Annotated in this window: 56 protein-coding genes, 3 tRNA genes and 2 pseudogenes; 30 read left to right on the top strand and 31 right to left on the bottom strand. The window is 39.5% G+C overall.

Going from position 1 to position 57,012, the window contains the following annotated elements; translation table 11 throughout:
• Positions 1–110 (top strand): annotated as a pseudogene (locus tag Xvie_RS20725) (IS5/IS1182 family transposase); the annotation flags it as partial.
• 518 nt (positions 111–628) lie between these two features.
• Here the strand turns inward: Xvie_RS20725 and aroG are convergent.
• From aroG to Xvie_RS05250, 6 genes and pseudogenes are all read right to left on the bottom strand, one after another.
• Positions 629–1,705, bottom strand: coding sequence for a 3-deoxy-7-phosphoheptulonate synthase AroG (gene aroG, locus Xvie_RS05275; RefSeq protein WP_086108295.1), 1,077 nt, complete (start codon positions 1,703–1,705; stop codon positions 629–631).
• Positions 1,706–1,960: 255 nt separating this feature from the next.
• Positions 1,961–3,190 carry an MFS transporter gene (locus Xvie_RS05270; protein WP_167376234.1) on the bottom strand — a complete coding sequence of 410 codons (1,230 nt, stop codon included), beginning with the start codon at positions 3,188–3,190 and terminating at the stop codon, positions 1,961–1,963.
• Positions 3,177–5,027: an asparagine synthase (glutamine-hydrolyzing) gene (gene asnB / locus Xvie_RS05265; protein WP_086108293.1), complete on the bottom strand. Its 1,851-nt coding sequence runs from the start codon at positions 5,025–5,027 to the stop codon at positions 3,177–3,179. Before asnB (Xvie_RS05265) ends, Xvie_RS05270 begins: the two co-directional genes overlap by 14 nt.
• A 29-nt stretch (positions 5,028–5,056) precedes the next feature.
• Entirely contained in the window at positions 5,057–6,904 is a 1,848-nt protein-coding gene (gene asnB / locus Xvie_RS05260; RefSeq protein ID WP_086108292.1) for an asparagine synthase (glutamine-hydrolyzing), read from the bottom strand.
• A 35-nt stretch (positions 6,905–6,939) separates the two neighbouring features.
• The gene (locus Xvie_RS05255) at positions 6,940–7,569 is read right to left on the bottom strand and encodes a hypothetical protein (protein ID WP_086108291.1); all 630 of its coding nucleotides are present in this window, start codon (positions 7,567–7,569) and stop codon (positions 6,940–6,942) included.
• Between the two features lie 624 nt (positions 7,570–8,193).
• Positions 8,194–8,930, bottom strand: a pseudogene (locus Xvie_RS05250) (IS110 family RNA-guided transposase); the annotation flags it as partial.
• 101 nt (positions 8,931–9,031) lie between these two features.
• On the opposite strand from Xvie_RS05250, the gene Xvie_RS24355 reads away from it, so the two are divergent.
• The 6 genes from Xvie_RS24355 (at position 9,032) to Xvie_RS05225 (ending at position 12,979) form a co-directional block, all read left to right on the top strand.
• Entirely contained in the window at positions 9,032–9,154 is a 123-nt protein-coding gene (locus tag Xvie_RS24355; RefSeq protein ID WP_339373935.1) for a PAAR domain-containing protein, read from the top strand.
• Between the two features lies 1 nt (position 9,155).
• The gene (locus tag Xvie_RS24350) at positions 9,156–9,530 is read left to right on the top strand and encodes a hypothetical protein (protein WP_339373934.1); all 375 of its coding nucleotides are present in this window, start codon (positions 9,156–9,158) and stop codon (positions 9,528–9,530) included.
• A 4-nt stretch (positions 9,531–9,534) separates the two neighbouring features.
• Positions 9,535–10,314 carry a hypothetical protein gene (locus Xvie_RS05240; RefSeq protein WP_086108290.1) on the top strand — a complete coding sequence of 260 codons (780 nt, stop codon included), beginning with the start codon at positions 9,535–9,537 and terminating at the stop codon, positions 10,312–10,314.
• Complete coding sequence (locus Xvie_RS05235; protein ID WP_086108289.1) at positions 10,299–10,679, top strand: DUF7079 family protein; 381 nt, start codon at positions 10,299–10,301, stop codon at positions 10,677–10,679. The genes Xvie_RS05240 and Xvie_RS05235 overlap by 16 nt, the downstream gene beginning before the upstream one ends.
• 373 nt (positions 10,680–11,052) lie before the next feature.
• Positions 11,053–12,039 carry a thymidylate synthase gene (locus Xvie_RS05230; RefSeq protein WP_086108288.1) on the top strand — a complete coding sequence of 329 codons (987 nt, stop codon included), beginning with the start codon at positions 11,053–11,055 and terminating at the stop codon, positions 12,037–12,039.
• Positions 12,029–12,979 (top strand): alpha-glutamyl/putrescinyl thymine pyrophosphorylase clade 3 protein, encoded by a 951-nt coding sequence (locus tag Xvie_RS05225; protein ID WP_139838810.1) that lies wholly within the window; start codon positions 12,029–12,031, stop codon positions 12,977–12,979. The genes Xvie_RS05230 and Xvie_RS05225 overlap by 11 nt, the downstream gene beginning before the upstream one ends.
• Here Xvie_RS05225 and Xvie_RS05220 read toward each other — a convergent pair.
• Complete coding sequence (locus tag Xvie_RS05220; RefSeq protein WP_086108287.1) at positions 12,976–14,064, bottom strand: ImmA/IrrE family metallo-endopeptidase; 1,089 nt, start codon at positions 14,062–14,064, stop codon at positions 12,976–12,978. The two genes, Xvie_RS05225 and Xvie_RS05220, sit on opposite strands and share 4 nt — an antisense overlap.
• Positions 14,061–14,387 carry a hypothetical protein gene (locus tag Xvie_RS05215; protein ID WP_086108286.1) on the bottom strand — a complete coding sequence of 109 codons (327 nt, stop codon included), beginning with the start codon at positions 14,385–14,387 and terminating at the stop codon, positions 14,061–14,063. Before Xvie_RS05215 ends, Xvie_RS05220 begins: the two co-directional genes overlap by 4 nt.
• 727 nt (positions 14,388–15,114) lie before the next feature.
• On the opposite strand from Xvie_RS05215, the gene Xvie_RS21350 reads away from it, so the two are divergent.
• The 4 genes from Xvie_RS21350 to Xvie_RS05205 all read left to right on the top strand — a co-directional run bounded on the left by Xvie_RS21350 (position 15,115) and on the right by Xvie_RS05205 (position 16,520).
• Positions 15,115–15,255, top strand: coding sequence for a hypothetical protein (locus tag Xvie_RS21350; RefSeq protein ID WP_167376233.1), 141 nt, complete (start codon positions 15,115–15,117; stop codon positions 15,253–15,255).
• Between the two features lie 358 nt (positions 15,256–15,613).
• Positions 15,614–15,856 carry a hypothetical protein gene (locus tag Xvie_RS20720; protein WP_139838808.1) on the top strand — a complete coding sequence of 81 codons (243 nt, stop codon included), beginning with the start codon at positions 15,614–15,616 and terminating at the stop codon, positions 15,854–15,856.
• Positions 15,849–16,115, top strand: a complete 267-nt coding sequence (locus tag Xvie_RS05210) for a helix-turn-helix domain-containing protein (RefSeq protein WP_086108285.1) — start codon at positions 15,849–15,851, stop codon at positions 16,113–16,115. Before Xvie_RS20720 ends, Xvie_RS05210 begins: the two co-directional genes overlap by 8 nt.
• A gap of 297 nt (positions 16,116–16,412) precedes the next feature.
• Complete coding sequence (locus Xvie_RS05205) at positions 16,413–16,520, top strand: Arm DNA-binding domain-containing protein (RefSeq protein ID WP_279625673.1); 108 nt, start codon at positions 16,413–16,415, stop codon at positions 16,518–16,520.
• A gap of 179 nt (positions 16,521–16,699) precedes the next feature.
• Here Xvie_RS05205 and fliR read toward each other — a convergent pair whose 3' ends face one another.
• The 13 genes from fliR to fliF form a co-directional block, all read right to left on the bottom strand.
• The gene (gene fliR / locus Xvie_RS05200) at positions 16,700–17,482 is read right to left on the bottom strand and encodes a flagellar biosynthetic protein FliR (RefSeq protein WP_086108284.1); all 783 of its coding nucleotides are present in this window, start codon (positions 17,480–17,482) and stop codon (positions 16,700–16,702) included.
• 2 nt (positions 17,483–17,484) lie between these two features.
• Complete coding sequence (gene fliQ, locus Xvie_RS05195; RefSeq protein WP_086108283.1) at positions 17,485–17,754, bottom strand: flagellar biosynthesis protein FliQ; 270 nt, start codon at positions 17,752–17,754, stop codon at positions 17,485–17,487.
• Between the two features lie 19 nt (positions 17,755–17,773).
• A complete protein-coding gene (fliP, locus tag Xvie_RS05190) occupies positions 17,774–18,490 on the bottom strand; it encodes a flagellar type III secretion system pore protein FliP (RefSeq protein ID WP_086108309.1) in 717 nt (238 codons plus the stop codon).
• A gap of 67 nt (positions 18,491–18,557) precedes the next feature.
• Complete coding sequence (gene fliO, locus Xvie_RS25120) at positions 18,558–19,190, bottom strand: flagellar biosynthetic protein FliO (protein WP_422645952.1); 633 nt, start codon at positions 19,188–19,190, stop codon at positions 18,558–18,560.
• A 2-nt stretch (positions 19,191–19,192) separates the two neighbouring features.
• Positions 19,193–19,600: a flagellar motor switch protein FliN gene (gene fliN / locus Xvie_RS05180; protein WP_086108282.1), complete on the bottom strand. Its 408-nt coding sequence runs from the start codon at positions 19,598–19,600 to the stop codon at positions 19,193–19,195.
• Positions 19,593–20,600 carry a flagellar motor switch protein FliM gene (fliM, locus tag Xvie_RS05175; RefSeq protein ID WP_086108281.1) on the bottom strand — a complete coding sequence of 336 codons (1,008 nt, stop codon included), beginning with the start codon at positions 20,598–20,600 and terminating at the stop codon, positions 19,593–19,595. The genes fliN and fliM overlap by 8 nt, the downstream gene beginning before the upstream one ends.
• Positions 20,601–20,605: 5 nt before the next feature.
• Positions 20,606–21,082 carry a flagellar basal body-associated protein FliL gene (gene fliL / locus Xvie_RS05170; protein WP_086108280.1) on the bottom strand — a complete coding sequence of 159 codons (477 nt, stop codon included), beginning with the start codon at positions 21,080–21,082 and terminating at the stop codon, positions 20,606–20,608.
• A 216-nt stretch (positions 21,083–21,298) separates the two neighbouring features.
• Positions 21,299–22,744: a flagellar hook-length control protein FliK gene (locus Xvie_RS05165; RefSeq protein WP_086108279.1), complete on the bottom strand. Its 1,446-nt coding sequence runs from the start codon at positions 22,742–22,744 to the stop codon at positions 21,299–21,301.
• Positions 22,741–23,187 (bottom strand): flagellar export protein FliJ, encoded by a 447-nt coding sequence (gene fliJ / locus Xvie_RS05160; protein WP_086108278.1) that lies wholly within the window; start codon positions 23,185–23,187, stop codon positions 22,741–22,743. The genes Xvie_RS05165 and fliJ overlap by 4 nt, the downstream gene beginning before the upstream one ends.
• A 226-nt stretch (positions 23,188–23,413) precedes the next feature.
• Positions 23,414–24,778 (bottom strand): flagellar protein export ATPase FliI, encoded by a 1,365-nt coding sequence (gene fliI, locus Xvie_RS05155; RefSeq protein WP_086108277.1) that lies wholly within the window; start codon positions 24,776–24,778, stop codon positions 23,414–23,416.
• A complete protein-coding gene (gene fliH / locus Xvie_RS05150; protein WP_086108276.1) occupies positions 24,778–25,482 on the bottom strand; it encodes a flagellar assembly protein FliH in 705 nt (234 codons plus the stop codon). The genes fliI and fliH overlap by 1 nt, the downstream gene beginning before the upstream one ends.
• Complete coding sequence (gene fliG / locus Xvie_RS05145) at positions 25,475–26,467, bottom strand: flagellar motor switch protein FliG (RefSeq protein ID WP_086108275.1); 993 nt, start codon at positions 26,465–26,467, stop codon at positions 25,475–25,477. Before fliG ends, fliH begins: the two co-directional genes overlap by 8 nt.
• A complete protein-coding gene (gene fliF, locus Xvie_RS05140) occupies positions 26,464–28,176 on the bottom strand; it encodes a flagellar basal-body MS-ring/collar protein FliF (protein WP_086108274.1) in 1,713 nt (570 codons plus the stop codon). The genes fliG and fliF overlap by 4 nt, the downstream gene beginning before the upstream one ends.
• A gap of 284 nt (positions 28,177–28,460) precedes the next feature.
• Between fliF and fliE the strand changes: the two genes are divergently transcribed.
• Together fliE and Xvie_RS05130 are read left to right on the top strand one after the other, a co-directional pair.
• Entirely contained in the window at positions 28,461–28,772 is a 312-nt protein-coding gene (gene fliE / locus Xvie_RS05135; RefSeq protein ID WP_086108273.1) for a flagellar hook-basal body complex protein FliE, read from the top strand.
• 420 nt (positions 28,773–29,192) lie between these two features.
• Positions 29,193–30,206, top strand: a complete 1,014-nt coding sequence (locus Xvie_RS05130) for a glycoside hydrolase family 113 (protein ID WP_086108272.1) — start codon at positions 29,193–29,195, stop codon at positions 30,204–30,206.
• 126 nt (positions 30,207–30,332) lie between these two features.
• On the opposite strand, the gene Xvie_RS05125 is transcribed toward Xvie_RS05130, so the two are convergent.
• The 5 genes from Xvie_RS05125 to fliD form a co-directional block, all read right to left on the bottom strand.
• On the bottom strand, positions 30,333–31,070 hold the full coding sequence (locus Xvie_RS05125) for a cyclase family protein (RefSeq protein ID WP_086108308.1): 738 nt from the start codon (positions 31,068–31,070) through the stop codon (positions 30,333–30,335).
• A 107-nt stretch (positions 31,071–31,177) separates the two neighbouring features.
• The gene (locus tag Xvie_RS05120; RefSeq protein ID WP_086108271.1) at positions 31,178–31,603 is read right to left on the bottom strand and encodes a hypothetical protein; all 426 of its coding nucleotides are present in this window, start codon (positions 31,601–31,603) and stop codon (positions 31,178–31,180) included.
• Between the two features lie 270 nt (positions 31,604–31,873).
• Positions 31,874–32,248 (bottom strand): flagella biosynthesis regulatory protein FliT, encoded by a 375-nt coding sequence (fliT, locus tag Xvie_RS05115; protein ID WP_086108270.1) that lies wholly within the window; start codon positions 32,246–32,248, stop codon positions 31,874–31,876.
• Entirely contained in the window at positions 32,248–32,658 is a 411-nt protein-coding gene (fliS, locus tag Xvie_RS05110; RefSeq protein WP_086108269.1) for a flagellar export chaperone FliS, read from the bottom strand. Before fliS ends, fliT begins: the two co-directional genes overlap by 1 nt.
• Before the next feature lie 11 nt (positions 32,659–32,669).
• On the bottom strand, positions 32,670–34,208 hold the full coding sequence (gene fliD, locus Xvie_RS05105) for a flagellar filament capping protein FliD (RefSeq protein ID WP_086108268.1): 1,539 nt from the start codon (positions 34,206–34,208) through the stop codon (positions 32,670–32,672).
• 276 nt (positions 34,209–34,484) lie between these two features.
• On the opposite strand from fliD, the gene Xvie_RS05100 reads away from it, so the two are divergent.
• The 3 genes from Xvie_RS05100 (at position 34,485) to fliZ (ending at position 37,090) form a co-directional block, all read left to right on the top strand.
• Positions 34,485–35,549, top strand: coding sequence for a FliC/FljB family flagellin (locus Xvie_RS05100; RefSeq protein ID WP_086108267.1), 1,065 nt, complete (start codon positions 34,485–34,487; stop codon positions 35,547–35,549).
• A 252-nt stretch (positions 35,550–35,801) separates the two neighbouring features.
• Entirely contained in the window at positions 35,802–36,524 is a 723-nt protein-coding gene (locus Xvie_RS05095) for an RNA polymerase sigma factor FliA (protein ID WP_086108266.1), read from the top strand.
• 53 nt (positions 36,525–36,577) lie between these two features.
• Entirely contained in the window at positions 36,578–37,090 is a 513-nt protein-coding gene (fliZ, locus tag Xvie_RS05090) for a flagella biosynthesis regulatory protein FliZ (RefSeq protein WP_086108265.1), read from the top strand.
• 322 nt (positions 37,091–37,412) lie between these two features.
• Here fliZ and putA read toward each other — a convergent pair whose 3' ends face one another.
• Complete coding sequence (gene putA, locus Xvie_RS05085) at positions 37,413–41,393, bottom strand: trifunctional transcriptional regulator/proline dehydrogenase/L-glutamate gamma-semialdehyde dehydrogenase (RefSeq protein WP_086108264.1); 3,981 nt, start codon at positions 41,391–41,393, stop codon at positions 37,413–37,415.
• A 505-nt stretch (positions 41,394–41,898) separates the two neighbouring features.
• Here putA and putP point away from each other — a divergent pair.
• From putP to cycA, 3 genes are all read left to right on the top strand, one after another.
• On the top strand, positions 41,899–43,383 hold the full coding sequence (gene putP, locus Xvie_RS05080; protein ID WP_086108263.1) for a sodium/proline symporter PutP: 1,485 nt from the start codon (positions 41,899–41,901) through the stop codon (positions 43,381–43,383).
• A 140-nt stretch (positions 43,384–43,523) separates the two neighbouring features.
• A complete protein-coding gene (locus Xvie_RS05075) occupies positions 43,524–44,033 on the top strand; it encodes a DUF2867 domain-containing protein (RefSeq protein ID WP_086108262.1) in 510 nt (169 codons plus the stop codon).
• Positions 44,034–44,498: 465 nt separating this feature from the next.
• Positions 44,499–45,905 (top strand): D-serine/D-alanine/glycine transporter, encoded by a 1,407-nt coding sequence (gene cycA, locus Xvie_RS05065; RefSeq protein WP_086108261.1) that lies wholly within the window; start codon positions 44,499–44,501, stop codon positions 45,903–45,905.
• A 56-nt stretch (positions 45,906–45,961) separates the two neighbouring features.
• Here cycA and Xvie_RS05060 read toward each other — a convergent pair whose 3' ends face one another.
• Positions 45,962–46,345 (bottom strand): nuclear transport factor 2 family protein, encoded by a 384-nt coding sequence (locus tag Xvie_RS05060; protein ID WP_086108260.1) that lies wholly within the window; start codon positions 46,343–46,345, stop codon positions 45,962–45,964.
• 130 nt (positions 46,346–46,475) lie between these two features.
• On the opposite strand from Xvie_RS05060, the gene Xvie_RS05055 reads away from it, so the two are divergent.
• Both Xvie_RS05055 and Xvie_RS05050 read left to right on the top strand, forming a co-directional pair.
• Complete coding sequence (locus tag Xvie_RS05055) at positions 46,476–46,967, top strand: GNAT family N-acetyltransferase (RefSeq protein ID WP_086108259.1); 492 nt, start codon at positions 46,476–46,478, stop codon at positions 46,965–46,967.
• A gap of 163 nt (positions 46,968–47,130) precedes the next feature.
• The gene (locus Xvie_RS05050) at positions 47,131–47,616 is read left to right on the top strand and encodes a GNAT family N-acetyltransferase (RefSeq protein WP_086108258.1); all 486 of its coding nucleotides are present in this window, start codon (positions 47,131–47,133) and stop codon (positions 47,614–47,616) included.
• 126 nt (positions 47,617–47,742) lie between these two features.
• Here the strand turns inward: Xvie_RS05050 and speD are convergent, their stop codons facing one another.
• Positions 47,743–48,069, bottom strand: coding sequence for an adenosylmethionine decarboxylase (speD, locus tag Xvie_RS05045; protein WP_244175461.1), 327 nt, complete (start codon positions 48,067–48,069; stop codon positions 47,743–47,745).
• 38 nt (positions 48,070–48,107) lie between these two features.
• Positions 48,108–49,079 (bottom strand): LysR family transcriptional regulator, encoded by a 972-nt coding sequence (locus Xvie_RS05040; RefSeq protein ID WP_244175459.1) that lies wholly within the window; start codon positions 49,077–49,079, stop codon positions 48,108–48,110.
• A 44-nt stretch (positions 49,080–49,123) separates the two neighbouring features.
• Here Xvie_RS05040 and Xvie_RS05035 point away from each other — a divergent pair, with 44 nt between their 5' ends.
• Positions 49,124–50,047 (top strand): DMT family transporter, encoded by a 924-nt coding sequence (locus tag Xvie_RS05035; RefSeq protein ID WP_086108257.1) that lies wholly within the window; start codon positions 49,124–49,126, stop codon positions 50,045–50,047.
• A 207-nt stretch (positions 50,048–50,254) separates the two neighbouring features.
• Here the strand turns inward: Xvie_RS05035 and Xvie_RS05030 are convergent, their stop codons facing one another.
• The gene (locus tag Xvie_RS05030) at positions 50,255–51,850 is read right to left on the bottom strand and encodes an FGGY-family carbohydrate kinase (RefSeq protein ID WP_086108256.1); all 1,596 of its coding nucleotides are present in this window, start codon (positions 51,848–51,850) and stop codon (positions 50,255–50,257) included.
• A 238-nt stretch (positions 51,851–52,088) separates the two neighbouring features.
• Between Xvie_RS05030 and Xvie_RS05025 the strand changes: the two genes are divergently transcribed.
• The 8 genes from Xvie_RS05025 (at position 52,089) to Xvie_RS04990 (ending at position 56,900) form a co-directional block, all read left to right on the top strand.
• Positions 52,089–52,448 carry a hypothetical protein gene (locus tag Xvie_RS05025; RefSeq protein WP_086108255.1) on the top strand — a complete coding sequence of 120 codons (360 nt, stop codon included), beginning with the start codon at positions 52,089–52,091 and terminating at the stop codon, positions 52,446–52,448.
• A gap of 175 nt (positions 52,449–52,623) precedes the next feature.
• A complete protein-coding gene (locus tag Xvie_RS05020) occupies positions 52,624–53,025 on the top strand; it encodes a GFA family protein (protein ID WP_086108305.1) in 402 nt (133 codons plus the stop codon).
• Positions 53,026–53,389: 364 nt separating this feature from the next.
• Positions 53,390–54,049 carry a UvrY/SirA/GacA family response regulator transcription factor gene (gene uvrY, locus Xvie_RS05015; protein ID WP_086108254.1) on the top strand — a complete coding sequence of 220 codons (660 nt, stop codon included), beginning with the start codon at positions 53,390–53,392 and terminating at the stop codon, positions 54,047–54,049.
• Between the two features lie 21 nt (positions 54,050–54,070).
• Entirely contained in the window at positions 54,071–55,903 is a 1,833-nt protein-coding gene (gene uvrC / locus Xvie_RS05010) for an excinuclease ABC subunit UvrC (protein ID WP_086108253.1), read from the top strand.
• Between the two features lie 56 nt (positions 55,904–55,959).
• Complete coding sequence (gene pgsA, locus Xvie_RS05005; RefSeq protein WP_086108252.1) at positions 55,960–56,508, top strand: CDP-diacylglycerol--glycerol-3-phosphate 3-phosphatidyltransferase; 549 nt, start codon at positions 55,960–55,962, stop codon at positions 56,506–56,508.
• 144 nt (positions 56,509–56,652) lie between these two features.
• Positions 56,653–56,728 (top strand) — tRNA-Gly (locus Xvie_RS05000).
• A 5-nt stretch (positions 56,729–56,733) separates the two neighbouring features.
• A tRNA-Cys gene (locus Xvie_RS04995) sits at positions 56,734–56,807 on the top strand.
• Between the two features lie 6 nt (positions 56,808–56,813).
• Positions 56,814–56,900, top strand: a tRNA-Leu gene (locus Xvie_RS04990).
• The last annotated feature ends 112 nt before the right edge of the window (positions 56,901–57,012 follow it).

The following is a 57,012-nucleotide window of genomic DNA, read 5'->3' as shown; positions in this document are numbered from 1 at the left end:
TACACCTGAAGCGCTGGCGTGGCATAGCGACCCGTTATGCCAAAAAGAGTACATCGTTTCTTGCGGCAGTCCAGATCCGTTGTCTCGCGCTTTGGTTGAATATTTCATGACGATATTATTTAGCTAATCTTTCAAAGAAATATAAAAAAGTGTTCACCACTGTTCACTCTATAATTTAAACCATATATATCAAGTATTATGTGGTGAATAGTTATTTTTAAACTGTTCGCAACTATTCATCACTGTTCACCTTTTTCAGATTTGAGGTGACCGGTTGGGTTATGAGTTTACTTTTAATTCATCATCATTTAACAAATTGAATTTAAATCAAAATATTTAAAGGTGAACAGTTTTATCCCTATTTCTTTAATACGGTGGGGATAAGCAAAAAGTTTTCTCTGGCAGGTGTGTTTCAGATCTCCAAGTTACTGGATTAATTTATTAGCCCGGTAACTTGGAGAAGACAAATGTAGCGCGTCAGTGTTTATATCCTAACAGACCAAAATGATTATTTTCCTATTTAGTACTACAACCGTATAATACTCTTAAAAATACCCATTTCATACAGAAACTTATTAAGTTGGTGGTAGTTTAGATCTGCATTTTCGCAGATTAACTTTTATTTATATTAGTCATTTAACAGCTCGTGTGATTGTTCTGAGAGTCTACGAACTTCTACAGCCTGGGATAGTTGATGTAATAACATTTCAGTGTCATTCCAACCAATACAGCTATCTGTTACACTTTTTCCATAAATAAACGATTTCCCTTTACATATATTTTGGCTACCCTCAACCAAATGGCTTTCAATCATAACCCCAATGATTGATTTTTCGCCATATATAATTTGTTCACATACATCTTTGCCAACTTCTAGCTGTTTTTTGAATTTCTTTTCACTATTAGCATGACTAAAATCAATCATGATATATGGATTCAAATTAGCCATTTTTAATTCTTTTTTTACCATATTAACATGCTTGGGACTATAATTTGGTTCTTTTCCTCCACGCAAAATGATATGGCAATCTCTATTTCCATTAGTAGATACTATTACTGGATATCCGAATTTAGTTATAGAAATAAAACTATGCGGTGAATTAGCAGTATGAATAGCATCAATTGCAACTTTAATTGAACCATCAGTTGAATTTTTAAATCCAACTGGACAAAAAAGGCTAGATGCTAACTCACGATGAATTTGAGATTCTGTCGTCCTTGCTCCTATAGCCCCCCAGCTAACAAGATCAACTAAATATTTAGGTGTAATCATATCAAGAAATTCGCTAGCAGTAGGAAGATCCATTTTATTGATATCAAGCAATAAATTTCTAGCCAAAAACAAACCATTATTTATATCAAAACTATTATCCATATCCGGATCATTAATTAAACCTTTCCAACCGATGGTTGTACGTGGCTTTTCAAAATAAACTCTCATTACTATTTCTAAATTGGATTTTAATTTTTTACGCAATACACTCAAACGCTTTGCATATTCTAATGTTGATTTTACATCATGTATTGAACACGGCCCAACCACCACCAATAATCGATCATCTTTCCCATTTAAAATTTCACGTATTGCATTACGGTGTTTTTCAACAGAAATTATCTCTGATTTTGTTATTGGAAGTTTTTTAAATAACTCAATTGGAGTGAGTATTTTCTTTTCTTTTAAAAAGCCATTTTGAGAATAAATCATTTTCAACCTACTTTTTTAATGTGATTTAAAATAATAGTTATTAACCAACCAAGGTGTAATTAATGATAATGAGGAGGTTATCATTAATTGCCGCTGCAAATTACCTGATAAATTAATGAAAATTTTTATGGATTTTAAAAATCACTATTAATTCTACTTTAAAATAAATAAAAGCTCATCTTAAAGTAGAATGTTTATTTTCAAATCCTCATGAAAATATATTATTTAGCCTCCATACTTCATTAATAAGCGATTTTATTTTTCATAAATACTTCCAATTTTAATATATAAATACAGTGCAGATAATGAAGAAAAAAACATCATGACAAAAGCCATGACAGCAATGAAATTAGGACTTTCTGGTTTAATACTCATGATTAATACACCAACACCACTTGCTGCATACAGTATAGATGTATTCCAAGATAAGTTTGTAGGGATGTTATCTTTAGACAACGAAATCACTGAATGTTGCTGACAACTATCAAAAGATCCTGAAAATAAAAACCAAGTTAAGATAAAAAAAACTGATAATATCAAGTATGACATTTGAAACGCTAATGGTACGGCTATCATTCCACCTAAAGAACAATATACCAAAAACATAATCCCTCTTTTTTTATTTTTTACAAATAGCCTTTCGGAAATAAACCCGATAGTTAGAGAACCCAAAAAAGTTCCTACTCCACTTAAAATGCCTATGAAACCAATATATTTATCATGAATAAAAAAGTTCTTTGATAAATATATAGCCAAGAATGAATAAGCTCCTAAACTAGCTGAGTGGAATAAAAAAGTAATAATATAATTCCATCGCAAATGTTTATCTTGCCAAGATGATAAAAGTGTCTTAATTATATTGTTCTCAAGATTAATATTTTCTGATGCTATTTCTATAGCACTTGATGAATGGGACGGTATTCTTTTCCAAATGCTGGGCAAAAGTAACATCGCGGCTATACCTAGAATAGCTAAGACTGATTGCCACGAGAGAAAAGCGGCAGAATAGGCTCCAATAGGAACCCCTAAAACCTGCCCTAAAGCAAAAGAGGCCATACCAAAAGCGATAGCTTTTCCTCGCAGGTTTTCTTCAATTCTGTGACTAATCCACACCCATGTTGAAGGACCAAAAAAAGCAACACCAAGGCCAGCAATTCCTCGACTACATATAACAAGCCAATAATCATATGTCAGTGCAGATAAAATATTTCCTATGGAAAATATTACTATACCAATAGTTATCATAAAGCGAGGTCCTAATCTATTATATAAAGTACTAATGAATGGACCAAGAATTGCCTGTATAATAACATAAGATGTAATTAATTGTGCTGAAGCAGAAATAGACACACTTAAATCTGAAGAGATTACTTCAAGTAGGGGAGAAATAATATACATTTCGCTTCCTACAAGAAAGAAACCCATATATAGTGGCCAAAATGTTTTTATCAGTTTACTAGATTGAAAAAACTTAAACTGTGACATTAACATTTTCTCCATATAAATTATACCAACAATCAAAGTTAAGAGCTAATTCTGCTGATGAGTTAGATATAAAACTCCCAGCCTCATCTGCCAATACCGATTCATCTAATTTCTTGAGATCAAATAACTCTCCCAAGCGATGATTATTCTGCTCTAATATAGATCCTAGCTGTTTCCTAACCTCTGTTGAATATTTTGGATCAAGAGTTGAAGGGTAAGGTATTTTTCTTCTATTGATAATTTCACTGGGAATAAACCTATCAACCGCCGATTTAAGTAATACTTTTTCTATTCCTTTGTTTGATTTATGTAACCAAGGAGTTGAAAAAACAAGTTCAATTAATCTATGATCACAAAATGGAACACGAGCCTCCACTCCAGCAGACATCGATAAACGATCTTTTCGTTCAAGTAAAGTTGGTAAAAAACGAGTAAGAGCAAGATATGAAATAAATTGCATATGTTCTTCTTTTCCTAATTTATTTGATGAACTACCTGTGAACTCAATTAAAGCGTTGTCGTAATCTCTTTTCAGATAACCGTCAACATCTAGACTCTTTATAATATCTGAACGAAAAACATTCAAGATCCTTTGGTGTAATCGTCCATGTGCTGGAGTATCAGCTAGCCAAGGAAAAGTACCTGATTCAACTGCTGCCAGATTATGGAACCAGCGATATCCGCCCATAATTTCGTCTGATGCTTCCCCAGATAAAACAACTGTTGCAGTTGGTTTTATTGAGTGAAAAAGAGATAATAAACTGAGATCAAGATCTCCAATTCCATTAGGAAGATCCCTTGCTTTTACTGATTCTTCCCGCAGACTTTTTCTTGTTAGATCTTGATAAGTCAAAAGATACTTATGGTGCTTTGTTCCCAATGATTTTGCTGCTATTTGAGCATATACAGAGTCCTCTGTACGATTTGCTATTTCTTGACCATCTTCATTTTTGAACAAAAAATCAACCTCATAAGTATGAAGTTGATTTTTTAGTGATTTTTGAGCAATTGCTGAAATAGCAGTTGAATCCAAACCACCTGATAAAAGGCTTCCTAAAGGAACATCTGAAATTATTTGTTTATTCACTGTATCTAATAATACATCACGTACAAGTTCAACGGTGGAACTAAAACTCATAGAATGAAAACCTTGTAATAAATTCCAATATTGATTCTGAGTTTTTACAACTTCACCATTATTGATTTTAAATGATAAAATATTTCCAGGTATAACTTCATAGATTCCTGTATAAGGGGTTTCACCAGGAGCTTTATGTAATGGTAGTAGAAGCTTAGTTACTCCTTGCTCACAAATTTCTTGCTTTACATCAGGATGAGATAAGATTGTTTTTATTTCTGAACCAAATATAACTCCTTTAGAATTTATATAATAGTAAAGCGGTTTTACACCAAGTCTATCACGTACTAAATGAAGAGTTTTTGATGAAGAGTCCCATATTGCAAATGCAAATATTCCATTTAATTCTTTAATGGATTCCTTACCTCTATGAATCCATTCTTGTAAAATTACTTCTGTATCACTATTTGTTTGGAATACCATTCCTTTTTTTATAAGATCATTGCGCAATTCTTTATAATTATAGATCTCTCCGTTATAAATAATTGTGAAATTTTTATTTAATGCCGAATTCATTGGCTGAGATCCACCTTTAATATCAATGATAGATAATCTACGGTGCCCTAAAGCTATAGGACCATCTATGAAGCACCCTTCATCATCAGGACCTCTCAGACGTATAGATTTAATCATGCGGTCTAATATTTCTTCTCGTTTATTATTATTTGAAATATCCAAAAAACCTGCAATTCCACACATTCTATAAACCCCTTTAAAAGTAAAAAATTCTAAATATTAAACTTAGGATTGTATATATTCAACCATGTATCTATATTTAAGAGAAAACCTAAACCATTCGTTGTACTAGCTGCCGCGCGAGGGCTGGGAATAGTTTTATTAGTTGATAAACATTCTTTCACTTTATTAACATCTAATATATTCCAAATTAAAGCACTACGATCTTCTAGTAGATTTTTTATTCTCCTCTGTAAAAGATCGCTATACTTTGGATCTATTTGAGCAGGAAAAGCACTTTTTCTTCTTTTTAAAATAGATTCAGGAAGTAAATCTATTGATATATCACGTAATAATTTCTTTTCAATATTAGAATGATACTTTTTCTTATAAGAAATATTGTAAAGCATTTCAATGAGGCGATGATCACAGAATGGTACTCGAACTTCAACACCCGCAGCCATACTCATACGATCATTTCTTTCTAATAGAGCTGGCAACCATCTTGTTAGGGTCAAATAACTTACTTTACGTGCTTTAATATCAGATTCGGATTCACCGTGAAGAAAATTTATCTCTGATAAAGAATTATTATAGCTCTCAGAAATGTATTCTTTGATACGCTCTTGTCTAATAAGATCATTTCTTAGTAAAGAGGAAAATAAAGTTTTTCCTTCCAACCAAGGAAATGTTTCTGCCTTATGAAGCTCAGTATTATATAGAAAAGGATAGCCAGAAAATATTTCATCAGCTCCTTCACCTGATAGTACAACAGTAGTGTATTTACTTATATCTTTGAATAGAAGATATAGGGATACATCCATTTCTCCCCAACCAGGAAAATCACGCGCTTTTAACGATATCAGTTCATTATTTAATTGTTCATTATATGTTAATAATGTTGTTCTATGCTTAGAGCCTATATATTCTGAAACTTCTCTGGCAAAAGGTTCATCTCTGGAAGTGTGCCATAACGTTTGCATGAAAAATTTTTTATGTTCATTGAAGTCAACAGAGTATGTATTTAGAGTTTCGTTCATATCCTTTTTTATATAATTAGCTGCAATAGCAGAAATAACGCTTGAATCTAATCCTCCAGAAAGAAGGCTACCAATATTCACATCAGAAACCAATTGCTGAGCAACAATACTTTCTAATTCATCACGAATTTGTTGACAGGAATATTCATAGCTATGAATATCTTCTTCAGGTTGTAAACTCCAATATTTATATTCAGAAACATTTTTATGGGTAATACTAATATAAAAACCAGGTTTTACTTGCTTTATATCTTTATAAACAACTTTTCCTGGTGAAGGTGCAGAAGATAAGGCTAATAACTCAATAAGTCCTTCCTCACCAACTTCTGTTTTATATAGAGGATTTTCCAAAATTCCTTTTGGCTCTGAACAAAATAAAATACCGTCATTATATACATGGTAATAAAGTGGTTTAACACCAAGCCTATCACGTACCAAAATTAATTTTTCTAATTTAGAATCCCAAATAGCATAAGCGAAAATTCCTCTGAAGCGTTCTGCACTATGAACGCCCCATTGTTGGTAGGCTTTTACAACTACTTCTGTATCAGAAAAGGTATCAAATTTATAGCCTAATGATATAAGCTCATCTCGCAATTCTTTGAAATTATAAATCTCACCATTGTATGATATAATAGAGATGTTTCCACTATTATCATACGATACCATAGGTTGTTTTCCACCTTCTAAATCTATTACTGATAACCTTCTATGTGTCAAAGCAATATATGTACTTCTATATATTGCTCCTTCATCTGGCCCACGAGAAGACATGGTATTATTCATGGATTCTAAAATTGACAGATATTTTTCTTCTTGAAAATTTATTTTCCAATCTAACCAACCACTTATTCCACACATATCATTACCTGTATATTTTAAAATTGAAAAGAATATTATAAACTATTTTGTACAGTCCATGAGCAACCACGAACACCATTGGTGTCTAGTAGTTCAAAATCAGCTTTATATCCTTTAGCTGTAATATTAGCATTAGTAGCTACGGTGCAATACTCACAAGGCGATTTTAGCGTAATTACGACTCCATTACTTCTAGCTAATTCTCTATATTTCCAAATTCCGCATCGTGTTATATTCAAAGTTGCTCTATTTTGATCTATTTGAAAAAATTTCATTTCTGATTGATACAATTCAAGTTGTTGACGGAATCTTTCTAAAGGCCCTAAGGGGCCAGGTAAACGTGGAATTTCAACAATCATATGAATAGTTGCATTAAAGTTTGCCCATAACTCTATATCATCATGACCAAAGTGGTTGACAACGAATTTCTCCATTAATGCCTGTGCATTAAAAAAAGCTTTTTTCCATAAAGTTGGTTCAAAAGATGTAGGAATAGATTCGTAAATTTCTTTTTTAATTTGAATCCACTCATCAAAAAAAACACCTCCTTTTAGTTCTATTAAATATTTATTTAATCCAGACTCAGCCTCAAAAAGCCTTTGCCTCCATAAAATTGCCTGTTGTTTTTTATTAAGTTCTTCACTAAGAATTTCATTCCTATTCATATAATAACCTCATGGTATTATTTATATAAATAAATTAAATTTGTAAGTGCTAATAAAAATTTCTTTGTGTTAAACATGCATTCTAATTAAATTTAGGTAAATTACAACAAAATAAATTTATTAATGCCATTAAAATTAACTTTAGACAGATAGATATAATTAATCATTATAATTTTAACTTTTTTGTTATTTTTTTAGGAAATATTTTTCATTTTAAATTAAATAATAATAAAACAAACACCTTTCTAAAAGAAATTCATGCATTATAATAAATCTAACATATAATTTAATTAAGTTATTTTCAAGTTAACCTCATAAATAAAAGAAATATTTTATTACGTAAAATCTATAGTCACCCCCGTTTTTGCAACACTGATTTTGATGTAGGGTTGGCTTGCTTAAACCTATCCGGCGTCATTATGGGCAAGGATGCCCGCGCCCCGATGAGTTCCGCGTCTGATGAACCTGAAAATGACTTCGGCTTTGATGAGCCATTTTTACGTTCAGATTCTTCATCAGGCCGATAGGCCGTTCATATCATCAATAATCAGTCTTCGTAAAACCAGATGGGTAACTTGTCTTTAACTGCTTTATAATCCGTCTATTGAATCAGATTAACATCTATCAGACCCGATATTCATTTTGCTGAGTGGTGATTGCCCACGCGATCCGTGCCAGCTTGTTTGCCAGCGCACAGGCAACGACATTCGAATGCTTCTTACTCAGTTGTTCCTGAACCCACTCAGCCAGTCTGCCCTGTTGATGCTCCAGCCGCATCATGAATATGCGGGCGCACTGAACCAGTAACCTGCGCAGATTTTTGTTGCCTCGCTTGCTGATACCCAGCAGGGTGGTTTTTCCGCCTGTGCTGTATTGTCGGGGCACAAGCCCGGTAGCGGCCGCAAAATCCCGGCTGCCTGAAAATTGTTTACCGTCACTGAACTGAGAGGAGAGCAAGCTGGCCGTGATGGAGCCAATCCCCTGGATTGTCATCAGGTGTTGAGCCGTCTCGTCTGCTTCAAGGGACTGGTGTAATTCGGCTTCTAACGACGTGATTTGTTCGACAAGATAAAGATAGTGGGTGTGTAATCTCATCAGCAAACGGTTCAAATAATCGGGCATTTCGTGTTCCGCGAGTACGTGTGATAAGCGTTTAATGACCGCCTCGCCTTTTGGCAGGCTGATACCGAACTCCAGCAAAAAGGCCTGAATTTGGTTAGTCGTTTTGACCTTATCCCGGATGAGTGAGTCTCTGACACGGTGTAGCGCTCTCATGGCCTGTTGAGTCTCTGTTCTTGGCCGGAAAAACGCATTGATGGCCGTGATGCGGCTTCACATATCGCTTCTACATCAACAAGTTCATAAATTGTTCTATCAGTAAAGTTGTATCGGAATAGGGAGAGAGAAGTATGGCTATAGGACACTTTTTGACTGTAGGAGATAAGACAGCTGTGGAGGAACAATTCTTACAGGAACCAGTAATATTACATTTTATAGACGGCAGGCTGCGGTAGAAGGTTCCCTTGTTACTTGTGGAAACCACTTAGGCAACTTTTCGATTGTAGGTGGTGTGAATTTTTTTTGATATGGGAACTAAACTGGCTGGAACGTTAGATAGCCAGAGCACTTGCCCTTGCGGAGTAAATCTTATTCATTCCATTCCTGATAGTTACCAAAATACAGCACTCTCTTCAGGAAATACCGAACCGCAGGAATTACCCTCAGAAACAAAAAAATGGATTGGTTTTAGCGTATCCCCTGAAATTGATTATTGTAGCATAAAATGTATTGCCACGCTTGATGATGGTTCGGTTCTTAATGGTGAATTTAACCAAGAAAATAAAGTCATGTTCACATCAATAACAGGTCATAAGTGTGTAAAACTTGAAATAGAACATTTTGAAAAAGGAAGTTCCCCACAAAGTTTGACAGAAATCTTATTAAATAAAATTATTGGGTGAAATCATGACATATGAAGTGGTAGAGGGAACATATGCAGGAAAACAAGAACATTCTATTGATGATCCTATTTTAAATAAGGCGGTGGCAGCATTAGAAGGTGCTTCAATTAAATTTTCTACCGATGTAATTAACGATGCTAATGTCAGACAAAGCTATACTTCAAATATTAAAAGAGCGGTTTCTGAAATTAAGCAGATGGTGAGTACAAAAAAAATCTCAGTGAAAGAAGCCGCTGAATTTTGTTACGAAATGCGTAACCAAATTATGGCAGAGCATAGAAAATTCACGTCAGCACAAGGGTTGGCCTTTGCTGAGAGACATAAAAAAACACCTCCATCTTTTGAAAAACTTATTGATAAATATTCTCAGAAAAAATTTGGAAAAGTATTTGGTAGCCTTACTCCAGATCAAAAAAGTACAATTTACTATGAGATCATAGAAGCCTCAGCAAGAGACAACCCCAAATTCACAACAGCAAATAAACGATTAAAGGTTATCGGAAAAGTAGGAATTATCTTTACGGCAGTATTAGCAACACATGAAGTATTGAATGCTGAAAATAAACCTAAGGAAGCTATTAAACAAGGTATACAAATTGGTGGCGGTGCTGCTGGTGGAGCACTTGCTGGTTTTACTGTATCTCCGGTTTGTGGGCCTGGTGCTCCCGTTTGTGCTGTTGTTTTGGTATTAGTAGGGAGCGCGGCAGGAGCAATTGTTGGTTCAGTGGTTGCTGATACTTTAGATGAAGAAATAGAGGAATTTACCCGTTGGGCAATCAACTAACTGATATAGATTTGTGTGAAGCGCTATCTTATGTCTTTGTAGATAATGAAGTTGACTATGAATATATCGCTTCTGTAGCAAAACATTTTCCACTTGAGCATGTAGAAATGGTCTTCTTCGAGTGGGTGGCTCCGGTGTGTTATACCAATGGTTTTACTCCTGTACCTCCTGTATGGACTTTTTTTGACCGGGAGCAACTTTGGGAAGATATTCAGGATCTGCGGAGAAAACAAATAACAGAAGGTAAGATTGAAAAAATAAAAGAAAATATCAGACGATGTTTTTTGCGTAGGTATCTTGCGAAAGATTGGCAAATTTTGAGAGAAAAACTGATTGATTTTTTATCCATGATGGATCAATCATAAAGTATCATATAGAAAAAAGATTGATATTTGAAAGTTTCTTCATATATTGCTATTTTTGGAAGGTAATGTATTTTTATTGAAAATTAATTTCATTATGGTTTTGTTTTTTAATGTCATTAATTTATGTCAAACAATCTATATTGACTTTTTCATTTTAATATGCCTGTAGGAAATGTAATGATGTCATTTTTAATGAAACTTTATCTTTAAAAATATTTCAGTTAGAGATAATGCTATAGCTTATTCATTATAATTGACGTTAAAAATCATAATGATGGGATCAATATCTCAATCATGAGAATAATAAAATATATTATGTTAAATTTCAGGTTTTGTTAACTATAAGAAGATAAGTGAAGAGGGAATATGATATATGATATTTGAAGGGGCATCACTAGATGACTTATTATTTGATATATATACATATATATTAGATCAAGGAAAAACAAATAGAGCAACAAAAGGAAAAAATTTGGAAGTTCTAAGTTGCCAAATTGTTTTAACGAATCCTTTAGCTAGGGTAAGTCGTTCGGAATCTAGGGGGTTAATTTTTAGCTGCTTAGGTGAGTTACTTTGGTATCTTTCGGGAACTAATGACGGCCAACAAATAATACACTATTTGCCCAAATATCAAACTTTTTGTGAGCCTGATGGGAGGGTGCATGGTGGATATGGTTCACGATTATTCAACATGCATGAAAAGTATAATCAAATAGAACGTGTAATTGAACAATTAAAATATCATTCAGGAACTAGAAAAGCAGTTATACAATTATTTGATTCATCTGATCTTTCTTGGAAATTCAAAGATATTCCTTGTACTTTAAACCTTCAATTTGTTGTAAGAGAAAATAAGCTTCATATGTTTACAATGATGCGTTCAAATGATGCATTTATTGGATTGCCACATGATATTTTTGTATTTACTATGATTCAAGAATTAATTGCTGGAGAAATAAACTGTGAACTAGGAAATTATTACCATTATGTTGTTAGTTTACATTTATATGAAACTGATATTATGAGAGCTAGAGATTTTATTGATGAAGGATTCATGTTGACAGACAGCGTCATGGATGAAATGCCAAAAGGTTCTTTTTTTAGAGATAAAAATATTATTTTGGACTTTGAATATAAAATTAGAAATGGTTTTCCAATAAATTTAGAAAATATAAATTTGGATGTTTACTGGATAGATATTCTGAAATTGATCTTATTTTTCACTCAAACAAAAAGCAATAAAATATCTGATTTGAAAAATGCTCACTACACTAAGAAAAGTATTTCAAATATTAAATATAAAACTTTAATAGATAAAAGAGTAAGAACTTATCTTGAAGGAAAAAATAATGGCTTATAAGAATCATAAAGATATTAATTTATACATTAATGCTATAAGAAAATTCGAAAAAAAAGAACGAAAGCTTTTAGGGCTAAAAAATAAAGAAAATTATGAAACTTTATCTAGACAGCTGATTGATAGTGTAAGGCGTATTGAATATATCAAAGTCATAGGTGATAGAGACATTTCTCGCCTAAGAAAAAATCCTCATTCAGACATATTTGATCCTCTGAGAGCTGCGTGGTTATATATAAAAGAAGAAAACTATAATGAGGCTTATTGGCTAATATTTTTATCTACTTGTTTTGGAATTCATAAAAAATATGGTTGGAATTTATGTGCTGATATATATGGCGGATTAGGAACAGTCGTTTGGACTTGGGATATAATTACTCAAAACTTTGAAGATTTCAAAAAATGGTATAGACTAGCTAGCATAGAAATGCTTCGAGACAATATAAAAAGAGGTTTTGGTAATCATCGTAAATATGAGTCACTTAGATACAACTCTAATCGAGCAATTCCTATTGTGATAGAAAGCTATATAAAATGGATTGGAGTTAGTAGAGACCATGAAGTAAGATTCTTAGAGGCCTCAATACAAAATAATTATCCTAATAAATATATACTATTTGATATTATTTATAAATCAATGAAAAGTGTAATCTCTTTTGGTAGAACGGCTAGATTTGATTACTTAACAATGTTGGCAAAATTTAATTTACTGAACATAGAACCTTTAACGTTATATTTAAATGGTGCTACTGGTCCTAAAGATGGGGCAAACCTTCTCTTTTATGGATACAAAAAAACGGGCTATGATGTTGCAAGGCTAAATAATGATATTAATGAGTTAGCCAATGAACTTCCTATTACAAAACTTGCTTCTCAAGTGCTAGAAGATGCATTATGTAATTGGCAAAAATCTCCGTCTGAGTATATTTATTTCGGAGGTTAATTATTTTCCCACTTATATCTTACTTTAAATCTATTTAGATAGGCATAGTCAATATTACCTAAATGTTGGAGTTGCCCTAATAAAATTCCTTTGGAAACTCCAATTTTTTTTGAAAGTCGAACTATTTTTTTCCAGTCATTTTTATAAATTTTTTTCATTTCACTTTGATATTTTTCTGGAATTAATGTGTCAACTGCAAATTTATTTGCTTCATCTTCTTTAATCTGAGGCATACCAGAAATGCCATTATCTTCAATGTGGAACTCACGATTGTCAGAATGTAGGATGAGGTGACCAATTTCATGGAATAGAGTAAACCAGAAATGATCATCAGTTAAATATCTAAAACTCATAACAAGCGTTGCTTTATTTTTTTCAAAGAAGCATGTTGCTCCACTAGCTCGGCACCCTGAAGGTGTTCTAGCTATAACAAATACTACTCCTACTTCAGATAATAATCGTTTCAGTTCCGGAACGAATATTTTCGGAGAGGATTCATTTGTCAATTTTCTAATTTCAGGAACAACATCTTTTAACAATTCTTTATCCCAAGGAAGACAGTTAGTTCTTAGAGATATATTTCGAGCAAAAGCTAACCATGTATAAACTGATGTAGGTTCATTTTTTAAAATATTAGATGAGCGATAAGCTACTGAAAATGAATTAGAATGGAAGTTTATAAACCAATTAGTGATTGAATCTTCGTTAAAAAAGCGTAAACAATGCTTAACACGCTCAGTTCTTGGTGCTCGTTTAGGAATCCAGCCATATTTTACCATATCAGAAATGGGGAGTAGATCGAGCCAAGCTTTTTCTTGTTCTTGAAGCTGTAACTTAAAGTTCTGGTATTGACTATCTCTAGTCAGCCAGAACCCAGAAGAAACACGCAGGGTAGACTCTAGTCTTGACGCGATTGACTCACAAATAGTCAGTTTTCCGTCTATTAATTGTTGTCCTTTTTTTGGCGATAACCCGATTTTCTTACTTAGTTCTTCCACTGATAAACCGAATTCATCTAACAGTTCGACAATTGTATCTCCGGGAGGTGATATCCAATCTGGTTTAAAGTCTTTAGAAGAAATCATTTTTCTTTACCTATGTAAACTAATTTGATTCTATATACTCGTTTCCAGTCTATAAGCCCATTAGAATTTTTAGGAGGCTTAGAATGACCAATATCAAAGCACAAATAATATTCTTCTTTCATATCCAGTATAAGATATTCTTTCTCATCCACAAATTTGATTCTTGGATTTCCTAGAGGTAATTCACTATAGTTATCCGCCGCCAAGATATCTGTAATTCTTCTCCTAAAAACCCTAGCGACAGACTTTCCAAGCAGAGAGTCAGCTTTTTCACTTATTTGACAAATATCTCTAATTTCCTTAGATATGAAAGTAATTTCCAAGTTGTCTATTCAAATTGATTATCAAGTGTTCAGATTATATATGATTTCGTATTCGATTGTATATGTTGATCTGTTTTTACTGTTTTTTGATGGTAATTATCAAATTATGTGTATAACCTAATTATGATAGAATATTTTTCTATCTAAAATAATAAGTTATAGATAGATATAATTTTTTCGAATTTACTTTAGTCATCAATTTATCTCTTTTATTAAATAAATGGTTTCTATTTGTTAATATTTCCATTTTTCATTGCCATTTCTAAAGTAATTTATTAAGCTAGACAAGTTTAATTGCCATCGCTGATGTTACGTAGCTGTAATGGCTAAAAAACTCTCGTAGCCTGAAAGGGAGAGCAAGATTGCGGTACATTTGCCCACCTTTGGAAGCAGATGTTGTCAGACATAAACCCCTTGTCTGGTAATTAAGGTTTATTAAACTAAAAATACGCCCAAAAGGTGTTTTTATCTTGTCCTACAAGTGCATTGAACGTTGGATCATGCATTTATTTCACATTAACATCAGGTTTTATCTTCATTTAACTTTTGCATAGTGAGATTGAGTTACGTCATGCACTCATTTCACGTTATACGTGCAGGATAATTTCCATATAACTAATTCATTGTCTTAACTATCTCTGATTGAAATATTCATCAGGTAATTTTTCTACGCAAAAATAATTAACGCATTACTACCATTTGACACTTAACCTTGCAGTGTTTTGCTGTGCCTGATAGCACTTCAACGCTTGCACAACCTTTGCTGATTATTCGCGGAACTCAAGGCGTCACTTTTTGCGGATTTATCGCTGAAAGTGACGCCGCAGCCAAAGAGCAACACAACTCTGACAGACTCTGGCCTGATTAACCACACAGTGAATCTGACACTGCATTTTATAGATTGAAAAAGTATCAAAAGGAGAACTTGACGATATCGAGGCTGGCTTTTAGCCGGTGGGGATGACCTGTTAATACAGGCGGCAGTACTGAGTACTCAACCGATACCCCGCAATACCTCAACTTGCGTTCACTCTGGCGCACAGATATCGATCAAGGGTAAGGCAGGTATTTTCTGTTTTGTCCGAACTGTCGCGCGCCAGAGATTGCATGTTGTCAGGTATAAGTAAGAAAATTAATGAACTGGCTGATTGGAGAATTAAGCATATTCAGATCGCTGTCCGGTATGTTGAGCGTGTTTATAGTTGTTAAACTTAGCCGTTCGGTTATTGAGTCCGATAATACAATCAGTTAAAGTATTCCTGCCATTGGCTCAATCCAATGGTCAAGGCGTCGCGGCCTTGTGTTCACAGACACTGGTAAGAAGTTTTACCAGTGTGCCTGCATTCGCCCTTTCAATGGTGATTCAGGTGGGGGAGGCTATGCCTCGCTGGTGTGAACCCAGTCCGCGAACCCTGTCTGAATCACCACCATCAATATTAATTAATGGAAGGGGTAGCAGGAATGAATAACAACGTTCGAAATGATTGGCATCAAGCCGATATTATTGCTGCATTGCGTAAACGTGGTACAACTTTAGCGGCTGTTTCTCGTGAGTCGGGACTCAGTTCATCTACACTAGCAAACACTCTCAGTCGTCTCTGGCCTAAAGGTGAATGGATAATTGCGGATTATCTCGGTATACATCCCTCTGAAATCTGGCCTAGTCGTTATTTTGATATGTATGGTCAGTTAATTGAACGTAAGGTTCGCGATAAACCACAGGAATAACCCGTTTTAATTTGTGATCTAGTTCGTAAAAATGATAAATGTTTATATGAAGCCTTGAGCATGAAATGGTAACCAAATTTGACCATTTCCAAATCTCATGGCTTTTTTGCTTTAACGTGATGATTAAACAGTTATAAACTGAATTTCCACGTACAATCGACCAAATTTGATGTAACAAAATAATGTGGGGGTACAACTGGGGGTATGTAAACTTTTTAATAAAATTAATTTATTAAATATTAATGTGTTAATATTCGAGTATTGCGCTCTCCTCGAGGAAAATAAAAGTTACTCGTCATTGGCACTTTTCCGCTTATTACGTTGGCAGAAGCCAGAAAGAAACGTGATGAAGCTAAGAAACTGATAGTTGAGGGTATTGGTCATGACTCCAAAGCGTTAATTTGATATTATAACGCTTTGGAGTCATGACCCATAATGACGCAGGACAGATTTAAGTAAGCCCATCATAAATCAAAATCAGTGTTGCAAAAAAGAGTAGCCATAGATTTTTCTATCAACTGACGGCATAAAAACCAATCAAGACACTTTCGCTCGAGATCTCTCTGTTAATGCGACAGAACCGTTCACAGCACTATTTCATTAATAATCAACGCCAAGCGATTGAATATTTCCCCAAATAACCGCTCAGTAAATGGCACCATCATCGGGAACAGCAGAGAAAGTGTGAAAATACCCACTGTCAGAGTCAGGGGAAAGCCGACTACAAATACAGAAAGTTGGGGTGTCATGCGGTTCAACATTCCCAGGGAAAAGTTCAGAACCAAAAGCAAGGTAATCATTGGCATTGCCAGCATCATGCCATTGATAAAGATCAGGCTGGCACTTTGAGCTAATAATAAAAAGCCCTTTGGATTCAATTGAGTTGGTTTAATGGGAATAGAATGAAAAGTATCTGCCAGAATCGACAATAGCCATAAATGCCCATCAAAGGCCAAAAATAGCAATAACATCATCACGTTTAGAATACGGGCTAAAATAGGCATATTCGGTCCACCTGTAGGATCAAAAAAAGTGGCGAATGAAAGTCCCATTTGTAAACCGAGTACTTCACCGGCATGACGTACTATGGCAAAGGCGATCTGCATGGTCAATCCCAAAGCCATGCCGATCAATATTTGTTGTATTAGAACCCAAATTCCAATAACAGAAAAAATCGGAATTTGAGGAGAAGGGAAAGTTGGCACAAGTATGGCTGTGATTGCTAGTGCCAAGCCAATTTTGACTTTTATTGGTACCTGTTTTTCACTGAAAATGGGCGCTGTGCTAAATAACGCCATCAAACGCACCAATGGCCAGAAAAAATCACTGACGAGGCGGGAAAGTGTTTCGGTATCAAACGGGATCATAATTAACCGATAATATGCGGAATGCTAGTAAATAAGGCGCGCATGTAATCCAGCAGTAAGTTTAGCATCCATGGCCCGGCGATGATGATAGTCGTGACGACGGCCAAAATTTTCGGAATAAACGATAAGGTCATTTCGTTTACCTGGGTTGCCGCCTGTAATAAGCTGATGATCAAGCCACAAACCAAGGCAGACAAAAGGAGTGGTGCAGCCAGAGCCAGCGCCACTTTCATTGCCTCAACACCAAGGGCCATTATCGATTCTGGAGTCATAATTTTCTCTAGTCATTGTTTAGACATAAAAGCTTTGCGCCAGCGAGCCAAGCAATAATTGCCAGCCATCTACCAAGACAAACAGCATGAGTTTGAACGGTAGTGATATGGTGGCTGGTGGAACCATCATCATCCCCAATGCCATCAAAACACTGGCAACAACCAGATCGATGATCAAGAACGGAATGAAGAGTGTAAAACCAATCTGGAACGCAGTTTTCAATTCACTGGTAATAAACGCGGGGACGAGTACGCGCATTGGAACAGAATCCGCAGTTTCAAATGCCTCTTGCTCAGCAAGACGGGCAAATAGCGCCAGATCATTTTCCCTTGTCTGACGCAACATGAATTGGCGCAGAGGCTTGGCACCGTTATCCAGTGCGACTTCCAGAGTGATATCATCCTTGCTATAGGGCAGGTAGGCGTTTTTATAGACATCATCGAATGCCGGCGCCATGATGAAAAAAGTCATAAACAGTGCCAAACCCAACATAACTTGGTTAGGTGGAGCTGAGGGCGTTCCCAATGCATTGCGCAGCAAACCGAGTACAATGATGATACGGGTAAAGCTGGTCATCATTAGCAGAGCGGCAGGGATGAAGCCTAATGCAGTGATGAATATCAGGGTCTGAACAGGCAATGACCAACTTTGCCCGCCATTGGCTAAGGGCTGGCTTATGATGCCGGGCAATTCCGCCGCAGCGTTCATGGGGAGCAGTGGCAGAAAAAGCGCCATAAACAGAGTTGTCAAACGTATTTGATAAAGCCATGAGACAAATTTCTTGCCTGTCATAAAAAAAACTCTATTTTTCATCATCGTCCTTGTTATTCTTGCTTTTCCGCTGGAGCGTATTTTTTAGTATCTGACCAAATGGCAACGACTTAATCGCGGTTTCCTTTTCCGTGTTGTCAGACGGTGCAGGCATTTGGTGCAGCATATTGATCTGTTGAGATGTGACTCCCAAGACCAGCCAGTTATTTTCGACTTCCACAACAACAACCCGCTCTTTTGGCCCAAGGGAGCAACTTGCTTTAACGTTCAGCAAACGATGATTTTTGCTTTTGGCAGGTGCAAAACCCAAACGGCGAATTATCCATGTCATGAAAAAAATCAGCAATAAAATACCACCCAGTGCACTGCTGATTTGCATCAGTGTTTGGCTGGTGGGGAGAGGATCGCTATTGCCAGCCTGTTTGATCGTATTTGCCGAAACAGTATTTCCCAAAACAGTATTTTCTGAAACAGTATTTTTTGAAACAATGCTCGTAGATATAGTCTTCGCAGAAGCGCTATTTTCAGAGGGGTTATTCACAAGAAGGCTATTCACAGAGATGTTATTCACATGGGTATTGCTGGTAATCGTGTTAACAGGTGCAGCATCAAGTGCCGCACCATGTTGGAAAGAAGCATGAACGGAAGGCTGGTTCGCCATCATGGTTAACGACTCAAGCGACGCATACGCTCAGAAGGAGTGATGATATCTGTGATACGGATACCGTATTTATCGGATACGACGACCACTTCTCCCTGTGCGATTAAATAACCATTAATCAGAATATCCAATGGCTCGCCCGCCAGTCCATCAAGGGGAACCACTGAGCCTTGTGACAGTCTCAACAGTTGTTTGATGGTCATTTTGGTGCGCCCCAGCTCTACAGAGAGCTTAACGGGAATATCCATGATCAAATCAATATCAGAGAGTTGGGCCAACGCATCCTGCGCCTCCAGATTCTCAAATATTGACGCGCCGCCGTCAGAGGTTTGCTGTGCGGCCTGTTGTTCCAGCGCTTCTGCCCACATATCTTCAGTCAATCTGGTATCTGCGGGTTGTTTAGCATCACTCATTGGGCTTTTCCTCATCCAGAGCAGTTAAAACAGGGTTAATCAGGTGTTCAACACGCAGGGCATATTGCCCGTTCAGTGTTCCATATTGACTGGTGAGCACAGGCACACCATCAACGTGAACGATTAGGCGTTCAGGTTTTTCAATCGGCAGGACATCGCCGCTTTTCAGTTGAAGGATCTTTGACAGTCGCAGGGGGATATCAACAAAATTGGCCACCAGTTCTAATTCTGAATGTTGAACTTGTTTCACTAAAGTTTCACGCCACTGGCTATCTTCCTGACGCGCATTTTCCACAGGGGGATTGGTCAGACGTTCGCGCAGGGGTTCGATCATGGCGAATGGAATACAAATATTGAATTCCCCGGTCAATGCACCGATCTCTACTTGGAACGGTGTGGTAACCACGATGTCATTCGGTGAAGTGGTGATATTGGTGAACTTTATTTGCGTTTCGGAACGCACATATTCCACATCAAGTTTAAAAATGGAATCCCATGAGTCACGATAAGCATCCAGCGCCAGTTTCAGCATCCGGTTGATGATCCGCTGTTCAGTATAGGTAAACTCACGACCTTCCACTTTGGTCGGAAAACGACCATCTCCGCCAAAAAGGTTATCAACAGCGATATAAACCAGACTGGGTTCGAAAGCGAATAGTGCGGTTCCCCTCAATGGTTTCAGATGAACCAGATTGAGGTTGGTTGGCACAGCTAAATTGCGGGCAAATTCGTGGTAAGGCTGGACTTTTATGGCACCGACCGTAATATCCGGACTGCGGCGCAGCATGTTAAACAACCCCATCCTGAACTGGCGGGCAAAACGTTCATTGATGATTTCCAGTGACTGCAAACGTTCGCGTACAACACGGCGTTGTGTATTGGGATCGTAAGGGCGAACCTCACTTTCTCCAGACGCAGTTTGTTCTACGTCATCAACAGAGGCACTGTCACCATTGAGCAGAGCATCAATCTCTGCTTGTGAAAGAATATTGTCACTCATTGTGATTATCGCAGAATAAACGTGGTAAACAATACATCGGCGATTTCCTGATCTGGTTCACCGGGTATTAGTGTCGGGTGTAGTGTCTGTTTGATATCTGCCACTAAATTCATCTTGCCGTCATCTTTTGCCAGAGTGGCGGCTTTTTGGCGAGATAACAGCAACAACATGCGGCTACGAACTTCCGGCAGATAATCATGGAAACGCTGACGGATTTTTTCGTCAGATAAACGCAATGTGACGCCAACATATAAAACACGATCGAAATGATCTTCGTTGTCGATCAAATTGACAGTAAAAGGCTCCAATGCCATAAATACTGGTGTATCAATGACTTTAGCTTTCTCTGTACTGTTGTTGGTTGGCTGGTTCATTACCCACCAACTGTACCCTCCAATGGCAGCACCAAGAACAGCAATCAGTATTAACAGTATCATCCAAATTGGATTTGTGCGTTTATGCTCGTAGCTATAATCAGACATGGACAGACAAATTCCTGTTTTCCGTTGCGAATAAGTCCCCGCGCATTCCATGGCGGAGCCCTTATCCATCAAATTCGATATCAATTATCCCGCGTCTTTGTTCCGGCAATGGCTGGAACAAACGAGGAAAAAACTATTAACTCACACGTTTGTTATCGGCCCTTTTTCGTTTTATTACAGTGCATCATGAAATTAGGCGAATAATTAGATGAATAATTAGGCAAAAGTATCAACACCTCCCAGGGTCGAGGCGAGTTGTTGAGGTGTCATTCTGATGGCTGATGCATGAGAAACAAGAATCCCCGTTTCAGTTGCTAAACTATGATCTTGGTTCTCAGCATGAGAATTGGAATTATTGTTCTGGTTACCGGCGTGATTACTCGCATAGTGTTCTGATTGCCCATTTCCCTGAGCATCACTGTTGATGCTGCTTTGCGCCAATTGAATACCGTTTTCAGCCAATGCATGGCGTAACCCCGGTAAAGCAGCTTCCAGAGCCACACGAACGTTCTGATGAGCGGAAACAAAATGCAACTGTGCTTGATTGTCTTCAACGCTCATGCGAATGTGCAACGCACCCAATTCTTGAGGATGTAAGCGAAGCTCTGCCTGTTGCAGACCATTGCGGTTAAAGAACAGTACATGCTGATTGAGTTGTTGCTGCCACTCTTCACTACCAAGATGAGCATTCAATAAAGGTGCAGTTGTACTGTTCAACTGAAATTGTCCCGTCGGGTGTTGCCCGGCTGAGAGTAGGGTAGGTGTTGTCAAGAATGCAGGTGAATCGATAGAAGCTGTCTCTACTGTAGAAGTAGTCAATGCAGGCGTTGCCTGAATTGCCATCTGGAGTAGATTGGGTTCTTTGCTGCTGGACGCTATATTTTTAAAGAGAGCATTGGCAGACTCAGTTTTATTGTTGTTATTGGCAGTAAATTTGGCTTGCCCTGCGAGTGGTGTCCATCCAGATTGAAGATTGGTCGCCCCCTCTGTTTTATTCTTCAGAGAAGCTTCCTGTTTGGCAAAAAGCTGGATGCCTTCCTCTTTCAGCTCAATGTCAGGTAGTTTGCTCTCTTTGGCGCTTCTATCCAGCATTGCATTTACAGCACTGCCTTGACCATCCTGCAATTTATTTTCCACTGACTTATTTTCCAACAAGTCATTTTCCAGCAACTTATTTTCTAATAATGCACTTTTTAATGATTCATCACCCATCAATCCTTCAGAGTCTTCCGGTAGAGCCGCAGGGGTTGCATGAGGGGGGAGTAAACCGGCAAGCTGGATTGGTATTGCTGCACTTAATGCTTCGGCTGATAAGAGATCTTCGTCTTTCAATACAGCGAACTCAGCACTATTTTTCTGCGTTTCCTGAGTTTCTTGCAGCACAGTTTTCACTTTTGATTCACCTTTAACCACGGTGTTATTCAATACCGTTGTCAATGGTGACCCGTTTTCTGCTGTTTTATCAGTGTCAGGAGTTTCCTTTTTCAGACTATGTTTATCCGTCTGAGCGGTAGATTTCCGCATAGAGGCTGTTTCTGCACTGAGAAGTTGCCCAAATTGAGAAGAATGGTCACCACTCCCGGAATTATTCAAAGTTGACTGACTTTTATCCGGGGCTTTATTCGTGAGTTTTAAATCAGTAGGCAAAAGAGTGAGATTCATTGTTTCATTCTCCGTTGTGCACCACGTTGTGCGTACTCGTCCATTTGTTTTTGCTCCATGCGATTTTGGTGTAACTTCAAATTATGCTCTGCCCGTTGTTGCAGTGTGTCGAAGGCGTTCAGACGCTGCTGTTTTTCCTGCCATTGTGACATGGCTTGTTCAAGACGTTTTTTCCATTGATTGAGCTGTAATTTGTGCTGTTCAATTGCCATTTCCAGCGTTTTCATAAACTGCTGATAATTTTGCCAAGTCGAGCAGGACATACCGCTGCTAAGTGTGTCGTTCAAACGGGTACGATATTCATCCTGATAACTCATTAACGCCGTGAGTTGTTGCTCCATTTGCTGGTGACTTTGCCGAATTTTTGCAAGTTGTGATGCTGCTTTTTCTGCCGCATCTTGGGCAAGTTCACGCAAAGTCACGAGAGGGGAGTGTTGTTGCATGTATTTCCTCGTTTTAATCACCAAACAGACATAAGCGTTACTGAATTACATCAATAGCAAAGTTATATCGAAAAAAGTAATATCGGCACCGTACTGATAAACGTTATACCCATCGTCTCTCAAGATGCAGCTTTATTGGCTGCATTCTGAAAATTTATAGGGTACATACCTCTTAGCAAAATATTCCTCGGCTAAATTCTTGTGGGCAAAATATTATGTCGGTAATTTATGTCGGCAATAATTGTTGAAACTGAGAACAGGCCAGCTCGTACTCGCTACGCTCGTCAATGCCTTGTTGCAGGAATTGAGACATATGAGGATAAAGCTCAATCGCCCTGTCAAGCAGGGGATCACTGCCCGCCGCATATGCACCAACATTGATCAAATCCCGGTTGCGTTGATAACTGGAAAGCAACTGTTTGAAATGCTGTACCCGCCGGTAATGGGTATTGTCGATCAGCGCAGTCATGGCTCGACTGATGGAGGCTTCGATATCAATCGCAGGATAATGACCTGATTCAGCCAGTGAACGCGACAACACGATATGACCATCCAAGATGGCACGTGCAGCATCGGCAATCGGATCTTGCTGGTCATCACCTTCTGTCAGCACAGTATAAAATGCAGTAATGGAACCGCCATCACTGACACCATTACCCGCTCTTTCCACCAATGCCGGCAACTTGGCAAACACCGAAGGGGGGTAACCTTTAGTTGCTGGAGGTTCACCGATAGCCAGTGCAATTTCACGTTGTGCCATGCTGTAACGGGTCAGGGAATCCATGATCAACAGAACATGTTTGCCCCGATCACGAAAATCTTCAGCAATGCGGGTCGCATAAGAAGCCCCTTGCATTCTCAGCAGCGGTGAAATATCGGCAGGAGCGGCGACGACGACAGAGCGTGACAATCCTTCTGTACCCAAGATGTTTTCGATGAAATCTTTAACTTCACGACCACGCTCACCAATCAATCCCACAACGATTACATCTGCTTGGGTATAACGTGCCATCATGCCAAGCAGCACACTTTTACCGACCCCTGAGCCGGCAAACAATCCCATGCGTTGCCCGCGTCCCACTGTCAGCAGGGCATTGATGGCACGAACGCCAACATCCAGCACATTGCTGATGGGAGTTCTTTGCAGAGGATTGAGTGGAGTTGTCGTCAGGGAAGCGCGATAGCCAGTATCAGGAGCAGGTAAACCATCAAGGGGACGACCTGCACCATCCAGAACCCTGCCAAGCAATTCTGGTCCCAGAGGCAAGCGGCGTCCGCCTCCGGCATCTTCGCCATAAGAGCGGGCATAGACACGGGCACCCGGCACAATGCCTTCCAGTTCTTCTAGTGGCATCAACAACAGTTTTTCACCATTGAAGCCGACGACTTCACTTTCAACTTCTTCAATACTGTTGCCATTTTGACGCTCAATCAGACAGGTGGCACCGAGGGGCATATGCAAACCAGTGGCTTCCAGCACCAAGCCTGTAGCGCGGGTCAGGCGTCCATAGCGGCGTACTTTTGGTGTTTTTTCCAGGCGCTTTTCCAATGAATCCAATGTTGCCAGCCAGCGACCCAGTCTTGCTGTCATCACAATTCTCCCGGTGCTGCCAGACGGCACATTTCATGCCAGCGGGTTGCTAAACTGGCGTCCATATCTCCTTCATCCGCACTGACCTTACAGCCGCCCGGATGTAGTCTGTTATCGGCAATTAAGCGCCAGCCGTGCAGCGCCAAAACTTCCCCCAGTTGCTGTTCAACCAGAGGAATGTTTTGTGGATGGACACGCAATTGTGGTTTTCCGCTGAACATAGGTTCTTGCTGAATAAATTCGCGGATCTGATTCAGCAAGGCAGTGCCATCACATACAGCAGGCTGCCCCAGAATATGGTGGGCAGCGGTCAATGAAAGTTGCATCAGACGAGAAGCAATAACAGTATCCAGCCCGTCCATCGAATGGCTAAAGTCTGTTAGCAAGGCTTTCCACTGATCGATAACAATTTGCTGTTGTTGCTGGGTTTCCTGCAAACCTTGTTCCATTCCTGCCTGCCGGCCTTCCTGAATCCCTTGTTCATAACCTTGCATCTGACCTTCTGCAAAGCCCTGCATATGGCCGGCCTGACGAGCCTGTTCTTTCAGTTCGTCCAGTATTCTCGCTTGTTCCAGCAGTCGATCCTGTTCGCTTGGCTCCTGTTCCGCATCCATGGGTTCCAGTTTTGCCCGCAATGTTTCCCACTGAGTCAGTTCGCCTGGCTGCCACGGCCGCCAGTTTCCATTATTTGACTTATCAGACATAGGTATCGTCACCACCATTTAGGATCATTTCGCCATTTTCTGCCAGACGACGAACAATAAGCAGGATGGCTTTCTGTTCTGCTTCCACTTGGGACATACGTACAGGGCCACGAGTTGCCAAATCATCGCGCATGATTTCAGCAGCACGTTGTGACATATTGTTGAGGAAATGATCGCGCAGTGCCTGATCGCAACCTTTCAATGCCACAAGCAGGGAGTCGGTTGTAATTTCCTGCAACAGGCGTTGAATACTGCGATCGTCCACGCCGATAAGATTTTCGAACAGGAACATTTCATCAATAATTTTTTGTGCCAGCTCGCCATCGTAGGTACGAACCGCATCAATGACGCTTTCTTCCTGTTGGCTTTTCATCAAGTTGATAATTTCTGCCGCAGTACGAACACCACCCATTTTGCTGCGTTTCAGGTTCTGACCGTCCAGCAGGTTGTTCAGCACTTCTGTCAATTCCGCCAGAGCGGATGGCTGTACACCGCCAAAAGTGGCGATACGCAGCATTACATCGTTGCGCAGGCGATCATCAAACAGGGCAAGAATATCGGCTGCCTGACCACGGCTCAGATGAACCAAAATGGTGGCAATAATCTGCGGATGTTCATCGCGGATCATATCAGCTGCCATCTGCGGTTCCATAAAGTTGAGGGTTTCGATGCCTGTTGTGGTATCACGGGACTCAAGGATATCCTCAAGCAGGCTGGAAGCTCGTTCTTCACCCAATGCTTTGATCAGTACGCTGCGCAGATAGTCGTTGGCGTTGATGCTGAGGGCAGCATACTGCCCCGCATCTTCTTCAAACTCTGCCAGCACTTCAACCAGTTGCTGATTGGAGACTTGTCTCATCCCCGCCATTGCAATACTCAGTTGTTGAACTTCCCGGGAATTCAGGTGCTTGAACACCTCGGCCGCCTGATCTTCTCCCAGGGTCATTAACATGACGGCACTTCTTTCTGTTCCGGTCAGGCTCATTGTTCGTTACTCATCCATTGACGGATCACCAGCGCGACGACGCGAGGATCTTTTTCTGCAAGTTCACGGATACGCTGGCTTTGAAGCTCAGCATTGACACGTTGGCGAGCCAGCTGACGGCGCATTTTTTCATCCATTTCAGCATTGACTTCTGTTTGCGGCTTATGCTGTTTTTTCTGTGCTTCCAGCGCGGCTTTTTCCGCAGCACGTTTTTTGGCAATTTGTGGCACGATCATTTTACGCCACAGTAACCATGCAACCAGAGCCAACAGTAACCAACGTCCTGCTTCCAACATTTTTTCCAGTAGGACAGGGTGTTGCCAGAATGGCAGAGGTTCTATCGTTTCTGTTGTGTCATTGAACAGAGTGTTAACCACATTCAGACTATCGCCACGGTCAGTAGAGAAGCCCATTGCTTCACGGGTCAGGGATTCGATCTGTGAAAGTTGCTCTGGTGTCAGCGCTTGTGTTTCGGGGCCATTTTTCCCCTGAACGGTGGCATAGTTAACGACAACCGCAACCGAAAGGCGTTTCACTGTGCCAGCCTGCAATTGAGTATGACGAATAGTGCGATCTATTTCATAGTTGATGCGTTCGTCATGACGGTTATTGCGGCTGTTACTTACCGTGCGCTCGTAACTATTATTATTGTTAGTGTTATTGCGCTGCTGACCAGATTTTTCGTCACCGTTACCTTTGGTATTTGTATCAGGTTTTTCAATCGGGGCGCTTGGTGCAGCATTTGGCTGATTCGATAATGCACCCGGCACACCACCAACCAATGGTCCGCCGCTTTGTTCGCTGGAACTGCTCTGTTTGGAGCGAACGGCAGCCTGGTTTGGTGGCTGATTCGGTTTATATTCTTCCGCTGTTTCTTCGTGGCGAGAGAAATCAATTTGGGCTGTTACTTGTGCATGTATATTGCCACGACCAACCACAGGCGCCAGAATGGTTTCAATACGATGTTGGAAACGATTTTCAACTTCCTGCGTATATTTCAACTGTGTTGTGTTCAAATCGCGGCCGGTAGCATCGCTCTGCGTCAGCAGACGCCCTGATTGATCCACAATTGTGACATGACCTGCTGGCAGGCCGGCAACACTACTTGAAACCATATGCACGATAGCGTTGATTTGCCCTTCATCCAGCGCACGACCTTGCAGTAATCCCACAGTCACAGAAGCTGATGGTGATTTTTGTTCACGAACAAACAGAGAGGGCTTAGGCAGAGCCAGATGAACCCGTGCGGTCTGGACGGGGCCGAGTGATTCCACGGTACGCGCTAACTCACCTTCCAGTGCGCGTTGGTAATTCACCTGTTCACTGAACTGGCTGATACCAAATTTTTCTTTATCCAATAATTCGAAACCCGCAGCTCCCCCTTTAGGCAGTCCTTGTTGAGCCAGTTTCAGGCGGGTCTCATGCACTTTATCGGTAGGTATCATGAGCGCAGAGCCATTCTCGGCAAAACGATAAGGGATATTCATTTGGGTTAATTGCGTAACGATTTCGCCGCCATCCTTATCGCTCAGACTGCTGTAAAGCACCCGATAATCGGGACTGCGCAACCAGAGGAATAGGGCGATGACGATAGCGATGGCAGCAGAGCCAGCAACTAATAACGGAACTTTTGGATCAGCTTTTATCCTGCTGATGATAGCGCTGAAACCTTTATTTTGGTTTTCAACGTCGGTTGTTGCTGCACTCATAGACGATCCTTGCCTTGCTGGTCAACATGAATACTAAAAGCGTGGCGTAACAAAACAGACTCCCCATACGCAAGCGAAAAGATTCTTCCTATTATTAATTCCATCATTATTCGCTGTTCACACCTTTTTTAATGGCACAATAAGCTTCGAATTTTTACTTCAATTACCCGCTTTAGTTTGGAAGGGCTGTGTTACGGTGGCAGCAGTGGAAAGTTGCCTGTCAGCCCACGGCTAATATGGCACTTAATCACGTTATCAATAGGGTGATTTAACGAGAGGTTTTTATGTCAATTCAGGCAATTGAAGGTGTACTGCAACAGATGCAGACTCAGGCATTACAAGCAGCAAATGTTGCCAAACCTATTCCAGTACAAGGCGGTTTTGCCAGCCAACTCACTGCCGCTGTAGGAAAAATAAACGAAACACGCCTGAGTGCGGAAAAGAAAGCACAAGATTTCACACTGGGAGTTCAGGGTGTGGAGCTAAACGATGTAATGGTGAATATGCAAAAAGCGAGTATTTCTCTGCAAATGGGCATTCAGGTGAGAAATAAGCTGGTCAGTGCGTATCACGAAGTTATGAGTATGCAGGTTTAATTAGCGAACATAATTAGTGTTGATAGCAGATTTGCCTTCTATATCCTTCGTCTTTCAAGTTGCTTCTTTGTTGGCTGCGTTCACTCACCCCGGTCACATAGTTATCTATGCTCCCGGGAATTTGCTCCCTTGCCGCTGCGATACATCTTGAAATCCATTGGGTATATTTTATTATGCAGAGCATTAATTTCTTATTTTTAATTTTAGCCGAAAGCATCTTGCAAGAGTGGGAATACATTGTTTGAGATGCTTTTTTATTTATTGCTGAGTTTTCAATTGATGAGTAATACATCTTATTTTAATAAAGTTAGTCTTACAAAAAATATCACTTTAAGTAAATTTATGCCATCACCTCATCTTTAAAAAATATAAAGTATAAAGTTCATGATTACATAAACCGGCTAAATATCAGAGGTGGTTATGAGAAATTTTTCCTCTCAGAAATTGGCAAAAAGAGATACTATCAAAGAAGATAAGATAAAATCAGGTAATATAACAGTATGGGATGTAATTAATGTAGAAAAAATATTGGAAGATGTGAAGAGATTTAATTTGAATGCAATAAATGTCCCTGTACAAATAGATGTCCAAGATGTAACTGCTTCTAAAGTAATAGTAAACCAATATCAAAAACAGAAAGCTATTATTTTGATTGAAGAACTATTAAAGCATGATATAAAAATTATCGTTGAACCGTTCCCATTTATTAAACAAGGGACTATTGGCGAAACTGAATGGAACCCAAGTGATATTAATGTCTTTTTTTGGGATTGGAAAACAGTTGTATTACAAGATATATTTGATTCAATAACTAGCAAATATAATACCTATGGACTAAAAATAGCTTCTAATTTTATTCATATGGAGTATGCAGAAGGGTATTGGAATGATGTCATCGATTTTGTCCGTAAACAATATAATGGTAACGTTATATATCAAATGAATTCATGGATAACAGCAGATTGGGATCCTTCTTATGAAGCTAAGTTTATACAGAAGATAAATCGATCTTATTTAAAGAAAGTGGATATTGTCAGTATCGATAGTTGGTTTGAAGTTTCAGATAAGAAAGTCCCATCTTATGAAGAGATAATACAAAGTCTGTTCTCAACGACAGTCTATAATCGTAATCAAGATGTTATTTACCAGATTGGACGGTTGCATCGTGCCACTAAAAAACCGGTATATTTTGGTGGGTTTAATATTCCTGCATGTGAATTTGGTTTACTAACTCCATGGAACCCATTGACCTCAGATATATTCTCTGCAGAAATACAAATTAATGGATGGCGAGCTTATAGAAAAATGATGGAACCCCGACTCTATTTTAAAGGGTTTTCAATATGGTTTATTGGATCTTATGATAAAACTCATCCATATCAAATTCACAGTAAAGAAGCAGAAATGATAATTAACGAGTGGTACAAAGAGTAGCGTTATAATTGGATATAGTTGTAATAGCTTAGGTATAGCATTTCAGATATGGCAGTTCAAATATAGTAGTTCAAGCTTGATATTTTCTTCCAGCAGTTATCAGAGAAAGCTTGAACTACATGCAGATTATGGAATTATCGCAAATGAACGTACCGGAAAGCCCGTCGCGTTTTTAGGTTTAGCTACAATATTAAAAATAACCGCCCCACGGGTTGGTACTTGATCCAGATTAGCTAAAAGTTCTATTTGGTAAGTGTCTTGTGCCAATACATAATATTCGCCCAATAATGCATTATTTTCCCTAAAGTCTTTAGCTGAATCAGTATCAAGGGTTTCGTGCCCGATTGCTTTAATTCTTCGCTCTTCAAATAAAAATTTCAAGGCATCCATTCTCCAACCGGGGGTTTGGTTATTGCCCTGTTTATCTTTATTGTTCATTCTTTCCTGAGATGGCCAGCGTTTACTCCAGTCTGTTCTCAAAGCAACGAAAGTATCAGCCTCAATAGTGCCGTGTTCATCTTCAAATTTCAGAATATCGTCTTTATTTAATGAAAAATTAGGATCTTGTTTAGCCCTTTCTGATTGGTCAATAACGATTAAAGGCAATACCAACTCTTTCAATTCCAGTTCATCAAGTGTACGAGCATCAGGAACGAAATGGTTGGGGGCATCAATGTGTGTACCATATTGACCGGGAAAGATAAATTGTTGCGTAAAGAAGCCATCCTTATAGTCAAAAAGCGTTTTAAACTCAGCAGGCTTGAACATAAAAAAATGAGGAGAATTTTTGTCAAAACTATGTGTCAGATCAACCCATTTTTTTGATTTCAGTAAAGCGAGTGCTTGCAGAATGTCGCAGGACATAATCACCTCTCTTTTGATTTTTTTATGAGTAAACATTCATCATTTTTTCTCCGCAATTTATTTATTAATAATTTTCTGATCCTGAGAGATGTTTCACAGATTTTAGTTTATTCATCACCAATTGGAGATGTGGGAATAACCCAATTTTCAGGTGTAATATCAATATAAGATGGTTCAGTTAATGAACATTCTTCTTCTGAAATAACCGAGGTAGCAATAAAAATCATGGGGGATTTTTGCTTATCAATAAAAGGAATCGATATTTCTACTGTTTGAGTATAGAGCTGTCCCCAACCGGAAAGAGTTATCGGTAACTTATCTTTTGTTAGTGGGTATCTGGTTATAAATGTTGATGTTGCGTTATAGGGATCAAGTTGTTTATTTTTTTCAACAGCATGTTGTATAACTTTTTGTGCTACCCATGATTCCGTTGTAGCACAATCATTCAGATTTTTGTCTACTGTGGAAAATCCGATTTTAGGAATAGATAATATTGCAATGATAGAAATTTTACTTAAATATTTTGTTAGCATATTAATAACCTAATTTAAAATAATACGTAATGATGATACCTCCTATTAATTGCCTGGAAAAATCACAATTATCATTTTCTTGGTTAATTTTTTGTTAAAAATTATATGTAAGTTATCTTGATTGTTTGCAAATTATAAATAAAATAAAGTGCCGAATTAGATTTGTCAAAAAAGCGATGGTGACGAATTGACACCACCTAAAATGAAAAAAATGAATGACACCATTAATCAATGTTATTGTTAAATAGAATCACTGCCCCGTTGTTATATTTATTTTGATTCTGTCGTAGTCAACTCCATCTCATAGCTGCTGACAGGGAACTGCCCGTAAGTATCATGTAAGAGCTGTTTACAGCTTTCCTGTTTAATCAGGTCGCTGAGTTCATTTAATCTTTTTTGCAACAATCTCTTAGTCTCTTTTTCATTATCCAAGACAGTTTGCAAAATTTTGGTCAATTGCTGCTGTAATGAAAATGGTGCGTCTGAGTTTTCTGATATTAAAGTAACCACTTCTACTGCCTTCAGATAAGTGATTTCCATCTCAACAAGTTCATCCCACTTTTCATTTCTAGCTAAATCAATCATTTGCTCACTTAAACTAAGGATCTGCTGGTAAGCTGACAAAAGATCCATATCATTTTTCATTAAACAATATCCTGACTGGCGTTGTAATGAGGACCTATTTGCCGCCAAGAATCTGAAATCTCGGTAAGTAAATCAATCACTTCGGTAATAGCCTTCTCATCATTGCGTAAATTGGCATGGAGTAAACGGCGACCCATATAATCATATAAATCAAAAAGATTCTGAGCAATCTCGCCGCCTTTCTCGAAATCTAACCCCTCTTTGAGACCATTATCAATGATATTGATCGCCTTTGAAATAGCTAAACCTTTCTCTGGGATATTACCCTGTTGCATCAGAATGATTGCACGACGTAGGGCGCTGAGCGCCCCATTGAACAATATCTGAATTAACTGGTAGGGAGAGGCATTCATAATTTCGCTTTCAAGATCTACTTGAGCGTATAACTGGCTTGCCGAACGTTGATACATAATATCCTTTATTATCTTAAAAGCTGGGCCAAGGATAAACTTGATTGATTCATGGAACTAACAAGTTTATCTAGTGCTGCAAATTGTTTTTTATAGCGCTCCATCGTGGCATCAATATTTCTGTTGGTCTGTTCTACTTGTCTTTCCAGTGTTTTCAGACTCTTATTGATACCTTCGGTTGCCGTTGCGATAGTCCCTTCATGGTTATCCAACGTTTTTTTCAATAAATTATACGTCTGAGTTGCAAAACCGGTTTTTTCTCCATCACCCATAAAGAAAGCCTTAACGTTGGCAGGTTTCTCTTTCAGGTTTTTTTCCAGTTTTTCATTGCTGATTTCCAGCGTACCATCCAATTTCTGTTTGATACCCAATTTATTCAGGGTAGCAATATCAGCAACATTTTGTGCTGAAACCAGTTGTTGCCTTAGTTGGCTTTGAATACCTTTTAAAGTACTGTCACCAAGTAAGGGGCCGTTGTCTTTCGAAGCCACTTCACCTTTTCTGACTGGTTTGAATTTTGTCAGTGAATCAAAAGTGGTCTGTACTTCATTATAAGCATCAACCCACTTTTTTATCGCTTCTTTCATTGGCTCAATATCACGAGAAACGACCAGTGTTTCTGATTTAACAACCTCTCTGGTTTCTCCATCTTTTCCCGGAACTTTTTCTGCGACTTTTTCCGGAACTTTTTCTGTGACTTTTTCCGGAACTTTTTCTGTGACTTTCTCCGGAACTTTTTCTGTGACTTTTTCCGAGACTTTTTTCAGATTTAGAATAACGCCTTCTGGTGCATCTTTGATTTCATTGGTTTGACGTTCAATTTTGATGCCATTGACTTTTAATTTTGCGTTGGCAGGTTCTACTACTTGTTCCATTGCACCAGAACCGCCACCTTTGTTGTCAGACTTGTAGTTCAGCAAGTTACCCAGTTTTTCATCACCTTGAACCTCAATAGTCATGACTGATTCTGTGCCAGCTTTTTTCGAGGTTAGGATCAAATAGTTTTTATTATCTTCTGCTTTGATGATGCTGGCATTAACGTTGCCTTCTTTTTTATTAATGGCATCACGGATCTCAACCAGAGAAGTTTCATTATCTTTCAGGGAAATGAGCATTGGCTCTTTTGGCTCTTTTTCACCTTTTGCACCTGGTTGCGTGATAATAATGGTACGGGTACCTTTACCTTGTTCTCCTTGCTGGGTTGTTACATCATCAAATTCCTTAGATCGCAGAGACTGAGCCTTTGCAAGTTGTTCTACCTCAATAACATAATTACCCGGACTGGCTTTGGAATCCGTACTCGGGGTAAATGTTTTATGATCTTCACTTGTTTTGGTCGTATTGAGCTTATCGAATTTTTTGAGTTCTTCGGATGCACTCTTTAACTTTTCCAGACTGCCTTTTAATGTACCAAAACCAGTTAGCTTAGCTTTATAGCTGCTTTGTTGCTGTGTTAATGGTTGTAAACGTTTTCTTTCTTGTGCTTCAAGTTTATCCAGTAAGTTTGGATCTATCCCAGATGCGATTCCTACTGAGGAAATGCTAGCCATATTGACTCCTTTTAATAAAAAGCATCACTGGACTTGTTATCGGTTTAATTTGCGAAAAGTTTACTGACAAAATGGTTTTTTTGATGGACTGAATAATTGATGAGAACAGGCGCTGTTTGGGTTATCGGGGAAAAGGGAGAAAAAAATAAAAAAGTTTTTTCAAGAAATATTAAAGGTTCTTTTTAAGAAGCCGATAAAACTGTTGGCGGTGATGAACACCGTGAGCAAATAGGCTCAAACTAATTATATCGACTTGATTTTAAAAGGAACTCTACTATGGCATCAGTCATTAATACCAACTACTCATCTCTGCTGGCTCAGAACAACCTGACTAGATCTAAAGGCACTTTAGGTACAGCTATTGAGCGCTTGTCCTCTGGTTTACGTATTAACAGCGCGAAGGATGATGCTGCTGGTCAAGCGATTGCTAACCGTTTCACTGCTAACGTTAAAGGTCTGACTCAGGCTTCCCGTAATGCAAACGATGGTATCTCCATTGCTCAGACTACCGAAGGTGCTCTGAACGAAATCAACAACAACCTGCAACGTATTCGTGAGCTGACTGTTCAGTCACAAAACGGCAGCAACTCTAAGAGCGATCTGGAATCCATTCAGAAAGAAGTTAAACAACGTTTGGACGAAATTGACCGTATTTCAGATCAGACTCAGTTCAACAATGTAAAAGTATTGAGCAAAGATGCCAAGTCAATGACTATTCAGGTTGGAGCGAATGATGGCGAAACTATCAAGATTGATCTGAAACATATTGATAGTGGTGTCTTGAAGCTGGATAAATTTGATGTGACTACTCTTACGGCGGCACCAACAGGTACGCACATTAAACAAATTCCTGGTGCTACTACTACTGCTGCTCCAGTAGATGTCGATGTAAAAGATGCAGAAAAATCAAAAACTTTGACGGCCGGTTCTGGAAAACTGTATGAAAGGGAAGTTAGTGGTAAAAAAGAATACTTTTTAGAAGGTAAGAATGCGGCTGATGAAACTCAATACTTTAAGGCAAGTGTTAATGCTGCAGGTAAAGTCACTGTTACAGACGAAATTGTAGCTAGTGAGCCACTGAAGGACTTGGATGCAGCACTTGCACAAGTTGATGATCTGCGTAGCTCCCTAGGTGCAGTTCAAAACCGTCTGGAATCTACCGTTAACAACCTGAACAACACTGTTAACAACCTGAGCGCTGCTCGTAGCCGTATCGAAGACGCTGACTACGCAACTGAAGTTTCCAATATGAGTCGTGGCCAGATCCTGCAACAGGCTGGTACTTCTGTTCTGGCTCAGGCGAACCAAGTTCCACAAACCGTTCTGTCTTTGCTGCGTTAATTTTTATTTTCCGGTTGAGCATTTATGCAGGGCAACCTGCATAAACGACGCTTATAAAATAAGGATCGGTTCGCCGGTCCTTATTTTTTGGTAATTGTCAAGGACAGCCTGAAACTTGCTATGCATTTGGGCGGACATCAAAAATTTCGCATAGGTGAAAAAGAAGTGCTTTTACTTCATTGTTCAAACGATTGTACCGATTAGGTGATTGGATAATGGTATCCAGTCTCTTATCCAAAGGTGTCTGTTGTTGTGAGCGATTTGTATACCGCCGAAGGCGTGATGGACAAAAATAGCCTCTGGAAGCGCTATGTACCCCTGGTTCGCCATGAAGCTTTGAGGCTACAGGTAAGATTACCTGCCAGCGTAGAACTCGATGACTTACTTCAGGCTGGTGGCATAGGCTTACTGAATGCGGTGGAGCGTTTTGATTCCATGCAGGGAACAGCGTTTACCACCTATGCAGTACAGCGCATCAGAGGTGCAATGTTGGATGAGTTGAGGAGCCGTGATTGGGCTCCGCGTAGTGTGCGGCGTAACGCACGTGAAGTCACGCAGACCATCCGTAAACTTGAGCAAGAGTTAGGCCGTCCAGCCAGTGAGCAGGAAGTTGCTAAAGAATTAAAGATTAATCTGATAGAATATCGGCAAATACTGTTAGACACAAATAACAGTCAACTGTTTTCTTATGACGAATGGCACGAAATTCACGGTGAGAGTTGTGAGCCAATAATTGAGGAAGAGCATGAGACAAATCCTCTCCAACAACTATTGGAAGGTGATCTTCGTCAGCGGGTCATTGATGTCATTGAATCATTGCCTGAACGGGAAAAGATGGTTCTTACGCTGTACTATCAGGAAGAACTGAATCTTAAAGAGATCGGCGCAGTGCTTAACGTGGGGGAATCCCGTGTAAGCCAGCTTCATAGTCAGGCGATAAAAAGGCTGAAGGCGCGTTTGAATCCAGAACAGTAACTTTTTGCTTGTTTGTTTTTTTTATTAAGACTATACACAGGGCTTTATCTCTTATGTCTGTTACAACACAAAAGAAACGGCCTCTTAGCCGTTATATCAAAGACTATAAACATAGTCAGACTCATTGTCTGCATTGTCATAAAACACTCGACCGTATTTCGCTCGTTTTTAACGGTCAGGTCATGAATAAAGAAGCGATTTCTGAGATGACTGAATTGGTGGATGACAAAACCTGGAATGAGTTACAGGGTAAATTTGTAGCGCTGTGCCGCTTTTGTAGTGAAATTTATTGCAATAGTCAGACTGATCATTTCGACATTATGTCATTTAAACAGTATTTGTTTGAGCAAACAGAGATGAGCCATAGTACCGTGCGTGAGTATGTGGTTCGTTTAAGACGTTTGGATGAATTACTGACTTCAAGCAATTACCCGACAGGTGAGTTTAAGCCAAAAGAGATTCAGGAAAAACTCAGCGAAAAATTATCTCAATCTGCTTTCAGCAATTACAATATTGCACTACGTAAATATGAGCAATATCTGAGCTGGCAACAAAGCGGTCATTGATTAACTATATCGATATATAACGTTGTTGAATTGAAAAGATTTCAGAGAGGAATGCGCGATAATCGCATTCCTCTCTATTATATTTTACGTTATTTCTACTGCTATATATTTAAATGGTCTTATATTTATAAGAAATTAATCTTAATTAACTAATTTTAATTAATTTACTTTGAATTATATTAGCCAACTTATTTAAATTACTTTTATCAAGTTGCTTTAACTGCAAGTCATTTAAACAGAAAAATTATGTTAACCAATATCTATTTAACTGATAGCTATCAGACTAACCAATAGCTATCAAGTTAACTGCTAATGATTAAAATTAACCAATAGTCATCAAGCTGGCATTGCCGCCTGCTGCTGCCGTATTAACACTTAATGAACGCTCATGCAGTAAGCGTTCCAGCAGCAAATTGGTTTCACCACGGGCGAACCCTTGTACAGAGATAATTGGCCCTTTACGTTGCGCAACCACCTCACAAATCTGACGCAATTGATCGCAATCGCCGTGATAAATAACTGCTTCCATCGCTGTTGCTTCATTCCGCCAATCGTTGCTCCAATAGATATGTTGGCGAATATCATCCGGTAACTGGCGTTGTAATTCTTGATGCAGTCCGTCTTTTTCCCAAATGGCCTGACAACCGACAGAAAGTACCGCAGCCAATTGCACCAATACATCTTGCTCGTTATCTGCAAGGCAAAGAACATGACCGCGTGGCAGTAGGGTGTAGGTATTGCGCTCTCCGGTTGGCCCGGGCAGTAAGCGTATTGTCCCGCCTTGAGCCAGTAAACTGTACTCCTGAATCACCTGACCCAATGTTTCATTATTCTGCTTGGCAGCCCAATCAGCCAGCTTGTAGAGAGGTGAGTGCAGGGCGACACGGGCTTTGGCATCAAGCTCGTATTCTGTGTCTTGCCGATCCAGCGTTTGACTGGCAGCCTTGAGAGGGCGCTGTGACAATAAACGATACAGATACAGTGGCCCACCGGCTTTTGGCCCTGTGCCTGACAGACCTTCTCCACCGAATGGCTGTACGCCGACGACTGCGCCAACCATATTGCGGTTGACATATAAGTTGCCGACTTTTGCTTTGCTCGTGACTTGCGCGATAGTTTCATCAATGCGAGTGTGAATACCCAACGTTAAGCCGTAACCGGCTGCATTGATTTGATCCAGCAGCTTATCCAACTCATTGCGTTTGAAGAGGACGACATGCAGAACCGGGCCGAAAATTTCTTTCTTCAATTCATCAAAACTTTCCAACTCAACCAGTGTTGGTTTGACGAAAGTACCTTGTGAGCATTCCTGACTGTCCGTTGTATTTTCATGTACCGCCTGATAAATCGTCCGGCCTTTGGTGCGCATGGTTTGGATATGACGCTCGATACCTGCTTTTGCTTCCGCATCAATGACTGGGCCAATATCCGTGGATAAGTGTTCAGGATTGCCCATCCGACATTCAGCCATAGCACCTTTCAGCATGGTGATCGTTCTTTCGGCAACATCTTCCTGAATACACAGGATTCGCAGGGCAGAGCAACGCTGACCGGCACTGTCAAAAGCAGAGGCGACAACATCAGTGACAACTTGTTCGGTCAACGCGGAAGAATCGACGATCATGGCATTCAAGCCACCAGTTTCAGCGATTAATGGTGTTGGGCGCCCTTGTGCATCAAGATGACCAGCAATATTACGTTGCAACAAGCTGGCAACTTCGGTAGAACCCGTAAACATCACGCCGCGTACACGGTTATCACCGACTAATAATGCACCTACTTTTTCCCCTTGTCCGGGCAATAATTGCAGTACATCGCGTGGAATACCTGCTTGATGCAACATTTTTACCGCAACGGCAGCAATAAGTGGTGTTTGTTCCGCAGGTTTTGCCAATACACTATTGCCTGCTGCCAATGCAGCGGCGATTTGACCAGTGAAAATTGCCAGAGGGAAGTTCCATGGGCTGATACACACCACAGGCCCCAATGGGCGATGGGTATCATTGGCAAAATCCTGACGAACTTGATCTGCGTAATAATGGAGAAAATCTACAGCTTCACGTACTTCAGCAATCGCATTGTTGAATGTTTTACCTGCTTCACGAACCAGAATGCCGAGCAAAGATTGCAGGTTATTTTCCATCAACTCCGCTGCCCGCACTAAAATTGCTGCACGCTCGGATGGCGGAGTGGCAAACCAAATTGAGCCAGCATCAGTGGCTGTATCCAGAGCATGGCTGACTTCCTGTTCAGTGGCTTCGCGAACATAACCTACTATATCGGATGATCTGGCGGGATTGCTTACAGGATTGGTTGCAGGCAATTCTCCTGTATGTTGGTAATCGCCGCCCAACAACGGTTCGCTGCTCCATGTTTCCATCGAAGAACTGAGCAGGGCACTGGAAAGAGAAGCTAGGCGATGTTCATTGGAGAGATCCAGCCCCGAAGAGTTAACACGATTTTTGCCGTATAAATCGCGTGGTAAAGGAATTTTGGGATGTGGCAGGCCAATTTGTCCTTCGGTTTGTGCTAATTCCTGCACGATTTTTACCGGATCAGCGACCAGTTCATCAATCGGCAGTGAAGTATCTGCAATGCGGTTGACAAACGAAGTATTGGCACCATTTTCCAGCAAGCGACGCACCAGATAAGCCAGTAGTGTTTCGTGTGTTCCCACTGGTGCATAAATACGACATGGGCGATTGAGTTTACCCTCTGCTATTTTACCGACAACTTGTTCATAAAGAGGCTCACCCATGCCATGCAGGCATTGAAATTCATATTGCCCCGGATAATAATTTTGTCCGGCCAGATGATAGATGGCAGACAAAGTATGGGCATTATGGGTGGCAAATTGCGGGTAGATCAAATTAGGGACAGAAAGCAGTTTGCGGGCACAGGCGAGGTAAGAAACATCGGTATAGACTTTACGTGTGTATACCGGATAACCTTCCAGTCCGTCGATTTGAGCGCGTTTGATTTCGCTATCCCAGTAAGCACCTTTCACCAGACGGATCATCAATCTGTGGCGACTGCGCTGTGCTAAATCAATAATGCTGTCAATGACGAAAGGACAGCGTTTCTGGTAAGCCTGAATAACAAAACCAATACCGTTCCAGCCTTCCAGTTTCGGTTCAAAACACAGTTTTTCCAGTAAATCGAGAGAAATTTCCAGACGATCAGCTTCTTCTGCATCAATATTAATACCGATGTCATACTGACGCGCCTGTAAAGTCAGAGAAAGCAGACGAGGATAAAGCTCATCAATAACACGTTCATATTGGGCGCGGCTATAACGTGGGTGCAGGGCTGAAAGTTTGATGGATATTCCCGGCCCTTCATAAATGCCACGACCATTTGATGCCTTACCAATGGCGTGGATCGCTTGCTGATAGGAAACCATGTAGGCTTGTGCATCGCCTTCAGTTAATGCGGCCTCACCCAGCATATCGTAGGAATAGCGGAAGCCTTTCTCCTCCAGTTTACGGGCGTTGGCAAGGGCTTGCGCGATGGTTTCTCCCGTAACGAATTGCTCACCCATCAAGCGCATTGCCATATCTACGCCTTTACGCACTAATGGCTCACCACTTTTGCTGATGATGCGGTTCAGTGATTTAGATAACTTGTCTTCATTATGGGTAGACACCAGTTTACCAGTAAACAACAATCCCCACGTTGCCGCATTAACAAACATGGAAGGGCTTTGACCTAAATGGGAATGCCAGTTGCCGTTACTGATTTTATCGCGAATCAGAGCATCACGGGTTGCTTTGTCGGGGATGCGCAGCAGGGCTTCGGCAAGGCACATCAGTGCTACACCTTCCTGTGAAGAAAGTGAAAATTCTTGCAATAACCCCTGAACCAATCCTGAGCGACCAATGCCTTGTTTTTGTTGACGCAGCTTTTCGGCGATGGAATAAGCGAGCTTATGAGTTGCCTTGGCTTGTTCTTCAGATAGCTGTGCACGTTGCAGTAGCATTGGAACCGCTTGGGTTTCCGGGAGGCGGTAGGCAGCAGTAATTGCAGAACGTTTCACCGATTGGGGCAAAATATGCTCGGCAAAATCCAGGAATGGTTGATACGGCATCTCAATCGGTGATTCTACTTCGGAAATCTTTTCTTCTTTGTTATCCTGACTGGCTGATATTTCTGGGATATTTTCCTCATTTTCCAGACGTTCAAGATAATTAAAAATGGCTTGCTTAATTAACCAGTGTGGTGTGCGTTCAATTCGTTGTGCGGCGGCTTTAATTCGATTACGCGTTGCTTCATCGAGTTTCACGCCCATAGTGGTACTACCCATTTTCACTCCTTAATAGGTAAGACTAAACCCAGTTACATAACAATATCTTCCATGTTGCAACTTTGTGCAACTTTGTTAAAAGTGAATGTTCTAATTTTGTGAAATTAATCTTGTTTTTATTATTTACTCGGTAAAGTTTATTATCTATTTGATTGATATTTATGATTTTATTTTAACTGTGTGAGTTTTTGGTATAAACAGTTGTTTAATTTAAGGTGCAACTTTTGGAGTGATAAATGTGATTTAGCAAGCGTTTTTTATAAAAATACAGTTAATTAGTTGTTAAAAATGTTTTGGCTAAACTAGGATAGAATGTAATTTTAAAATAATTACATGTATAAATAGTTCTAATGAAAACTAATGTCATCTTCAGGTGCAACTTAATTATAACCTGATAAAAAATGAGGTATTACTTAAACTTACTTCAAGCACAGATGACATGATTTACGCAAATAACACATTTGCAGATACATGATTTATAAAAACACTATGGAGAAGAACCTGCATGACAGTAAATTCACCAATGCTCATTACCTTCATTATCTACATCGCTGCGATGTTGCTGATAGGATTTATGGCGTATCGCTCCACCAAAAATTTTGATGACTATATATTGGGTGGCCGGAGATTAGGTAGTGTGGTAACAGCATTATCTGCCGGCGCTTCTGATATGAGTGGTTGGCTATTGATGGGATTGCCGGGGGCTATTTTTCTCTCCGGTATCTCAGAAAGTTGGATCGCATTAGGCCTGTTGCTAGGCGCATACCTGAATTGGCGATGGGTTGCGGGTAGATTACGCGTACATACCGAAGTTAGTAATAACGCGCTGACGTTACCCGATTATTTTACTCATCGCTTTGAAGATAAAAGTAAAATTCTGCGTATTATTTCCGCATTGGTTATCCTGATTTTCTTTACTATTTATTGTGCATCGGGTGTTGTAGCTGGTGGCCTATTGTTTGAAAATACGTTTGGTATCAGTTACGAAAAAGCGATTTGGTTAGGGGCATTGGCTACGATTGCCTATACCTTCCTCGGAGGTTTTCTGGCAGTTAGCTGGACGGATACTGTTCAGGCAACTTTAATGATTTTTGCTTTGATTCTAGTACCAGTCCTGGTCTTGTTCAACGTGGGGGGAGTTGACACTGCCATCAATATTATTAAAGCAAAAAGTCCGGCATATTTAGATATGTTTAAAAATCTGAATATTATTGCCATTGTTTCTCTGTTGGGCTGGGGATTGGGTTATTTCGGTCAACCACATATTCTGGCTCGTTTCATGGCGGCTGACTCTCACCAGACTATTCATAAAGCCCGTCGCATTAGTATGACGTGGATGTTACTGTGCCTTGCGGGTACGGTGGCTGTTGGTTTCTTTGGTATTTCATATTTTGAAATGTATCCTGAGCAGGCAGGGCCAGTATCGCAAAACCATGAGCGTATCTTTATTGAACTGGGTGTGCTCTTGTTTAATCCTTGGATCACTGGGATATTGCTGTCTGCGGTATTGGCTGCTGTGATGAGTACGTTGAGTTGCCAGTTGCTGGTTTGTTCTAGTGCGCTGACCGAAGATTTCTATAAGGCATTTATACGCCCCAAAGCCAGCCAGAAAGAACTGGTATGGATTGGCCGTATGATGGTCTTGTTGGTAGCAATCATTGCCATTGTGATTGCAGCTAATCCGAATAATAAGGTACTGGCATTGGTCAGTAATGCTTGGGCTGGATTTGGGGCGGCATTTGGCCCTGTAGTTCTGATCTCAGTACTCTGGAAACGCATGACCCGTAATGGCGCGTTAGCAGGTATGTTGGTGGGAGCTGCCACCGTTCTGGTTTGGATGGAATTCCATTGGTTTTCCCTGTATGAAATTATTCCGGGCTTTATTTTCGCGACGATTGCTATCATCGTGGTGAGCCTGTTAGGAAAAGCTCCAAGTCAGGCGACACAACAGCGTTTTATCGAAGCAGAAGCACATTATAAAACCAAATAATCCGATAAATGAAAAGCCTCTGATGACTCAGGGGCTTATTAATTTATTTAGTATAGTATGGGAAAATCGAATAATTTATTACATTCTTAATTAATATTGCTCAGGTTTATTTTTTTCGAAAAATAATGTCGTGGTGAAATATGTACTATCGTGATGGATTTGGTTTTTTACTCTTAGATAAAAAAGATAAACTGGACTATTATAGCCAACAGAAGGCTTTTATTGATAATAAAGTGACCGCTCTTAATATTTATAATGAAATGACAAAGGAAATACCATTGTGGTTACGTATGTCTTTTAATATAAGGGATAAGATTTCAAGTCTTGCTGGTGTAAAAAAGATTCATGGGTTCTCTGGTGAAAATTTAAAAGAAACACTTCAAGATGGAGACTATGTTGATTTTTTTAAGGTTGTACACATCAGTGATGATGAAATGTGTCTATTATCAAAAGATATACACTTGGCAGTTTTGATATCTCTGAATGTTTGCACTAACGGTAATCATGGTACAGGTTGTATAGTAGCTGTGACGGCATCTGTCATAACTCATAATTTTTTTGGAAAAATGTATATGATTCCGGTATCTCTCACTCACGCGAGTATTGTGAGGGAAATGCTATCTAAAGTGGGTCATGTATTAAATGATTAAAAATCACTTTGAACTGGCCGTTTAATATATACAAACTATGTAACTAAGCCGGTTGGGATGTATATTCGTGCTTTATTTAGTGTCAGAGGAAAAGTGTCAGGGGGAAACATCTTGAATGAAGGAGTGTAGGAAGCCTGCCAGATGGACTATGACGAAAATGACCTGAAAGGATTGGAGTGTTACGCCGGACTGGGTTTGTCGTCAATTGCTCTACCAACTGAGCTAACGACCCAACATGATTAATTATTCTTCAGTGCCAACGAGACGTTAATGTGCTATATCCATACTTTTACAGAATGAATGAAATGCGTACAATAGACTCTTAACTGATTGGTTTAAATATAATCATTCTGCTTTTCATATTAAATCCTTCTGTTAATACCGCAGTTGTCTATGTCACAATGTTCTCTTAAACACAGCTTGAGTGTATTAAGACCGTGCTGTGAGAATAAACTGGATACAACTATGGAAGAAAAAATACAACCCACTCATACTCCTGAAACTGAAGGTTCGCACCTGCAGCGAAGCCTCACCAATAGACATATACAGCTAATCGCAATTGGCGGTGCCATTGGTACTGGCCTATTTATGGGATCAGGTAAAACTATTTCTCTTGCGGGGCCGTCGATCATTTTTGTTTATATGATCATAGGTTTTATGTTGTTTTTCGTTATGCGAGCAATGGGAGAGTTATTACTTTCTAATTTGCATTATAAGTCGTTTAGTGATTTCGCTGCGGATTTACTGGGGCCGTGGGCCGGTTTTTTTGTGGGCTGGACTTACTGGTTCTGTTGGGTAATTACGGGTATAGCAGATATTGTTGCCATCACTGCTTATGTTGGATATTGGGCACCTGACTTTCCAGAATGGGGAACTTCACTTTTGTGCGTTCTGGTATTGTTAACTCTAAATCTCGCGACAGTAAAACTGTTTGGGGAGCTGGAGTTCTGGTTTGCCATGATCAAAATTATTGCCATTATCGCCTTGATTGTCACAGGAGGCATTTTGATTGGCATTCATTTCCAATCGCCAGCAGGGCATGTTGCCTCACTTTCTAATGTCTGGAGTGATGGTGGAATGCTACCTATGGGATTAAGCGGCTTTTTTGCAGGGTTCCAAATAGCGATATTTGCTTTTGTTGGTATTGAATTGGTGGGAACCGCTGCGGCGGAAACCAAAAATCCGATGAAATCTTTGCCAAAAGCGATTAATGCCATTCCAATTCGCATTATTACGTTCTATGTTTTGTCTCTGATTGTGATTATGTCGGTCACACCGTGGCGGGCTATCATTGCGGATAAAAGTCCTTTTGTAGAGCTATTTGTCTTGATTGGATTACCTGCTGCTGCCAGCATGGTGAACTTTGTGGTCCTGACTTCTGCGGCATCTTCGGCAAACAGTGGCGTTTTTTCTACTAGTCGGATGTTGTTTGGTTTGTCGAAAGAGGGGGATGCGCCAAAGCAGTTTAGCCGTCTTTCCAGTCGTTCAGTTCCTGCATCAGGGTTGATCTTTACTTGTCTGTGTCTCTCTTTTGGGATTGTTTTGATCTACTTTATTCCAGATGTGATGCGGGTTTTTACTCTAGTGACAACCGTTTCTGCGATTTTGTTTATGTTTATTTGGAGCATGATTCTGTGCTCCTATCTGGTTTACAGAAAACGCCGCCCAGAGTTGCATCAGACCTCGGTATATAAAATGCCATTTGGTATTGTGATGTCCTGGGTATGCTTGGCTTTCTTTGCTTTTGTCTTGGTACTACTTTCTTTACAGCCAGATACTCGCCAAGCGTTAATAGCCACACCAATTTGGTTTATTATTCTAATGATCGGACTTCAGATTGTGAAAAAGCGCAAAAAACATCTGACTCACTAAGTGGAAAATTCCGTAAATTAACTGTCAATGGCTCAAATACTGAGCCATTTTTTATCTTAAACAAACATGATCGTACCTTGATGGAATCTCAGTTGCCATTTATCAACTGAAGATAATTGCCAAATTGATGAGCGAAGCGCTTGATTGAATGGTTTTCCAATTCGATCTATCTCATAAGATTGATAAGTTAGTAATACAATATTTTCACCAAAACAGTTCATAGAAAAATCTTTTGAAAAAATTTGAAAAGTAGTTTTTATTTCTGTAGTTAATTCATCGAACACAATTTTTTTAGTATAAATATAACCTGATTTACTGATTTCCAGAAAATCATCATGTAATACCATGTTTAACCAATCAGCATTATTTCTCTTTTCACCGTGAAGACTTATTTCAAGATTTTTGAGCAATTCAAAAGTAGCTGTATTTTTCTGAACCATATGAACTCCAAAGAAATAAAAAAATCATCAATAGATTAATTTTTTATTTTCAATAAATATTTAATATGCTATTTACATTTATTTTTTTATCAGGTAGTTATAATAGCGTCAAGCTGAAAAAGAGGTATGTATGGAAATTATAATTAGGGCAACTGAGCCAGAAGATGCTGAACATTATCAGCGAATTTTTAGCCATCCTGAGGTTTACTCCAATACTTTGCAACGCCCATGTCCTTCGCATGAAATGTGGCGGGAGCGTTTGAAACTAAATAGAGAACAAGGGCATATTGCTTTTGTAGCTGAAGTGAATGGCAAGGTCGTAGGTACAATAGAATTATTTACCCATGCTAATCCGAGACGCAGGCACGCGGTGGGGATTGGCATTGGTGTTGATGCCGATTATTCTGGCAAGGGCGTTGGTTCAAAATTGATGGCTTTTGTAATTGATTATGCATTCAATTGGTTAGGTTGTATCAGAATTGAACTGGGAGTGTTTTCTGATAATGAAAAAGCGATTGCTCTGTATAAAAAATTTGGATTTGAAGTTGAAGGTATTCGGCGTATGCACTCATTAAGAAAAGGTCAATATTGTGATGTGATGGGAATGTCTCTAATAAAGTAATTAGGAAAATATCTATTTCGGTTGCTTTCTTTGGCTGATTTTTAATAATTAATGGCTTTATATTTAAAGCTATTCGATATTTGAGTTTCGCACTTATCAGTGAATTAATTCTTTCTTTTGGGTGAGAGTTTAGTCTTTTGTCAGCAGTGATTAAGAGGAACATATGGAGATTATAATTAGGGCGACTGAACCTGAAGATGCTGAACATTATCAGCGAATTTTTAGCCATCCTGAGGTTTACTCTAATACTTTGCAACGCCCATGTCCTTCGTGCGAAATGTGGCGGGAGCGTTTAAAACTAAATAGAGAGCAAGGAAATATTGGTTTTGTAGCTGAAGTGAATGGCAAGGTCATAGGTACAATAGAATTATTTACCCATGCTAATCCGAGACGCAGGCACGCGGTGGGGATTGGCATTGGTGTTGATGCCGATTATTCTGGCAAGGGCGTTGGTTCAAAATTGATGGCTTTTGTAATTGATTATGCATTCAATTGGTTAGGTTGTATCAGAATTGAACTGGAAGTGTTTTCTGATAATGAAAAAGCAATTGCTTTGTATAAAAAATTTGGATTTGAAGTTGAAGGTATTCGGCGTATGCAGTCATTAAGAAATGGTCAATATTGTGATGTGAATGGCCTTAATCAATAGTCGTTTTGCATGATATGTCTAAATATTATAGAAACAAACTGGATAAGGGAAGCATCGTTCTGATTGCTTCCTTTTTATTTTAGATTCATATAAAAGAAATATTTTCTTATTTGAAAGTTAGAAACCTCATTGCAGCACCTTATACTCATATTCTTTTGAGCTTAGTTGAGTTTGTAATTGTGTTATAAGGGGAGTTTGCTGATTAAATTCATTGCAGATAAATAAATCAAGCGCAGCATAGTGGTATTCAGGCCATGTATGTATCGTAAAATGTGATTCTGCTAATATTATCACACCACTGACTCCCCACGGTTCAAATTCATGGAAATGATAAGTAACAATATTAAGGTTACATTCTTTAGCAACATCAAGCATGATTGATTCAATTGTAGAGATAGATTTTAATTTATCGGAATAATAACTATCTATTGGATTATTCAAGAGTTTGAGCAAAAGATTAGATGCTAATTCTTAAAGAAATTGACTCCAGACTATCCAGAAAGTTTATCCTGATTTTGAAAAACTACCTCTGCCAAAAAGTCTGCCACTTTTCGCACCCTAGGGGAATGAGCCAAATCAGATTGAATCACAAGCCAGATGGGTTTATCTATGCCTAAGTCAGACGAAATACAAATAAGCCCAGCGTCATTGGCTGCAATATGAGGTAGCACGGCTAATCCCAGACCCGCATTTGCTGCTGCAATTTGAGTACATATGGATGTTGTTGCGACTGAAAGTGGACGCCCTTGTAGGGTTTGCTTAAGCCAATTAACCGAAGGCAGTTGTGAATACTCATTTGTCCAGCCAATAAAATGAGCGTCGTTGTATTCACCTCTAAATATACTGGCGGGGCAAGTAGACAGGTAGGTTTCACTTCCATAAAGGCCAAACCCCAAGATTCCTACTTGTCGGACATTAACATGACCTTGCTCTGGTCTAATAATCCGAAGTGCTAAATCAGCGTCACGGCGATGGAGATTTACAGAGTAGATATCAGTTGTGATTTCTAGCGTCAGATTTGGATAATTTTTCTGTAAGGCTGGCAAGTTTGGCATGATTAAATGATTGGCTAATGTTTCGAGTGTTGCAAAACGTACACTTCCTGTAATAGTTGCTCGTATATCGGCTTCAAACAGAAATGAACTTGCTGCTATCTCCATGCTCTTGGCTTTTTCCAATAGTTCTGCACCATCTTCCGTTAGCCGATAACCTGTCTGATGCCGCAGAAATAACGGCATTCCGAAGGTATTTTCCAAGCGTTCGATTTTTCTTGAGACTGTTGCCACACCAATACCAAGAAGCTCGGCCGCTTTACTTATAGTACCCGTCTGCGCAACAACTAAGAATACTCGGATGTCATCCCAAATAAGTGATTGCATAGTATGGTTTCCATTTATGAAAAATTGATTACCAATATTGCCTAAATATTTCAATTTTGAAAGATGCCACAATGATTTTGCCAAAGATTACTCTTCTTGAAATAAATCAAAAAATTAAGGTAATGAGTATGAAGACAACATCACAGTTAGCAATTGTGCTTACGTTAATTGCAACATTCTTTTGGGGATCAAATTTTCAGGTAACAAAATTTGCGCTTGCGAGCTTGCCACCATGGACGGCTTCTGTTGAACGTTTTTTCTATGCGGTTATCTGTATTTTTATTTTTTTGGCATGGAAAGAGGGGATTCACAGCAAAGTTTTGAAAAAAAACTGGTGTGCATTTATTGTTCTGGGTGCGATTGGTGTCGCGGGGTTTAATGGTGCGTTTTTTGTCGGCCTACAAAGTTCCAATCCAGTCACGGCTGCGCTGATTGTGGCAACGACACCTATTTCTGCCAATATTATGGAAGCTATTATATATCGTCGGTTGCCTGAATTTATGCGTATAGCAGGTATGGTTATTAGCTTGCTGGGTGTTGCTTTAGTCATTACCAATGGTCAATTGGTTTTAGGTGGTGAAGTTCAGGTGGCAACTGGAGACATGATTATTTTTATGGGAAGTCTTGGTTGGTCAATTTACACAGTAGGAATACGGGTATTTGTTAAAGATGCGACACCACTGGAGACTACTAGTTGGACGATGCTTTTCGGTGCGATTATATTGATGTTTATTGCGTTTTTTGTTGAATCACCGATTATTGCATTATCTTTTGGAACATTTGAAAGCCATTTGGCTTGTATCTATATAGGTATTGGTGGTTCCACTATTGCCTATCTTTTTTGGAATATGGGTGTTGTTATTCGTGGAGCTGGAAAGACGGCGATATTTTTTAACTTTGTTCCTATTTTTGCACTTATTATACAGGTAATGATGGGAGACGTACCCAGTTGGTCACAATTGATTGGTATTGTTATGACTATTATGGGGGTAATCTTGGGGCTGAGGAGTATTACTGTGGACAAGTTATTTAAATATATTTTAAGGAATTAATAGCTGCAGTAGAGACTTGTATACTCAGTTAATGACATTATGGATATATGTTGACTTATCTGTAATGTCAGATGTATATAAAATTAACTTATGGTGAAAATTCACCCTGTTTATTCAATTGCTTTTTGAATTTAAATATATTCCAGTAACTGACCCCATTGTTTTGATGGGGTTTCCTTTATTGGTTGGTAACTGGTGAGTCCGTAATTAAAAAAGCATAGTAGATCGCATAATATCAATATAACGCTGTTGGTCCTGATACATTTGCAAATAAACCTTATACTTTACTTGATGGAATGGGAAAGTTTCTTTATCTGGATAGATAATATTTCCTGCTCGCACCATGGCTTGTGCTGCTTCTGCGATACTGGCAAAAGCTCCGCTGGCGACGGCACCTAATATAGCGGCTCCAAGATTAACAGCATCTTCTTCTTGGGCTAAGTGGATTTCTTGTCCTGTCGCGTTGGCATACTCCCGTAGCCACAATTGATTTTTGGTTGCTCCTCCACACATTACCAAACGATCTATTTGATGTCCTGCTGTAATCAAGGTGTCAATAATATGGCGCGTGCCATAAACAATGGATTGCAATGTAGCCAGATAATACCGGGCCAATGCTTCGCGTCCTTTTTCCAGAGTTAACCCACTGACCATGCCTTTGGCGCAGGGATTTGCTCGTGGTGATCGATTTCCGTGATGATCAGCTAAGATATGAAGCTGAGCTGTCGGATATTTTTCGAGCTTTTCCAATTGGGTGACGGCATCATTTAAAAGTTGGTAATAATGATGGCCAGAAGAATGTGCTTCGTCTTCCAGTTCTGACCATGCTTCATGCTGATGGAGCGACCATTCAACTAACGAGCCTGCTGCGCTTTGCCCACCTTCATTCAACCAATATTCCGGCAGCATGGCACCATAATAAGGCCCCCAGACACCTGGAACCATTGTTGGTTTGGAGCTAACAATCATATGACAGTTGGAAGTGCCACTAATAATAGCCAGACTACCTATCGGATTTGCACCGATCAACGCCAGCCCTCCAGCATGTGCATCAATAATGCCGCTGGCAACGATAACCTTATCGTGTAAACCTAATTCGCAGGCTGTCTCAGAGGTCAAATTGCCAGCTTTTTCACCCAATTCCAGAATGACTGGTGGTATTTTATCCGTTAGATCTTCCAACCCAATTTTTTGCAGAAATTCTTTGCTGAATTGCATTTGATGGGCAAGATAATTCCATTTGCAGGTGAGAGTACAGATACTACTGACATCAGAGCCTGTTGCTTTCCATACCAGAAAATCTGCTAAATCAAAAAATCGCCATGCTGCATGATAGCGTTGTGGAAAGTGGTTTTTCAGCCATAAAATCTTAGGTAATGCCATTTCGACACTTACTTCACCGCCAACGTGACGTAAGGTAGGGTCATTGGTGAGATTAATGCTGTTGGCTTCTTTTCCTGCACGATGATCCATCCACATAATAATGTCACGTTCTGGAACATTATTTTCTGAGACAGACAGTGGTTGCCCACCTGTGTTGACTGCAACTAGTGAACAAGTGGCATCAAAACCAATGGATCTAATGTGTGTAGGATCGATATTTGCCTGAAAGGTAGCCTCCTTGACGGTATTACAGACATTTGACCAGATATCTACTGATGATTGTTCGACAAAATTTGTTTTGGGGTGAAATTGTCGTATAGGGCGAACGGAAAATGCCAATCGCGTGCCTGTTAGATCAAAAATAGCAGCTCGCACGCTGGCTGAACCAACATCCACACCAATAAAATATTGTTTTTCCATGCGATACCTCGTTGTTTTTATATGACGCTGAATGTCGCGTAGATTTTTGTTCCAATTAGTTTTTGAAGAAAAGTAGTCATCTTATTCTGATCACTTTTCAGTTATCTTTTTTATCTATTGAAAGAGAAAAATATGTCATTGCTAAGGTTATTTGGCCATATACAGCGAATCATCATTGATAAAAATAAAAACTAACATACAATCATCATGGTAACTAATTTATTAGTGGAGATCTGGTATGGAAAAATTTACTGATAAATTAATTAGCCTTGACCGATTTATTTTACGGATGCTGCGTTTTCTTTTACATGCATTTGTTATTTTTCTGATCGGTATTATTCCTGGCGTATTGGGTTTTTTCTTGATTGAAAGCCATGCTATTCCTGATGCAATATTAAATTCTGTCTCAATGATTGGAACACAAAACCTGCATATTGAACCAGTCAGTACGCTGGGGAAATATTTTGCTGCCATTTATGGATTGTTCCTTCAGGCTATCTTTTTTATCGCAGTAGGGATGGTAGTGACGCCTTTTGTTCATCGTATATTGCACAGCTGGCATATTGATGATGATAGCGAGAACGTGAAAGATAAATGATCTATTTTTTCTATCAAGCAGCAGCTTGAAAGCCATAGAAAATATTTATATGACTATGCGAAAAAATGGAAAATCATTGTGGTTCATATAGCATTTCTAGTGAAATACAGTGGTTTGCTCAATCTCAGATATAAGGTTTTTCCTCATAAACTTATTACAGGTAGAGAGTAAAATGATGAATCAAGGTCGTTGTTTATGTGGTGCAGTGGAATTAAAAACCAATCAATGCATTGAGGGTGTTAATGTATGTCATTGTAAAACATGTCAAAAATGGAATGGTGGCCCATTTCTATCCGTAGACTGTAAGGATGATCTAGAAATAGAAGGAATTGAAAATATTTCAACATATTCATCGTCCGAATGGGCAGAGCGTGCTTTCTGTAAAAAATGTGGCACACATCTTTTCTATCATTTGCATCATCCAAGTGCTTATTATGTTCCAATTGCTTTGTTTGAGAATAATCATTTAAGTAAATTATCTCGCCAGATTTATGTGGACAGTAAACCAGCGTATTATAACTTTGTTGAAAAGACTCCTATGCTGACAAAAGAAGATATTCTTAACTTATTTAAGTAATAGCTGAAATATGAGGGAAATATCCCCTCATGTTTTTCTGGGTAAGAATAGATTGTTATGAATAAAATAAGAATGCGTAGTTTAAATATGTAAAACAAAATTTGTTGTTTATCTACTTATTAATAAAAAATTATCAATAAAGCTTATTTGATTGATATGTAACAATTTTCTTTTTGTTTTGCGCTAATGTTAGTATAATCCGTTACTTCATCCAAAAGATTTTGATATCACATCAAGAAAGGATGTTGTCTTCTTTCAATTTATCTTATGAAAATCATAAAGATAAAATCAGCGTGTCCGCTTGGTTTTGGAGTTTATTAATTTATCATTATTTGAGTGGGTATTACGTTAGTGGAGATGTTGTTTGATTAATGTTTTATTAGTTGATGACCATGAACTGGTTCGCATTGGCGTGAAAGGTATCCTTGATGATATAAGGGGAATTAAAGTCGTAGGAGAAACCAGCAGTGGAGAAGATGCGGTCAGATGGTGTAGATCAAACAGCACGGACGTTGTCATTATGGATATGGGAATGCCCGGCATGGGAGGGTTGGAAGCAGCTAAAAAAATCATCCGTTATTCACCTGACACGCGGGTGATTATGTTAACTGTCCACACTGAAAGCTCCTTGCCTACGAAAGTGATGCAGACAGGGATCAGGGGGTATTTGAGCAAGGCTGCAACTCCTCAGGATATGATCAATGCAATTCGGGTTGTTTATGCAGGGCAGCGTTACATTTCCCCAGATATTGCCCAGCAGATGGCACTTAATCAGCTATCACCCCAAAAAGAAAACCCGTTGGATGAACTCTCAGAACGAGAATTACAGATTATGATAATGATAACTCAGGGGCGCAAAGTTAATGAAATTTCCACGCTGCTGAATCTGAGTCCAAAAACAGTGAATAGCTATCGTTATAGAATGTTCGGTAAGCTAAATATCAAAGGTGATGTAGAATTGACCCATATGGCGATACGCTGTGGATTACTTGATACACAGAATATTGTCGCTCGCGGTGAGTAATAATTCGATGGGTGATAAATCGTGGCGGAGCTATTTAATTCAAAGGTATTTTTAAAAACAGTCACCAGTCAGCCGGGTGTTTACCGTATGTATGATACTACTGGCACAGTGATCTATGTTGGTAAGGCCAAAGATCTAAAAAAAAGGCTATCTAGCTATTTTCGGACACAAGTTAACAGCCGCAAAACAGAATCATTGGTGAAAAATATCGCCCAGATAGACGTCACTGTTACTCACACAGAGGCAGAGGCGCTCCTGCTCGAGCATAACTATATCAAGCAGTATCAACCACGTTACAATGTATTATTGAGAGATGATAAATCTTATCCTTATATTTTCTTGAGTAGTGATACTCATCCCCGCCTAGCTTTATATCGTGGAGCCAAGCATGCGAAGGGCGAATACTTCGGTCCATTTCCTAATTCTCATGCAATACGTGATACTTTGGTTTTATTGCAGAAACTATTCCCTATTCGCCAATGTGAAGACAGCGTGTATCGCAATCGCTCAAGACCTTGTTTGCAATATCAGATTGGACGCTGCCTTGCCCCATGCGTTAAGGGACTCGTAACGGATGAAGAATATCAGCAGCAAGTTGAATACGTTCGTTTATTTTTGGCGGGAAAAGATCAGCAAGTACTGGATAAGCTGGTTGGGAAAATGGAGAAAGCGAGTCAACAGCTTAAATTTGAAGAAGCTGCCCGTTATCGAGATCAGATCCAAGCAGTACGGCAAGTCACTGAACGACAATTTGTGTCTGGAGAAGGAGATGATCTTGATGTTATTAGTGTTGCTTTTGAGGCGGGGATGGCTTGTGTACATGTCTTATTTATCCGTCAGGGTAAAATATTGGGTAGCCGAAGCTACTATCCCAAAATTCCGGTGGATACGAAATTAGATGAAGTAGTACAAACTTTTCTTGGTCAATTTTATCTTCAAGGAAGCCAAAGCAGGACGTTGCCGACAGAAATTTTATTGGACTTCTCTTTACCTGAAAAAGAACTATTGGAAACATCACTTTCTGGATTATCGGGCAGGAAAATTTACATCCAATCACGACCAAGAGGAGATAGGGCTCGTTACCTAAAATTGGCTCGTACCAATGCTGCAACGGCCTTGATTACGAAACTTTCCCAACAATCGACGATTCATCAGCGCTTAGAATCATTGGCGACATTTGTCGGCCTTGACAAAATCCAACGTATGGAGTGTTTCGACATTAGCCATACGATGGGCGAACAAACTGTTGCATCTTGTGTTGTTTTTGATGGTAATGGTCCTGTGCGTACAGAATATCGCCGCTATAACATCACAGGTATCACTCCGGGAGATGATTATGCTGCGATGAACCAAGTTTTGCATCGTCGATATAGTAAAGCTATTGATCAGACAAAAATTCCGGACATTATCTTTATTGATGGTGGTAAAGGGCAACTTGCTCGTGCGATTGAAGTCTTCGATTCTTTGGAGGTTGAATGGAATAAAAAGTATCCGAAACTGATTGGGGTTGCAAAAGGCAGTGATCGTAAGGCAGGGTTGGAGACTTTGTTTTTTGAAGCGGAAGGAGAGGGGAGATCACTTCCTCCTGATTCACCTGCGTTACATGTTATTCAACATATTCGTGATGAATCTCACAACCATGCCATTACAGGGCATCGCCAGCGCCGGGGAAAAGTGAAAAAGACCAGTACACTTGAATCGATAGAGGGTATTGGACCAAAACGCAGACAGATGCTATTAAAATATATGGGTGGATTACAGCCTTTACGAAACGCAAGTGTAGAACAGATCGCAAAAGTGCCTTCTATTTCTTATTCACTGGCAGAAAAAATCTATAATGCATTGAAACAATAAAAGTATTAATGCACCATATTAATAAACTTCACATGGCCAGATAGTTACTAAGCATTATGCAATTAAATATTCCAACATGGCTTACTCTGTTCCGTATTGCCTTAATTCCATTCTTTGTTTTGGCATTTTACCTGCCATTCCAATGGGCACCGATGTTGTGTTCCATTATCTTTATTATCGCTGCTGCAACAGATTGGTTTGATGGTTTTCTTGCGCGTTTATGGAAGCAGACAACGCGTTTTGGCGCATTTCTTGATCCAGTGGCGGATAAAATTATGGTTGCTACTGCGTTATTGTTGATCGCAGAACGTTACCATGTATGGTGGATTACATTGCCTGCTGCGACGATGATTGCACGTGAGATCATCATATCTTCCCTGCGAGAGTGGATGGCGGCATTGGGAAAACGTAGTAATGTAGCTGTTTCCTGGATGGGAAAAATAAAAACCACAGCACAAATGGCGGCATTGGTTGCCTTATTATGGCGCCCTTGTGAGGGATTCGAAATAGGGGGAGTAATCTTATTATATGTTGCTGCGGTTTTGACGTTCTGGTCAATGTTTCAATATTTGAACGCTGCATGGAATGATTTGCGTGAAGGCTGATCGAAGTGGCGCAAAAATCATCGAACGAATGAGTTTTATAAATAATTGTGTTGACTCATTTCATGAAGTAAGTAGAATGCAACGCATCGAACGGCGTATCAGGTTTACAAAACAAGTTAAGTAAATCAAGTAGTTCGAAGAAAGGCGGGAATAGCTCAGTTGGTAGAGCACGACCTTGCCAAGGTCGGGGTCGCGAGTTCGAGTCTCGTTTCCCGCTCCAAAAAAGGCGCGTTGGCAGAGTGGCCATGCAGCGGATTGCAAATCCGTCAACCTCGGTTCGACTCCGGGACGCGCCTCCAAATTCAGCCCAGGTGGTGAAATCGGTAGACACAAGGGATTTAAAATCCCTCGGCCTTTAGGCTGTGCGGGTTCAAGTCCCGCCCTGGGCACCAAACATAAGTTTATTAACGTCTACTCTAGTAAACTAACTCCTAGAAAGACCTGATAAATCAATCAGGTCTTTTCTTTTTAGGTCTACTCTAGTCTATTGCAATCAACATGCAC

The sequence above is a fragment of the Xenorhabdus vietnamensis genome, assembly GCF_002127535.1.
GTDB lineage: Bacteria > Pseudomonadota > Gammaproteobacteria > Enterobacterales > Enterobacteriaceae > Xenorhabdus > Xenorhabdus vietnamensis.
Note: the sequence above shows the minus strand (reverse complement) of the source record. Positions and strands in the feature narration are given on the sequence as shown.

Bases quoted from the DNA above. Each gene is read 5' to 3' on its own strand.
- Xvie_RS05100 (WP_086108267.1), top strand. From the start codon at position 34,485: ATGGCATCAGTCATTAATACCAACTACTCATCTCTGCTGGCTCAGAAC.
- fliS (WP_086108269.1), bottom strand. From the start codon at position 32,658: ATGTATCAACGTTCGGCAAGCCAGTTATACGCTCAAGTAGATCTTGAA.
- fliT (WP_086108270.1), bottom strand. From the start codon at position 32,248: ATGAAAAATGATATGGATCTTTTGTCAGCTTACCAGCAGATCCTTAGT.
- Xvie_RS05060 (WP_086108260.1), bottom strand. From the start codon at position 46,345: ATGGTTCAGAAAAATACAGCTACTTTTGAATTGCTCAAAAATCTTGAA.
- Xvie_RS05075 (WP_086108262.1), top strand. From the start codon at position 43,524: ATGTACTATCGTGATGGATTTGGTTTTTTACTCTTAGATAAAAAAGAT.
- fliD (WP_086108268.1), bottom strand. From the start codon at position 34,208: ATGGCTAGCATTTCCTCAGTAGGAATCGCATCTGGGATAGATCCAAAC.
- Xvie_RS05130 (WP_086108272.1), top strand. From the start codon at position 29,193: ATGAGAAATTTTTCCTCTCAGAAATTGGCAAAAAGAGATACTATCAAA.
- Xvie_RS05030 (WP_086108256.1), bottom strand. From the start codon at position 51,850: ATGGAAAAACAATATTTTATTGGTGTGGATGTTGGTTCAGCCAGCGTG.
- asnB (WP_086108292.1), bottom strand. From the start codon at position 6,904: ATGTGTGGAATAAGTGGTTGGTTAGATTGGAAAATAAATTTTCAAGAA.
- fliO (WP_422645952.1), bottom strand. From the start codon at position 19,190: ATGATGGCGAACCAGCCTTCCGTTCATGCTTCTTTCCAACATGGTGCG.
- fliF (WP_086108274.1), bottom strand. From the start codon at position 28,176: ATGAGTGCAGCAACAACCGACGTTGAAAACCAAAATAAAGGTTTCAGC.
- asnB (WP_086108293.1), bottom strand. From the start codon at position 5,027: ATGTGTGGAATTGCAGGTTTTTTGGATATTTCAAATAATAATAAACGA.
- fliL (WP_086108280.1), bottom strand. From the start codon at position 21,082: ATGTCTGATTATAGCTACGAGCATAAACGCACAAATCCAATTTGGATG.
- Xvie_RS05225 (WP_139838810.1), top strand. From the start codon at position 12,029: ATGGCTTATAAGAATCATAAAGATATTAATTTATACATTAATGCTATA.
- Xvie_RS05020 (WP_086108305.1), top strand. From the start codon at position 52,624: ATGAATCAAGGTCGTTGTTTATGTGGTGCAGTGGAATTAAAAACCAAT.
- fliH (WP_086108276.1), bottom strand. From the start codon at position 25,482: ATGTCTGATAAGTCAAATAATGGAAACTGGCGGCCGTGGCAGCCAGGC.
- fliP (WP_086108309.1), bottom strand. From the start codon at position 18,490: ATGGCGCTTTTTCTGCCACTGCTCCCCATGAACGCTGCGGCGGAATTG.
- Xvie_RS05120 (WP_086108271.1), bottom strand. From the start codon at position 31,603: ATGCTAACAAAATATTTAAGTAAAATTTCTATCATTGCAATATTATCT.
- Xvie_RS05025 (WP_086108255.1), top strand. From the start codon at position 52,089: ATGGAAAAATTTACTGATAAATTAATTAGCCTTGACCGATTTATTTTA.
- Xvie_RS05270 (WP_167376234.1), bottom strand. From the start codon at position 3,190: ATGTCACAGTTTAAGTTTTTTCAATCTAGTAAACTGATAAAAACATTT.
- Xvie_RS05055 (WP_086108259.1), top strand. From the start codon at position 46,476: ATGGAAATTATAATTAGGGCAACTGAGCCAGAAGATGCTGAACATTAT.
- putA (WP_086108264.1), bottom strand. From the start codon at position 41,393: ATGGGTAGTACCACTATGGGCGTGAAACTCGATGAAGCAACGCGTAAT.
- Xvie_RS05050 (WP_086108258.1), top strand. From the start codon at position 47,131: ATGGAGATTATAATTAGGGCGACTGAACCTGAAGATGCTGAACATTAT.
- fliQ (WP_086108283.1), bottom strand. From the start codon at position 17,754: ATGACTCCAGAATCGATAATGGCCCTTGGTGTTGAGGCAATGAAAGTG.
- fliE (WP_086108273.1), top strand. From the start codon at position 28,461: ATGTCAATTCAGGCAATTGAAGGTGTACTGCAACAGATGCAGACTCAG.
- Xvie_RS05220 (WP_086108287.1), bottom strand. From the start codon at position 14,064: ATGATTTCTTCTAAAGACTTTAAACCAGATTGGATATCACCTCCCGGA.
- Xvie_RS05240 (WP_086108290.1), top strand. From the start codon at position 9,535: ATGACATATGAAGTGGTAGAGGGAACATATGCAGGAAAACAAGAACAT.
- fliJ (WP_086108278.1), bottom strand. From the start codon at position 23,187: ATGCAACAACACTCCCCTCTCGTGACTTTGCGTGAACTTGCCCAAGAT.
- Xvie_RS05255 (WP_086108291.1), bottom strand. From the start codon at position 7,569: ATGAATAGGAATGAAATTCTTAGTGAAGAACTTAATAAAAAACAACAG.
- Xvie_RS05035 (WP_086108257.1), top strand. From the start codon at position 49,124: ATGAAGACAACATCACAGTTAGCAATTGTGCTTACGTTAATTGCAACA.
- cycA (WP_086108261.1), top strand. From the start codon at position 44,499: ATGGAAGAAAAAATACAACCCACTCATACTCCTGAAACTGAAGGTTCG.
- fliM (WP_086108281.1), bottom strand. From the start codon at position 20,600: ATGAGTGACAATATTCTTTCACAAGCAGAGATTGATGCTCTGCTCAAT.
- fliZ (WP_086108265.1), top strand. From the start codon at position 36,578: ATGTCTGTTACAACACAAAAGAAACGGCCTCTTAGCCGTTATATCAAA.
- aroG (WP_086108295.1), bottom strand. From the start codon at position 1,705: ATGATTTATTCTCAAAATGGCTTTTTAAAAGAAAAGAAAATACTCACT.
- Xvie_RS05165 (WP_086108279.1), bottom strand. From the start codon at position 22,744: ATGAATCTCACTCTTTTGCCTACTGATTTAAAACTCACGAATAAAGCC.
- fliN (WP_086108282.1), bottom strand. From the start codon at position 19,600: ATGAGTGATGCTAAACAACCCGCAGATACCAGATTGACTGAAGATATG.
- Xvie_RS05125 (WP_086108308.1), bottom strand. From the start codon at position 31,070: ATGTCCTGCGACATTCTGCAAGCACTCGCTTTACTGAAATCAAAAAAA.
- fliG (WP_086108275.1), bottom strand. From the start codon at position 26,467: ATGAGCCTGACCGGAACAGAAAGAAGTGCCGTCATGTTAATGACCCTG.
- pgsA (WP_086108252.1), top strand. From the start codon at position 55,960: ATGCAATTAAATATTCCAACATGGCTTACTCTGTTCCGTATTGCCTTA.
- fliI (WP_086108277.1), bottom strand. From the start codon at position 24,778: ATGACAGCAAGACTGGGTCGCTGGCTGGCAACATTGGATTCATTGGAA.
- putP (WP_086108263.1), top strand. From the start codon at position 41,899: ATGACAGTAAATTCACCAATGCTCATTACCTTCATTATCTACATCGCT.
- Xvie_RS05210 (WP_086108285.1), top strand. From the start codon at position 15,849: ATGAATAACAACGTTCGAAATGATTGGCATCAAGCCGATATTATTGCT.
- fliR (WP_086108284.1), bottom strand. From the start codon at position 17,482: ATGATCCCGTTTGATACCGAAACACTTTCCCGCCTCGTCAGTGATTTT.
- Xvie_RS24350 (WP_339373934.1), top strand. From the start codon at position 9,156: ATGGGAACTAAACTGGCTGGAACGTTAGATAGCCAGAGCACTTGCCCT.
- Xvie_RS05230 (WP_086108288.1), top strand. From the start codon at position 11,053: ATGATATTTGAAGGGGCATCACTAGATGACTTATTATTTGATATATAT.